Source organism: Streptococcus sp. DAT741, from assembly GCF_009866825.1.
In the GTDB taxonomy this organism is placed as follows: domain Bacteria; phylum Bacillota; class Bacilli; order Lactobacillales; family Streptococcaceae; genus Streptococcus; species Streptococcus ruminantium.
The window spans coordinates 1-57,671 of the sequence record NZ_CP019557.1; the positions used below are offsets into that span (position 1 = coordinate 1).

Sequence of the window (57,671 nt, forward strand, 5' to 3'; positions counted from 1 at the left end):
ATGAACCAAGAGCAGTTATTTTGGCAACGCTTTATTGAACTAGCTAAAATAAGTTTTAAACCATCTATTTATGATTTCTATGTTGCAGGTGCAGAATTACTAAGTATTCACCAACAAATAGCAAAAATTTTCTTAAATCGCCCCTTTAAAAAAGATTTCTGGGAAAAAAACTTTGAAGAACTAATGATCGCTGCTAGTTTTGAAATTTACGGTGAGCCTCTCACCATCCAATACCAGTTTACAGCGGATGAAAAAGAGACAAATAGCATTTCCAATGGAAGAAAGCAGGTAACTCAACAGACTGCTGAAATTTCTGATTCACAAGAAAAACTAAAACCCGTTCATTCTGATATAAAACCTCAATATACCTTTACAAATTTCGTACAAGGTGACAATAACCATTGGGCTAAAGCAGCAGCTTTAGCTGTATCGGATAATCTAGGTGAACTCTATAATCCATTGTTTATTTTTGGGGGACCAGGTCTTGGAAAGACGCATATTCTCAATGCGATTGGTAATAAGGTTTTAGCTGATAATCCTCAGGCTCGAATAAAATATGTTTCCTCAGAAACATTCATCAATGAATTTTTGGAACACCTCCGTCTTAATGACATGGAAAACTTCAAGAAAACCTATCGCAATCTTGATTTGCTTTTAATCGATGATATTCAATCTCTCCGTAGTAAAACTTCTACTCAGGAAGAATTTTTCCATACGTTTAATGCCTTGCATGGGAAAAATAAGCAGATTGTCCTCACCAGTGACCGCAATCCTGACTATTTAGATAATTTAGAAGAACGATTGGTTACACGCTTCAAATGGGGATTGACTAGTGAAATCACTCCTCCAGATTTTGAAACTAGGGTAGCTATTTTACGTAACAAATGTGAGACATTCCCTTATGATTTCACCAACGAGACTTTATCCTATCTAGCAGGACAATTTGATTCAAACGTTCGGGATCTTGAGGGAGCTTTAAAAGATATCAATTTGATTGCCACCATGCGCAACCTGTCCGAGATAACAGTAGAAGTTGCTGCCGAAGCCATCCGTTCCCGAAAACAAACAAATCCACAAAATATGGTTATTCCCATTGAGAAAATTCAAACAGAAGTTGGAAATTTCTATGGAGTTAGCCTAAAAGAATTAAAGGGAGCTAAGCGTGTCCAACATATTGTTCATGCACGACAAATTGCTATGTTTTTAGCACGTGAGATGACAGATAACTCACTGCCAAAAATTGGAAAAGAATTTGGTAATCGTGACCATACAACGGTTATGCATGCTTACAATAAAATAAAATCTTTACTGTTGGATGATGATAATTTAGAGATTGAGATTACCAGTATAAAAAACAAGCTCCGTTAACCTGTGTATAACTTTAAAAAAAGTTTACACTTTTTCCACAAATTGTGAACAAGTCAAGTTACGCTATTCTAAAAGGATTGCATTACTTTTCCACAGAATACACAGATACTACTATTACTATTAACCTTATAGATTAAAATAAAGGAGAATCCATGATTCAATTTTCAATCAACAAAACTGCATTCTTACAGGCGCTTAATATCACAAAACGGGCAATCAGTACTAAAAATGCAATTCCTATTCTTTCAACAGTAAGGATTTCCGTAACGAGTGAGGGAATTACTCTGACTGGTTCAAATGGCCAAATTTCCATTGAACATTTTATCTCAACTCAAGATGAAAATGCTGGTCTATTGATTAGTTCTTCTGGTTCGATTCTTTTAGAAGCTGGTTTCTTTATCAATGTGGTTTCTAGTATGCCTGATTTAGTAATTGATTTTAATGAAATTGAACAAAAACAGGTTGTTTTAACCAGTGGTAAGTCAGAAATTACCTTAAAAGGAAAAGAGGCTGATCAATATCCTCGTTTACAAGAAGTACCAGCTTCAAAGCCTTTGATACTAGAAACCAAAGTACTAAAACAAACTATTAACGAAACCGCTTTTGCTGCTTCCCAACAGGAAAGTCGTCCGATTTTAACCGGTGTTCACTTTGTTTTGACTGATAATAAAAATTTAAAGACAGTTGCGACGGATTCACACCGCATGAGTCAACGTAAATTAGTTTTAGATAAACCTGGTGATGACTTTAATGTCGTTATTCCTAGCCGTTCTTTAAAAGAATTTGCAGCTGTTTTTACAGATGATATTGAAACGGTGGAAGTATTCTTCTCAAACAATCAAATTCTTTTTAGAAGCGAGCATATCAGTTTCTATACACGTTTGTTAGAAGGAACTTACCCAGATACAGATCGCCTGATTCCAACCGATTTTAAAACAACTGCTATCTTTGATACAGCAAAACTTCGTCATTCTATGGAACGTGCTCGTCTACTTTCAAATGCGACACAAAATGGCACTGTTAAATTGGAAATTGCCAATCATGTTGTATCAGCTCATGTAAACTCTCCAGAGGTTGGACGTGTAAATGAGGAAATAGATACTTTGGAAGTTGCGGGCGAAGACTTAATCATTAGTTTTAACCCAACTTATTTGATTGAAGCTTTAAAAGCCATTAGTAGCGAGCAAGTTAAAATCAGCTTTATCTCTTCTGTTCGTCCATTTACTTTGGTTCCAAGCGGTGAAGATGAAGATTTTATACAGTTAGTTACACCAGTGCGTACTAACTAATGAATGTAAGTAAAAACGGCAAGTCTGCCGTTTTTTATGTTATACTTAACAGGAAAGGGAAAGATTTATTTTTGTAAAATGAATTAGTCTAGTAATAAACAAAATTTAGAAGATTTTTTGCTCTTAATCAGAGAAAAAAGAGATAGCAAAGCGCTCAATTAAGAGAATTTATAAGGAGTTAGTATGTATCAATTAGGATCTTTTGTGGAAATGAAAAAGCCTCATGCCTGCATCATTAAATCGACTGGCAAGAAGGCTAATAAATGGAAAATTGTTCGTTTGGGAGCGGATATAAAAATTTGCTGTAGTAATTGCGAACACGTAGTTATGATGAGCCGACATGATTTTGAACGGAAGATGAAAAAAGTTTTATAAAAATATTCAACCTGAAAAAATGGTTTTATTCGTTCTTATTTTATGTCTGACTTGCAGGTTAATCTTGTTTATAGTAAGTATTAAAAAACTTCACATCTCAATGTTTTTCTCTTTGAGGTGTTTTTTTTTTCTTTTCAGGAGACTAAGTATTAAGATTTTATATTTTTTACGAATAAATAGGTGAGGTCATAAGAAGAGAGGAATACAATGAAGCCAATAATTTTGTTTTTTACTCACCGAAGGCATTCTTGCCTGAGTCATTTTAATTAAACATATTTGTTAGATGGAGATAAAAAAAGAGAACTGATATGACAATATTTGAAAAACGGTGCCAAGGCTAAAAGGAAAGGATACTGAGGTGAAAAAGATGACAAATTTTATACAAACAATGGAAAATAAATATCAACAATTGGACTCTTTATATGTTTCTTCACCTCTACTAATAAAATTATTGATAGCAATTGGTGTAGCCGCTATTTTGTTAGCAATTGGTTCGATGATCCTTCCAATTGTATACAAATCAGGGCAAGATTTTGGTGAATTTTTATATAACAATTAAACCACTTAACTAAACATTAGATAGAAACTGAAATAAAAAAGGAGAACTGACATGACAACATTTGAAAAAATGGATAATAATTTTGTAATCCTAACTAATCAAGAATTGACGACAATCAAAGGTGGATCAAATTTGTTTAGCGATATTGGAGGATTTATTAACAAGACTTGGCAGACTTTATATAATTCTGGTCGTGATTTTGGTCGCAGTATTATCAATGGAATTATACGATAAAAAATTTTAATTTTAATAAGGAAGAAAATATGAAACATTTGAATAAATATGAAACACTTGAACAAAATGAACTTGAATATACTCAAGGTGGGGGAGCTGGACTCATTATTGTTGGAATAATCGCAACTCCATTTATCCTTGGTGCTATTGCTGGAGGAGCTGATGAGTATGCTCGTAAGAAAGGACATAAATAATGTTACAAAATGCTATTCAATTTTATAATGAACATAGGACTGTCATTATTACAACCATTGCCATCATAGCCTTGTGTACAATCTATCCTCCAGTATTTCGTACCATCTATGAGACTGGTAGGGATTTTGGTAGTAGTGTAGTAAGAGCTTTATTAGCCAAATAATAAAATAAATCTATCATAAAACTGTTATATTGACGACAAAAAAATAACATAAAAATGACTTAGCAATATGACTTAAGTGTTGTATTGCTTTTATATGCCTGTTTTCAAGTAGTTAAAAGCATTCAAGAAGATATGAGCCAGAACAGAGAAAATACAACTAAAATAAAAAAGGAGAACTGACATGACAACATCTGAAAAAGATAATATGACTGATTTTATAGAAGAACTGTACAAAAATCGGTTATATATAGTTTGGGGTACGAGTGCAATTGTAGGATTTATTGCAGGCATCGTAGTTGGTTTAAATGGTATTAAATAAATGTGAGGAAAGCCCTTTTCAGATTGTTTTGTTTCTTTATATTGATGGCTGGAAATCAGATTATTTTGAAAAATTTTATGTAATTTGTGAAACATAGTTTTTTTAAATATGTTTTAACCATACTTACTTTTTGTATTAACAAAGGTAACTTTTTTTGTTGCGTCTTCTATTCTACTATGTTACAATACAAAATATAAACGTTTTATAACTTTAAAAGATATATCCTAATATAAACAATTTCTTAGTTATTTTTTCATGAAAGGAGTTGGTCTTACGAGAATATCTATAAAAAAAGCTATCATAGTGATAGCATTGTTGTTAGGGGTAGTTTCTCCGACTGTTTTATCAAGAGATATACTAGATTATTCCTTGGTTTCTCCACGCATAGGTTCTGTGGCAACAGGTCGCATGATCAAGCAGAATGCTTTAAGGGGTGTTAATCGGAACTACTCTACGGGTGGTGGAAAGACACTGAATACTTCTATCCGAAATGCCTATAGTAGAAATGATATAATACCGGCATATTCCCTGCCATCAGGTAGTAGGATTGTCATGTCTTGTAATGTCAGTGGTAGTAATTACGTAGACGAATCTACTACAGTAGCTATACCAACTCAATTTGGAAATCTAGTTAGAGTGGCAATCAATGGTAATTGGAGTCCAGATGAATATTAAATAATAGTTTTTACTAGGAAATTATTTATTGGGTCTATGGAGCTAGTAGGATTCGTTCTTCTAGCTCCTTATTGTTGTTAGGAGGTAAAAGTGAGATTTTTATTAAAAAATGTAAAAAGAACAGTTTTTTCTAAAAAAATGCTCTTGTCTTTGATGTTAGCTTTTTTTTGTATTCTAATCGGTAATACGATTGCTTTTAATGGCATCTACCAACTAGAAGGACTTTCATTATTTTTTGCAGGTTCCAGTATTAGAGGCTTTTCACCGATTAGTCTTGTGGCAGCAGTCATTAGCACCATTCCAATAGTAGGTCAAGTGATAGAAGATAGTAAGCACCATTTTCTGCGGTTACAATTACAGAGAATACCGTGTCGGAAGTATATGTACGTATTACTCGCAACTGCTGCTATTTCTGGATTTGTAGCGCTTTTTTTACCCTATATGTTATTGTTAGTATCTAATTTGTGTATAACTCCTTACAAAGAAATATATATTGGAGAATACCAAGGAGTTTTTAAGTCTATTTTTGACACCAATCAGCTGCTCTACTGTATGTTGTTAACTACTTGGTATGGAATTTTTGGGAGTGTCTTTTCGATATTTGGTGTGGCCAGTTCTCTTATTTTTCGTCAGAAAATTGTTGGCATATTTTTTCCATGTCTTTATATGATTTTAGGTGGTCTAGTTTTTACCTTATTAAACCTATCCTATTTGGAACCTGTCGGTATAATCTCTTGGGGCTATCAAGGACAATTGAATTTTAACCTTGTTTTTCTCCATCTTTTCTGTATTTTTATCATTAGTCTTGGAGCTATTGTATATCATTTTCATTTTCGGATGGAGGATGATGTATGAAATACTTCAGAATTTTGTTCTTTCAAAGAAAATCAACTATTATCAAATTATGTTCTTTGTTGTTGCTGATTAGTATTATTTTTTCAAATTCTGTATACCAGTCCTTTTCACACCGCTATCAGGTGACACCGAATAGTTTCACCTGGCTAATCATTCTTTTTCAAGATATAACAACTGGTATTTATCTCTTACCGATTATCTATAGTTCCATGTTATTGTTTTGTCTAGAAGCTTTTACAAGAGATACTGTTGTTAGCCTGCGTTTTTTCTCTCTTAAACATAAGCATTACTTTTTATTAAAATATAGCCTGTTACTTCCTTTCTTATTTCTATCGTTCCTCTTACTTTTATCGCTTGTCATGGGACTACTAAATGGTTTTTCCTTCTCTATCTCTTCAGTAATTCAACCAATTTTATCAGAAATTTATGAAGTGAATCATATATCAAGTTATCGAAGTCTATTCTTGATTCTTTTTTGTTTCCTCTCCTATCTTCTTTTTTTATCCGAAATGACTGTATTCTGAAAAGAACCCCTTATAATGGACAGTATAAAAAGTACTATACTGTTCTTATAAGGAGGTTCTTTTCTCATGGCTAAAAAAGGAAGTAAATTTACAAAGTATCCACCTGAATTCAAAATACAAGTAGTCGAGGACTATCTTAGTGGGAAAAGTGGTGGTATGGACTCAATTGTAAAAAAGTATGGCTTGAAATCAAACAATCAAGTCCTCACATGGACTAGAAAATATCACGAAAATCCACAATTGCTCCACCAAGATTTAAGAGGTGCTAAATCAACTGGTCGCCCAAAATCAACCAATCTTGATGAAATGACAATAGAGGAACAGAATGCCTTTCTTCGTATGGAGAATGACATTTTAAAAACCTTAAGGACTCTCCTCAGAAAGTGAGAAGAGTCCACCTTTATCAAGTCGTTGAACAATTGAAAGAACGTTATTCCATCTCCCGTTTATGTGCCTATTTGGGTTTCCCTAGGTCATCATACTACCTCTGGTTAAGCAATGGAAAACCTGAACACAAGCGGTTTAACCCTGACCTAGCACAAGTCATTACAGCTATTTTTAATGAGACTCAGAAAGGTTATCGTTTCATTTGTTATCAACTGAGAAGAAAATACGATATTTTCTGTCATCCTAAAACTGTCCTACGCTATATGCGTATTCTGGGTTTGAAGTCGCCAATTCGAAAGAAACGCTATCATTCTTGCACGCAGCGTGAGATAAATGAAAAGGCAAGACACGTCCACTACAACGTGCTTGCCCGAAACTTTAAAGCAGAACGTCCTCTCCAGAAACTAACAACGGATGTCAGTTATGTTTACCACAAACAGGGAAGGATGTTCCTTAGCGTCATAAAAGATTGTTATGACAACTCTATTCTAGCATATACTCTTTCAGATTATAGCGATAATCAGCTCGTTTTTGAAAATTTAGACCTCGTCTTCAATGAAAATTGGGATGCCACACACATTTGTGTCTTGCATTCTGATCGAGGTTTTCAGTACACCAACCAACTTTATCTCAGAAAACTAGACCAGTATGGTGTTACGATTTCCCATTCTGGAAAAGGGAATTGTTATGACAATGCTTCTTGTGAAAATTTCTTTTCCCATCTCAAGAGTGAGTCCTTACGGCTCTTTCCTCCTAATAACAGAGATGAACTCAGCCAACAAATTAAAGAATACATGGACTGGTATAACTATGATAGACCACAAGAAATATTAAAAGGTATGACCCCTATGGAATTCAGGGAGTCATACCTTACTAACTAATATTCTTTTTTACACTGTCTATTTTAGACGGGGCTTGACATTCTTTTTTCTTTTCTTTAAAAAAAGAAATATTGTCATCGCCACTCTATTTTCTTTTTTAGTAATACAATCTGTTTTCTGGCTTTATCCCATCAATTTATCAGTTAATCAATTTTTTCCTATTCATCATTATATTTTAAAAGCAGAAAAATATGGTGTTGAGATCATTTACTGGCTTAGTCTATTATCCATTTGTTTCTTACTGAACGTATATAAAATCCGAAGTACAAAATGGGAGGAATAGGAAATGAGATGGTCTGTTGATATTAAAAATTCCTTGTTATGGGAATGGCGATGTTTGATCTCTACGAATCAGTTTTATGTTTATCTATGGTTATCAGTTTTTTACTTTGTATTGTTGGCAATATTTAAGTTTCTCGATGCTGAGATGGTTGACTATATTTTAAAAGGTCCAGGTATTAGAGATTTAGAAACCATCAACCTGCTCTTTTATTTATTATTTCAGGCACAAAATGTTTTTCTACTTCATCAAATGTTTTTTGGCTTATCAACAGCTAATTTTAATTTATCTGTCTTGAGAATGGGAAGTATGAAGAATTGGTGTATGATACACATTTTATTTTTGCTTTTCGTATCATTTTCGTTAGGATTTTTACAGACAATTGCTGTATTTATTCTAGGAAATATGGAATGGATATTTTTAGTTCATTTTTTCATAGTCAATAGTGTTAATTTTATTTTATTCAGTTCTTTATTGTTTTTATTGTTTTGCTTAAATGTTTCTGAATTAGCTTCTTTTGGTATTACTTATTCTTTTCTTGTTTTTACTGTTTTTGCAGGTGAAATATTAGGTGAGCATACCAATTATATATTTACTATCTTAGCAAGGGTATACGAATACAATAAAACAGCAACAATGTCCATTTGGATTGGTGTCATCTTCGAGATGATAGTGAGTATATCAATACTCTTATTTGTAAGGCGTAAATGTTCTTGAAAGGGGAAAATATACATGACTGATAGTATCATTAAAATTGAAAATCTTAGTAAAAAATTTAATAACAACGATTTATTTGATCAGTTACATTTTGAATGTTCAAAAGGGAAAATAATAGGTATAACGGGTGTAAATGGTTCTGGAAAAAGTGTTCTGTTTAAACTGATTGCAGGTCTTATGAAACCTGATTCAGGAAGCATTAAAGTATATGGGGAGGATATAGTTGGTAACATTCCTTCTCATCTAGGTGCCTTGATTGAAGAACCGGGGTTTATTCCGAATTACACTGGTTTTGAAAATTTGGAATTTTTAGCAGCAATTCAACATAAAATAGGAAAAGAGGAAATTATTCAAGCTTTAAATCAGGTTGGTTTAGTTGAAGATAAGGACAAAAAAGTTAAAAACTACTCTCTCGGCATGAAGAAGAAACTAGGCATTGCTCAAGCTATTATGGAAAAGCCAAAGATTCTCTTATTAGATGAGCCGACGAATGCATTGGATAGACAAAGTGTTTCCAAAATACACACATTATTAAAGGAATTATCAAAAGAAAAAGGTGTTACCATTTTATTAGCAAGTCATAATGAGATGGATATTCAGTGCTTATGTGATGAGGTATATATCATTGAAGATAAAAAATGTATTTTACTTGAATAAGCTGTTGTACGTTTCCAGAATACTCTTTGTGTTGATTGAAACATAAATAAGGTCTGTTGTAATAAGAAATTTTCTGCTATAATAGTCGTGATCGAATTTTTAGATGGAGAAATAAAATATGGCTTTAACAGCAGGTATCGTTGGTTTGCCAAATGTTGGTAAATCAACCTTATTCAATGCAATTACAAAAGCAGGAGCAGAAGCTGCCAACTATCCTTTTGCGACCATTGATCCAAATGTTGGGATGGTAGAAGTACCAGATGAACGTTTACAGAAGTTGACAGAGTTGATTACACCCAAAAAGACAGTACCGACAACTTTTGAGTTTACAGATATTGCTGGTATTGTAAAAGGAGCCTCTAAAGGGGAAGGTCTTGGAAACAAGTTTCTTGCGAATATCCGTGAGGTAGATGCGATTGTTCATGTCGTCCGTGCTTTTGATGATGAAAATGTCATGCGTGAGCAGGGACGTGAAGATGCTTTTGTAGATCCGATTGCCGATATTGATACGATTAACCTAGAGTTGATTTTGGCAGATTTAGAAAGCATCAACAAGCGCTATGCGCGTGTGGAGAAAATGGCTCGTACTCAGAAGGACAAGGATTCGGTTGCAGAGTTTGCAGTCCTTGAAAAAATCAAACCTGTTCTTGAAGATGGAAAATCAGCTCGAACAGTTGACTTTACAGATGAAGAGCAAAAAATTGTCAAGCAGCTTTTCCTATTGACAACAAAGCCAGTTCTTTATGTTGCTAATGTTGACGAAGATAAGGTTGCTGATCCAGATAGCATTGAGTATGTTAAACAGATTCGCGAATTTGCAGCTACAGAAAATGCAGAAGTAGTTGTTATTTCGGCGCGTGCGGAAGAAGAAATTTCTGAGCTTGACGATGAAGACAAGGGTGAGTTTTTAGAGGCGCTTGGTTTGACTGAGTCTGGTGTAGATAAATTGACTCGTGCAGCCTATCATTTGCTCGGTCTTGGAACTTATTTTACAGCAGGTGAAAAAGAAGTTCGTGCTTGGACATTCAAACGAGGAATCAAAGCACCGCAGGCAGCAGGCATTATTCATTCGGACTTTGAAAAAGGTTTTATTCGTGCTGTGACCATGTCCTATGATGATTTGATGAAATATGGAAGCGAAAAAGCAGTTAAGGAAGCTGGTCGCCTTCGTGAAGAAGGAAAAGAGTACATTGTTCAGGATGGAGACATCATGGAATTTCGTTTCAACGTTTGATGAGTCAAGCATTTTGGTTTTCTATGTATACCTTATGTCGCAGGTAATGTCTGTGGTTTTGAGGCTTAGATTAAGAATGTTTTATTCTATCAAATAACAGTTAGTATTCGGTTGGAAAATATTTTCCAGCCTTTTGGTATTTAAGGAGAAAGAATGACACGATTGATTATTGGACTGGGAAATCCTGGTGACCGCTATTTTGAGACCAAACACAATGTTGGCTTTATGTTGCTAGATAAGGTTGCCAAACGTGAAAATGTAGCGTTTACTCACGATAAGATTTTTCAAGCAGACATTGCGATTACTTTTATAAATGGTGAAAAGATCTTCCTCGTCAAACCAACTACTTTTATGAATGAATCAGGCAAGGCTGTCCATGCACTAATGACCTACTATGGTTTAGATGAAAAAGACATTTTGGTTGTCTACGATGATTTAGATATGGCTGTTGGAAAAATTCGTTTTCGACAAAAGGGATCAGCGGGAGGACACAACGGTATCAAGTCTATTGTTAAGTATATAAAAACTCAAGAATTTGATCGGATTAAAATTGGTATCGGACGTCCTAAGGGTGGAACGAGTGTTGTTCATCATGTTCTATCAGGTTTTGATGTGGAAGACCGTATTGAAATTGATCTGGCACTGGATAAACTTGACAAAGCTGTCAACTTTTATTTACAGGAAGACGATTTTGATACTATCATGAGAAAGTTTAACGGATAATGAATTTATTAGATTTCCTTCACAATAATAAACAAATCAATCAATGGCAGGCAGGATTGAATAAATCGACACGACAGTTATTGCTAGGATTATCTGGGACCAGTAAGTCCTTGGTGATGGCAGCTGCTTATGATAATATAGCTGAGAAAATAGTGATCGTAACTGCAACACAAAATGAGGCCGAAAAGTTAATTACGGATTTGGCAGTCATTGTAGGGAGTGATAAAGTTTACAATTTCTTTGCAGACGATAATCCAATTGCTGAATTTGTCTTTGCATCAAAAGAACGAATCCAATCTCGGATTGATAGTCTGAATTTTTTAACAGACAGATCATCCTCGGGAATTCTAGTTGTTAGTATAGCAGCCTGTCAAATACTATTACCAAGTCCAGCAGTTTATCAAAAAGCTAAACTTGATTTGGAAGTTGGTCAAGAATATGAAGTTGACACGCTTGTAAAGCATCTAATCAATGTAGGTTATAAAAAAGTTTCTCGAGTTGTAACCCAAGGAGAGTTCAGTCAGCGTGGAGATATTTTAGATATTTTTGACATGCAATCAGAGGCGCCTTATCGACTTGAATTTTTTGGTGATGAAATTGATGGTATTCGTATCTTCGATGTTGATCATCAAACATCTTTGGAAAATTGTGAGCAGATTAGCTTGGCTCCTGCATCGGATATTATTTTATCAGCTAGTGATTATGAACGAGCTAGCCAAAAAATTGAAACAGCAATTACCAATTCAAAACAAGAAGAGCAGCGATCCTATCTGAAGGAAGTTTTAGCGGATTTGAATGCTTTTTATCGACATCCGGATATTCGTAAATTTTTGTCATTTTTATATGAAGATACTTGGACTTTGCTGGATTATCTGCCGAAAGGATCCCCATTATTTTTGGATGATTTTCATAAAATTGCAGATAAACAGGCATATTTTGAAAAAGAGGCAGCCGAGTTATTGACAGATGATTTACAAAGAAATAAATCAGTGTCAAGTCTTTGTTATTTTGCTTCAACATATTCTAAACTAAGAAAATACAAACCTGCGACCTTCTTTTCAAGTTTCCAAAAAGGTTTAGGAAATCTAAAATTTGATGCCCTTTATCAGTTTACACAACATCCTATGCAGGAATTTTTCCATCAAATTCCCCTTTTGAAGGAAGAATTGAACCGCTATGCTAAATCAAGCAGCACAGTTATCATTCAGGCGAGTTCTGAGAAAAGTTTACAGAGTTTACAAAAAACTTTACAGGAATATGATATTAACCTTCCGTACTATACACAGGATAAATTAGTCGCAGGTCAACAACAAATCACTGTCGGTCAGTTAGCTATAGGTTTTCATCTGATGGATGAGAAATTAGTGTTGATTACGGAAAAAGAAATTTTCAATAAGAAAATTAAGCGAAAGGTACGTAGATCTAATCTATCCAATGCTGAACGCATAAAAGACTATAGTGAACTATCCGCGGGAGATTATGTTGTTCATCATGCCCATGGTATCGGACGGTATCTAGGGATTGAAACGATTGAAATTTCTGGTATTCACCGGGATTATCTGACTGTCCAATACCAGAATGCAGACAGAATTTCAATCCCCGTGGAGCAGATTGATCTTCTATCCAAGTATCTGGCTTCCGATGGAAAAACGCCCAAGATAAATAAATTGAATGATGGACGCTTCCAGCGAACAAAACAGAAGGTTCAAAAACAGGTTGAAGATATTGCAGATGACCTGATTAAACTCTATGCTGAGCGTAGTCAATTAAAGGGATTTGCATTTTCAACGGATGATGAAAATCAGATAGAATTTGATAACTATTTTGCACATGTAGAAACAGACGATCAACTTCGCTCAATTGACGAAATTAAAAAAGATATGGAAAAAGATTCTCCTATGGACCGTCTGCTGGTGGGAGATGTTGGATTTGGGAAGACAGAAGTTGCGATGCGAGCAGCTTTCAAGGCAGTCAATGATGGAAAGCAAGTAGCTATTCTCGTTCCAACAACTGTCTTAGCTCAACAACATTATGCTAATTTTCAAGAAAGATTTGCTGAATTTCCTGTAAACATAGATATTGTGAGTCGCTTTAAAACAAAAGCAGAACAGGAGAAGACACTGGAAAAATTGAAAAAAGGCCAAGTTGATATTTTGATTGGTACCCATCGTCTCTTATCAAAAGATGTTATTTTTGCAGATCTAGGTTTATTGGTTATTGACGAAGAGCAACGTTTTGGTGTTAAGCATAAAGAGCGTTTGAAGGAACTCAAGAAAAAAATAGATGTCCTAACATTGACTGCAACTCCCATTCCCCGTACTCTGCAAATGTCTATGTTGGGAATCCGTGATTTATCCATCATTGAAACACCACCGACAAATCGTTATCCTGTCCAAACTTATGTGATGGAAAAGAATCCTTCTATGATAAGAGAAGCTATTCTTCGTGAGATAGATAGAGATGGCCAGGTTTACTATCTTTACAACAAAGTTGACACAATTGAACAGAAAGTTTCCGAACTAAAAGAGTTGGTTCCAGAGGCTACTATCGGCTATATTCATGGACAAATGTCGGAAATTCAACTAGAAAATACTCTTTACTCGTTTGTAGAGGGAGAGTATGATATTCTGGTGACTACAACAATTATTGAAACAGGTGTGGATATTCCAAATGCCAATACTCTCTTTATCGAAAATGCAGACCACATGGGACTGTCAACTCTTTATCAACTTAGAGGGCGAGTAGGACGCTCCAATCGAATCGCTTATGCTTACCTAATGTATAGGCCAGATAAATCCTTGACAGAGGTTGCTGAAAAACGTTTGGAGGCGATAAAAGGCTTTACAGAATTAGGGTCAGGTTTCAAAATTGCGATGCAGGATTTGTCTATTCGCGGAGCAGGAAATATCTTGGGAGCTGCCCAGTCGGGATTCATTGATTCAGTGGGCTATGAAATGTATTCTCAATTACTAGAGCAAGCTATTTTGGAAAAACAAGGAAAGAATACTCAACGTCAGAAAAGCGATTCTGAGGTTAATTTACAGATAGATGCTTATTTGCCAAGTAACTATATTTCCGATCAGCGCCAAAAAATTGAGATTTACAAGCGTATCAAAAATATTGACAATCGTGTAAACTATCGAGAATTACAGGAAGAACTGATTGACCGTTTTGGAGAATATCCTGATGCAGTTGCTTATCTACTTGAAATAGGTCTTCTCAAGTCCTACCTAGATCAGGTTTTTTGTCATACAGCCATCAAACGGCAGCAACAGGTGACGATAACCTTTGAACCCATTGCTGGCCAAATATTTTTGGTACAAGATTATTTTGAAGCCTTGTCAGCAACGAATCTGAAAGCAAAAATTACTGAAAATAAGGGGAATTTGGAAGTCATCTTCACTTTGCATAGGGAAAAGGATTATGAATTACTAGAAGAGTTGATTCATTTTGCTGAAAAACTACAAGAAATTAAGGTAAGAAAAATAGAATAAATTTCTCAAATACGTTGAAAAATGGTAAAATACTTAGTTGAGGTGAGCTTATGAGACTAGATAAATATTTGAAAGTATCTCGCATTATCAAGCGTCGAACAGTTGCAAAGGAAGTTGCTGACAAAGGAAGAATTAAGGTAAATGGTATTTTAGCTAAATCTTCAACAGATCTAAAAGTGAATGACCATATTGAAATTCAGTTCGGCAATAAATTATTGACTGTAAAAGTACTTGAAATGAAGGATTCTACTAAAAAAGAAGATGCATTAAAAATGTATGAAATTATCAGTGAAAAAAAGGTAGAAACAGATGAAAAAATCTAATATCCTACAATTAAATAATGCCTTTATCCGGTCAGAACGTAAAAAAATCCAAAATAAGTTGGAAGAACGTCAACAGAAAAATCGCTTTATGGGAACTATTTTGATATTGGTCATTTTTCTTTTCATGTTACCAGCCTATAATCTTGTAGGAACATATACAAATTTGCAGCAACAAGAAAAGAAGCTTGTTGAGTTGGAAAAAAATTATGAAGCACTAACCAAAGAACATAAAAAAGAGGCTGAAATGGTCGCAAAATTGAAAGATGAAGAATATGCTGCCAAGTATGTTCGAGCCAAATATCAGTATTCTAAGGAGGGGGAATTTGTTTATAATATTCCCGGTTTGCTCAAATGACACAGACAATTTTTAACATTGTAGAGCAATTTTTACAACACTCTGATGAAAAACTAGAAGAGTTAGCTCAAAAAAATAGGGATTTGAAACTAGAAGAAAAAGATTCGTAGAAAGGAGGGAATATGCAGAAAAAACTGTTCGTATGGTTACTGCCAGTCTTATTTGGATGGCAGATGGTTGATAGTACAGAGATACCATTTGAACTCACAACGCAAGAAAAATATGAATTGACACGGGCTATATATGATCAGTATTTTCATGAAATTCCCAAAAATCCAAATATTTTTAAGACGGAGATTCTATATGATGATGTGGAGCTAACAAAAGTGGTGGGAGAACTGCAGCCAAATCAGCATTTCACTATCACAGGTGTACTAGTAAATAATAGGGAAGAGCTTGTCTTTCAGATTGACAACAATCGCTATATCCTTGCTCATATAAGTCTTATTTTTGATGATGTCATAGTTAATGAAACAGATGTAGATCAGATTTATTGGATCAGAGAAAACTTCACACTATTATCGTCACCAATTGCAAATCAATCCAAGAAGAAAGAGACTGATTTACAAGCCTATCAGCCTGTTTTAGTTTCTAAAATCGTTAGGACCCCTAAGGGAGAATTTGCTTATCTTGCTGAGAAGGGGTGGATTGCTATGGAGGATTTATCCGAAGTGGACAACAGAATGGAAGCTGTTCAAAAATTACTGACTACCAAATATTTAAAAAATACTATTGGAATTTATGTCAAGCAATTGTCTACTGGCCAAACAGCAGGTTTGAATCAAGATAAGATTTTTTACTCTGCCAGTATTGCCAAACTACCTATCCTATACTATGTTCAGGAGAAAATGAATGCTGGACAAGAAAACTTGACTACCAAGGTAAGATATACAGCAGAATCTATTTCTTTCCCTGGAGCTTACGTGGTTAATGGAAGTGGTTCGTTACCAAAGATACCTGATAATAAAGAGTATTCATTGGAAGAGTTGATCAATAAAACAGCAAAAGAATCTGATAATGTGGCTAGCAACCTACTCTCCTATTACATTGCAAATAAATTTGATGATGATTTTTACAGGGTAATTTTAGATGTGACAGCAAGTAAGTGGGATATGGTTACACGTGAAACATCTGCTCAAGTAGCAGGGGTTATGATGGAAGCTTTGTATGAACAGAATGGATATGTTTTAGAAAGTCTTTCTTCTACACAGTTTGATAATCAACGAATTTCAAAAGATATTTCGGTTCCAGTTGCACATAAAATTGGCGATGCAGACGATGTAAAACACGATGTAGCTATTGTCTATGCAGAATCTCCATTTGTTTTATCCATTTTTACGGATAAATCAAGCTATGAGGAAATTACACAAATAGCAAACGATATTTATAGGATTTTGAGGTAAATGAAAGATAGATTTTTAAAAGTGACGCAGGATAGTCACTTTTTTGATAAACATAAAAATGTTTTAGTAGCCTTGTCGGGTGGTTTGGATTCTATGAATCTTTTTTATCTGCTCTATGAGTGTCGTCAACAATTAGAAATTGAGATTGGAATTGCCCACGTAAACCACAAGCAACGAAAAGAATCTATTGATGAGGAAAACTATCTAAAACAATTAGCTAAGAAATACCAAGTTCCTTTTTATATATCCCATTTTAGAGGAAAATTTTCAGAAAATGCTGCACGTCAATGGCGATATAATTTTTTTGAAAATGTGATGAAACAAGAAGGGTATACAGCATTAGTTACGGCCCATCACGCTGATGATCAGGCAGAAACAGTTTTTATGCGATTGATTCGTGGGAGTCGCTTTCGTCATCTATCAGGCATTCAGCCTATCCAGCCTTTTGGAACTGGTGAGCTTATTCGACCGCTCCTATCTTTTAAAAAATCTGATTTTGATGAGTTGTATCATTTTGAAGACAAGAGCAACGCTGGTTTAGATTATTTTCGTAATCGAGTAAGAAATCAATATTTACCACAATTAAAAAAGGAAAATCCCAAAATTGAAGCAGCCTTAGTCTATCTTGCGGCTGAAAGTGGGAATCTGGTTCAAGCTCTACGAGATTTAACAAAGGATTTACCAATCACTGATTTAATGACTTTTCAGCAACAGACAAAGGCAGTTCAAATTTACTTGTTAGAGGAGTATCTAGAAAGGTTTCCTGACCTGCAATTGTCACGTCCTCAGTTTGATGAGCTTTTACATATTTTGCGCTCAAAGGCCAATTATCATCATTTGTTAAAGAATGGCTACATGCTTGAGAAAGATTATCACTGTTTTAGCATCTATAAAATACAACCAGAGACGGATGGGCAGCAAGCAAAAATTGTGATAGAATCAGAGGGTATTTTTTTATATGGTTCCTATATCTTTGCACTTAATCAACCATTGGAGAATGCAGATCAGATTTTGTATTTTTCATCGGATGAACCAATTACACTAAGAGGACGACAGGAAGGGGACACCATTTTGAGCAATGGTGTTCATAAAAAGCTTCGTCGATGGTTTATTGATCAGAAAGTACCCCAAAAAAGTCGTCAGAAAGCGATTATAATTGAGCAAGCTGGAGAAATTTATGGAATTGCTAATCTTGCTAGCAGTGATTTGAGTAAATCATTAAAAAATGGTATAATTAAAGCTACCTTATATATTAAAATGAAAGAGTAGAACAACTATGTTGGACAAAGATATTAAGAAAATTCTTGTTTCAGAGGATGAAATTGTTGCTAAAAGCAAGGAATTAGGCAAGCAATTGTCTGAGGATTATGCTGGTAAAAATCCACTTCTTGTGGGAATTTTAAAAGGTTCCATCCCATTCATGGCTGAATTGATGAAACACATTGATACGCATGTTGAAACGGATTATATGGTTGTTTCAAGCTATCATGGTGGTACAGAGAGTAGTGGAACAGTTAAGATTATTAAGGATTTGGATAATAGTGTAGCTGGGCGTCATATCATTTTTATAGAAGACATTATTGATACTGGCCGTACTTTGAAAGAACTAAAAGAACTTTTTGCTTTACGTCAGGCTGCTTCTATCAAGATTGCTACTTTACTTGATAAACCAGAAGGTCGTATTGTTGAAATCAAACCAGATTACACCTGTTTCACTATACCAAATGAGTTTGTAATTGGTTTTGGATTGGATTACAACGAAAATTATCGTAATCTTCCTTATGTAGGTGTACTCAAAGAGGAAGTTTATACAAAATAGAAAAAAGGTTTCCTAATTATATATGAACAATCAACCAAATAAAGGATTTATAAAAAATCCTTTTCTCGTTATTCTCGTTATCGCAACTCTTGTTACAGCTTTCCAGTTTTTCAATGCCGGTCAGCAAATAGCTACTCAAGAAGTTAGTTATTCACAAGTTGTCACAGAACTGAAAAATGGTAATGTTTCAGAGATTACCTACCAGCCTAGTTCGCATGTAATTGAAATTACAGGAAAGTACAAAAAGGAACAAGAAGCGAACAATGAACTAGCTTCGTCTATCAAGTTGTTCCAAATTTCTAACAAGGTTAAGTATAAAAATTTCAAATCGCTTGCTCTGTCATCAGAAGCAAGTTTGTCAGAACTGCAAACCCTTGCAAATGAAAAAGGGGTTAAGGTAACTGTCAAACCAGAAAGTTCAAACGGACTCTGGTTGAATATTATTTTTAACCTACTTCCTCTCATCATTGTTGGTGTATTCTTCATGATGATGATGAACCAAGGGAGCGGTGCTCGTGGTGCCATGAACTTTGGACGAAATAAGGCTAAGGCTTTAGAGCAAAATAATATTAAGGTACGCTTTTCAGATGTTGCTGGTGCCGAAGAAGAAAAGCAAGAACTAGTAGAAGTTGTTGAATTTTTGAAGGATCCAAAACGTTTTACAAAACTTGGAGCTCGTATTCCTGCAGGAGTACTTTTAGAAGGGCCTCCGGGAACAGGTAAAACTCTGCTTGCTAAAGCTGTTGCAGGCGAAGCAGGAGTACCTTTCTTCTCTATTTCGGGTTCTGATTTTGTCGAAATGTTTGTGGGTGTCGGTGCGAGTCGTGTTCGCTCTCTTTTTGAGGATGCTAAAAAAGCGGCGCCAGCCATCATTTTTATTGACGAAATTGATGCTGTTGGTCGCCAACGTGGTATTGGTATGGGAGGCGGAAATGATGAGCGTGAGCAAACTCTCAACCAATTATTGATCGAAATGGATGGTTTTGAAGGCAATGAAGGGATTATTGTTATTGCTGCAACGAACCGTAGTGATGTACTTGATCCAGCTCTCCTTCGTCCAGGACGTTTTGACCGTAAAGTGTTGGTGGGTCGACCAGACGTTAAAGGTCGTGAAGCTATTCTCAAGGTTCATGCTAAAAATAAACCACTTGCAGCTGATGTAGATTTGAAGTTAGTTGCTCAGCAAACACCTGGTTTTGTTGGAGCAGACTTAGAAAATGTTCTCAATGAAGCAGCTTTGGTTGCTGCTAGACGCAATAAGACTGTTATTGATTCATCTGATATTGATGAGGCAGAAGATCGTGTCATTGCTGGTCCCTCTAAGAAAGATCGGCAAGTGTCAGTTCGAGAACGTGAAATTGTTGCTTATCATGAAGCAGGACATACAATTGTTGGACTTGTTCTGTCAAACGCTCGCGAAGTTCATAAAGTGACGATTGTTCCACGTGGTAGAGCAGGTGGTTACATGATTGCTCTACCGAAAGAAGATCAAATGATTCTTTCCAAAGAAGACATGAAAGAGCAGTTGGCAGGACTCATGGGAGGACGTGTTGCAGAAGAAATTATCTTCAACATACAAACTACTGGTGCTTCTAATGACTTTGAACAGGCAACACAAATGGCGCGTGCAATGGTTGCAGAATATGGTATGAGTGAAAAAATGGGACCAATGCAATATGAAGGTAGCCACTCGATGTTTGGAGGTCGTACGCTTGAGAAGCACATTTCAGACCAGACGGCATATGAACTGGATAATGAAGTGCGCAATCTTCTCAATGAGGCACGTGACAAAGCAGCTGAGATTATCCAGGACCATCGAGATACTCACAAGCTTATAGCCGAAGCTCTTTTAAAATACGAAACATTGGACAGTGTTCAAATCAAGTCACTTTATGAGACAGGTAAAATGCCAGCAAACTCAGAAACTGAAGAAGAAGACGTGCATCCTCTTTCATTTGATGAAATAAAAGAAAAGATGAATACAACTCCTTAGTCACATTATTTATAAAACTATAGACACTTAGAGAGAACGAAAATAGACAATTCGTTCTCTTTTCTTGCTTATTATTCTCTTCTAAGTCTCTGAGGCAGTTTGTATAGTTTGTCACATAAGCAATTATTCCGATCTGACTGTGTAGTGCTTAAACAATAAACTGACAAAGATGTCCTGTTCATCGTATGTCTACTCCTGTTATAGTATCTACTAGTAGGAGGAACCAAAGAATAATGAAGAAAACGTCCCCAAAACAAGTCATTGAAGGCTATCATATTATGAAGAGCAGAAGAATTGTAGCTCTTCCCTCGTCACGAAAAGCTACAGATTCCAAGATACTCACAGATTCGAGCTTTATAAAATTACGTCAAAAACTACGTCAATTTAGCGCCAATTTAAGTCCTGAAGAAGCAAAAGAATACAGCAAAATTATTAGCGGACAATCTTCACCAGCTCAAGCATCCATACTCCATTCACTTTATGAGTATCTTGAACAAGAAGATTAACACGCATACTGGACGAAATATAAAAAAACCAGGCGTAAGGTATTGACAGTAGCTTAATAAGGTGATAGAATGAATGAGTTGTCACGAGGAGTAATTCATAGTGTCAGATATCAAAAATGAAAAAAAGCAAAAAAAAGTAAAAAAAGATATTGACAAAGTTAAGTAGACGTGATAAACTAAGATAGTTGTCTCGTGAGAAGCGAGGACAAGTAATAAGACCTTTGAAAATTGAAGAAGACGAACCAAACGTGCAGGGTGGACTTTTAAAGATAGAAGTCCGTCAATGAACAAAAACAATAAGTCAGTAGAGACTGACCAGAAAAAAACTTTATATGAGAGTTTGATCCTGGCTCAGGACGAACGCTGGCGGCGTGCCTAATACATGCAAGTGGAACGCAACTTTTCATCCGTTTCTTCGGAAACATCTGAGAAGTTGAGTCGCGAACGGGTGAGTAACGCGTAGGTAACCTGCCTGATAGCGGGGGATAACTATTGGAAACGATAGCTAATACCGCATAAGAGCTTTAGTGGCATCATTGGAGCTTAAAAGGAGCAACTGCTTCACTATCAGATGGACCTGCGTTGTATTAGCTAGTTGGTGGGGTAAAGGCCTACCAAGGCAACGATACATAGCCGACCTGAGAGGGTGATCGGCCACACTGGGACTGAGACACGGCCCAGACTCCTACGGGAGGCAGCAGTAGGGAATCTTCGGCAATGGGGGGAACCCTGACCGAGCAACGCCGCGTGAGTGAAGAAGGTTTTCGGATCGTAAAGCTCTGTTGTAAGAGAAGAACGTGTGAGAGAGTGGAAAGTTCTCACAGTGACGGTATCTTACCAGAAAGGGACGGCTAACTACGTGCCAGCAGCCGCGGTAATACGTAGGTCCCGAGCGTTGTCCGGATTTATTGGGCGTAAAGCGAGCGCAGGCGGTTTCGTAAGTCTGAAGTAAAAGGCTGTGGCTTAACCATAGTACGCTTTGGAAACTGCGGAACTTGAGTGCAGAAGGGGAGAGTGGAATTCCATGTGTAGCGGTGAAATGCGTAGATATATGGAGGAACACCGGTGGCGAAAGCGGCTCTCTGGTCTGTAACTGACGCTGAGGCTCGAAAGCGTGGGTAGCGAACAGGATTAGATACCCTGGTAGTCCACGCCGTAAACGATGAGTGCTAGGTGTTGGGTCCTTTCCGGGACTCAGTGCCGCAGCTAACGCATTAAGCACTCCGCCTGGGGAGTACGGCCGCAAGGCTGAAACTCAAAGGAATTGACGGGGGCCCGCACAAGCGGTGGAGCATGTGGTTTAATTCGAAGCAACGCGAAGAACCTTACCAGGTCTTGACATCCCAGTGACCGCCCTAGAGATAGGGTTTCTCTTCGGAGCACTGGAGACAGGTGGTGCATGGTTGTCGTCAGCTCGTGTCGTGAGATGTTGGGTTAAGTCCCGCAACGAGCGCAACCCCTATTGTTAGTTGCCATCATTCAGTTGGGCACTCTAGCGAGACTGCCGGTAATAAACCGGAGGAAGGTGGGGATGACGTCAAATCATCATGCCCCTTATGACCTGGGCTACACACGTGCTACAATGGCTGGTACAACGAGTCGCAAGTCGGTGACGGCAAGCTAATCTCTTAAAGCCAGTCTCAGTTCGGATTGTAGGCTGCAACTCGCCTACATGAAGTCGGAATCGCTAGTAATCGCGGATCAGCACGCCGCGGTGAATACGTTCCCGGGCCTTGTACACACCGCCCGTCACACCACGAGAGTTTGTAACACCCGAAGTCGGTGAGGTAACCGTTAAGGAGCCAGCCGCCTAAGGTGGGATAGATGATTGGGGTGAAGTCGTAACAAGGTAGCCGTATCGGAAGGTGCGGCTGGATCACCTCCTTTCTAAGGATAAGCAAGTAATGAGAACGTTACGAAATCCGTATGAAGATAGGAAATTCGTATAGAAGTCAGTAGACTTCAAGGGAATTTATCATTTTCACTAGGAATTTAGTTCGAATACACTTGCTCGGAATCCTGTACGTAGTCTTCTTCAATTTTGAGAGGTCTGTGGGGCCTTAGCTCAGCTGGGAGAGCGCCTGCTTTGCACGCAGGAGGTCAGCGGTTCGATCCCGCTAGGCTCCATCGGTAACGAAAGTTACCAAACAGAATACAAAAGTTCAAGTAGTTGAACACGACCTCATTTTCTAGGAAAAGAGATAAACTTCCTAGTGTGCAAGGCACACTTCGTCAGTTTCCTATTTTTCTACAAAAATGTCCCATTGTGGGAACGGTCTTTGTATCCTATCTTTGTCCATTGAAAATTGAATATCTATATCAAATTCCATTTATTTTAAGAAATAAATGAATAGTAACAAGAAAATAAACCGAAACGCTGTGAATTAATGAGAATTCTAGTTAAAAGAACTAGGTTAATAAGGTTAAGTTAATAAGGGCGCACGGTGGATGCCTTGGCACTAGAAGCCGAAGAAGGACGTGACAAACGACGAAATGCCTTGGGGAGCTGTAAGTAAGCATTGATCCATGGATGTCCGAATGGGGGAACCCACTAGCTAGATGGCTAGTATCCACATCTGTTAAGGGTGTAGGAGGGAAGACGCAGTGAACTGAAACATCTAAGTAGCTGCAGGAAGAGAAAGCAAAAGCGATTGCCTTAGTAGCGGCGAGCGAACCGGCAGGAGGGCAAACCAGAGAGTTTACTCTCTGGGGTTGTAGGACTGCAATGTGGACTTATGATTGATAGACGAATGACTTGGGAAGGTCAGCCAGAGGAGGTAATAGCCCTGTAGTCGAAATCGATGATATACCTAGCAGTATCCTGAGTACGGCGAGACACGCGAAATCTCGTCGGAATCCGGGAGGACCATCTCCCAACCCTAAATACTCTCTAGTGACCGATAGTGAACCAGTACCGTGAGGGAAAGGTGAAAAGTACCCCGGAAGGGGAGTGAAATAGAACCTGAAACCGTGTGCCTACAAGAAGTTCGAGCCCGTTAATGGGTGAGAGCGTGCCTTTTGTAGAATGAACCGGCGAGTTACGTTATGATGCGAGGTTAAGTTGAAGAGACGGAGCCGAAGGGAAACCGAGTCTGAAAAGGGCGCATTAGTATTATGACGTAGACCCGAAACCATGTGACCTACCCATGAGCAGGTTGAAGGTGCGGTAAGACGCACTGGAGGACCGAACCAGGGCACGTTGAAAAGTGCTTGGATGACTTGTGGGTAGCGGAGAAATTCCAAACGAACTTGGAGATAGCTGGTTCTCTCCGAAATAGCTTTAGGGCTAGCGTTGACATAAAGATTCTTGGAGGTAGAGCACTGTTTGGATGAGGGGGCCATCTCGGTTTACTGATTTCAGATAAACTCCGAATGCCAAGTAATTATGGTCGGCAGTCAGACTGCGAGTGCTAAGATCCGTAGTCGAAAGGGAAACAGCCCAGACCACCAGCTAAGGTCCCAAAATAACTATTAAGTGGAAAAGGATGTGGGGTTGCACAGACAACTAGGATGTTAGCTTAGAAGCAGCTATTCATTCAAAGAGTGCGTAATAGCTCACTAGTCGAGTGACCCTGCGCCGAAAATGTACCGGGGCTAAAATAGTTTACCGAAGCTGTGGATGACCTTTGAGGTCATGGTAGGAGAGCGTTCTATATGCGGTGAAGGCATACCGTGAGGAGTGCTGGAGCGTATAGAAGTGAGAATGCCGGTATGAGTAGCGAAAGATGGGTGAGAATCCCATCCACCGTAAGACTAAGGTTTCCAGGGGAAGGCTCGTCCGCCCTGGGTTAGTCGGGACCTAAGGAGAGACCGAAGGGTGTATCCGATGGCCAACAGGTTGATATTCCTGTACTAGAGTATGAAGTGATGGAGGGACGCAGTAGGCTAACTAAAGCGGGCGAATGGAAGAGCCCGTCTAAGCAGTGAGGCTTGGTATGAGTTAAATGCTTGTATCTTTAAGGTTGAGCTGTGATGGGGAGCGAAGTTTAGTAGCGAAGTTAGTGACGTCACACTGCCAAGAAAAGCTTCTAGCGATGTATCATACTCTACCCGTACCGCAAACCGACACAGGTAGTCGAGGCGAGTAGCCTCAGGTGATCGAGAGAACTCTCGTTAAGGAACTCGGCAAAATGACCCCGTAACTTCGGGAGAAGGGGTGCTGTCTTATGGACAGCCGCAGTGAATAGGCCCAAGCAACTGTTTATCAAAAACACAGCTCTCTGCTAAATCGTAAGATGATGTATAGGGGGTGACGCCTGCCCGGTGCTGGAAGGTTAAGAGGAGTGCTTAGCGTAAGCGAAGGTATGAATTGAAGCCCCAGTAAACGGCGGCCGTAACTATAACGGTCCTAAGGTAGCGAAATTCCTTGTCGGGTAAGTTCCGACCCGCACGAAAGGCGTAATGATTTGGGCACTGTCTCAACGAGAGACTCGGTGAAATTTTAGTACCTGTGAAGATGCAGGTTACCCGCGACAGGACGGAAAGACCCCATGGAGCTTTACTGCAGTTTGATATTGAGTATCTGTACCACATGTACAGGATAGGTAGGAGCCTAAGAGAACGGGACGCCAGTTTCGTTTGAGGCGCTGTTGGGATACTACCCTTGTGTTATGGCTACTCTAACCCAGATAGGTAATCCCTATCGGAGACAGTGTCTGACGGGCAGTTTGACTGGGGCGGTCGCCTCCTAAAAGGTAACGGAGGCGCCCAAAGGTTCCCTCAGATTGGTTGGAAATCAATCGCAGAGTGTAAAGGTATAAGGGAGCTTGACTGCGAGAGCTACAACTCGAGCAGGGACGAAAGTCGGGCTTAGTGATCCGGTGGTTCCGTATGGAAGGGCCATCGCTCAACGGATAAAAGCTACCCTGGGGATAACAGGCTTATCTCCCCCAAGAGTTCACATCGACGGGGAGGTTTGGCACCTCGATGTCGGCTCGTCGCATCCTGGGGCTGTAGTCGGTCCCAAGGGTTGGGCTGTTCGCCCATTAAAGCGGCACGCGAGCTGGGTTCAGAACGTCGTGAGACAGTTCGGTCCCTATCCGTCGCGGGCGTAGGAAATTTGAGAGGATCTGCTCCTAGTACGAGAGGACCAGAGTGGACTTACCGCTGGTGTACCAGTTGTCTTGCCAAAGGCATCGCTGGGTAGCTATGTAGGGACGGGATAAACGCTGAAAGCATCTAAGTGTGAAACCCACCTCAAGATGAGATTTCCCATGATTTTGAATCAGTAAGGACCCTTAGAGAAGATGAGGTAGATAGGTTGGGAGTGGAAGTGCTGTGAGGCATGTAGCGGACCAATACTAATCGTCCGAGGACTTATCCAAACTAAGTAACGAGGGCGTCAAATCCGCTTGAAAAATAGGAACCTAACGCAGTATGCTTGCATACAAGGCAGGTTATCTTTTTTCCAAGGATTTAGCCCGAGTACAATTACTCACGAGTCAATATTGACAGCAAGAGGTTTTCTTGTTAGAATATAGATATTCAATTTTGAATGGACAATATGAGTAATGAGGAATTTTTTCTCATACGAATTCATTCACAGTTAAGTGACGATAGCCTAGGAGATACACCTGTACCCATGCCGAACACAGAAGTTAAGCCCTAGAACGCCTGAAGTAGTTGGGGGTTGCCCCCTGTGAGATACGGTAGTTGCTTAGCACTATTGGAGAGAGATCTCCAGAAGGGAGTTTAGCTCAGCTAAGGAGGATTTTATCCGACTTTGTCGAAGCGTTAGCGCACGACAGGGGAACCCACTGAGTTAAGCTGCCAGATATGGGAGTTTAGCTCAGCTGGGAGAGCATCTGCCTTACAAGCAGAGGGTCAGCGGTTCGATCCCGTTAACTCCCATTTTTGTAGAAATACAATAGGTCCCGTAGTGTAGCGGTTATCACGTCGCCCTGTCACGGCGAAGATCGCGGGTTCGATTCCCGTCGGGACCGTTTGTTCAAGGATGCAAGAGTTGTGTTTTTGGATTGAAGAATTAACAGACTCGTTAGCTCAGTTGGTAGAGCAATTGACTTTTAATCAATGGGTCGCTGGTTCGAGCCCAGCACGAGTCATATGCGGGTTTGGCGGAATTGGCAGACGCACCAGATTTAGGATCTGGCGCTTTCGGGCGTGGGGGTTCAAGTCCCTTAACCCGCATAGGAATATATTAGGCCGGCTTAGCTCAGTTGGTAGAGCATCTGATTTGTAATCAGAGGGTCGCGTGTTCAAGTCATGTAGCCGGCATAGTGAAAGGATGCGAACGTAGTTCAGTGGTAGAACACCACCTTGCCAAGGTGGGGGTCGCGGGTTCGAATCCCGTCGTTCGCTTAGGAGAGGCCGGGGTGGCGGAACAGGCAGACGCACAGGACTTAAAATCCTGCGATGGCAACATCGTACCGGTTCGATTCCGGTCCTCGGCATGTAGGATATGATAGAGCACCCTTAGCTCAACTGGATAGAGTACCTGACTACGAATCAGGCGGTTAGAGGTTCGAATCCTCTAGGGTGCATCACTCGCTTAATGGAGACGTTAGGGGAGCTTTATTTTTAATGATAACGGGAAGTAGCTCAGCTTGGTAGAGTACTTGGTTTGGGACCAAGGTGTCGCAGGTTCGAATCCTGTCTTCCCGATTATGATTTATTTTTATTTGGCGGTGTAGCTCAGCTGGCTAGAGCGTCCGGTTCATACCCGGGAGGTCGGGGGTTCGATCCCCTTCGCCGCTATATTCTTGTTTGCTGGACCTTTAGCTCAGCTGGTTAGAGCTCTCGGCTCATAACCGAGCGGTCGTAGGTTCAAGTCCTACAAGGTCCATATTGGAGGATTACCCAAGTCCGGCTGAAGGGAACGGTCTTGAAAACCGTCAGGCGTGTAAAAGCGTGCGTGGGTTCGAATCCCACATCCTCCTTGAGTTATGAAGACTTTAGGAAGTCCATCTTGTTAGGCTTTTTGTCTGAGTACGATTATATTGTTGTCGCGGGATGGAGCAGCTAGGTAGCTCGTCGGGCTCATAACCCGAAGGTCGTAGGTTCAAATCCTGCTCCCGCAATTGTTTAAGAATTCGGCTCGGTAGCTCAGTTGGTAGAGCAATGGATTGAAGCTCCATGTGTCGGCGGTTCGATTCCGTCTCGCGCCATGTTTTGACTTTGTCCTTTGTCCAAGTTTTATTATCTTGGGCGCGTAGCTCAGATGGTTAGAGCGCACGCCTGATAAGCGTGAGGTCGGTGGTTCGATTCCACTCGTGCCCATATATAATAGTGGAGAATTACTCAAGAGGCTGAAGAGGACGGTTTGCTAAATCGTTAGGTCGGGTAACTGGCGCAAGGGTTCGAATCCCTTATTCTCCGTAATGAACGAGATTATCACTTGATATTCTCGTTTTATTGTATCTTAGTGAAGAGGCTATTATGAATAAATTTTCAAAATTAGTTGTTGTTATTTCAGTTTTTATACTACTTTCTTTTTCCCTTTTGTTTGTGACTTTTTCAAAGGGAGTACAAATTCCTTTGTTGAATAATGTTATAAATGCAGTTGTTGCCCCTATACAGTCTGCTATTTCTATTCCGACTAGATTTTTTTCTGAACAAAAGGAAGTTCTGAATGATTTGTTGGACACTTATAAAGAAAATAAACAATTAAAAATAGCGGTCATGAATTTAGAAAGAATGGCGGCTGAAAATGCTAATTTAAAAGCAGAGAATGAATCATTGAGGAACAACTTAGGAATTACATCATCTTTTCCTGAGAAAAAATTTATTTCGGGTTCTGTCTTGGTGCGAACACCCTCATCTTGGTCTGAGCATGTTACGATCAATGTTGGTAAGGTTGACAGTGTAATGGAGAATGCTCTTGTAATTGCCAATGGAGGATTGATTGGTGTGATTAGTTCAGTAAATACTAATTCTTCTGTCGTAAAATTATTTACGAACTCCGATGAGTTTTCAAAGTTACCCGTTAAAATTTCAGCTGGTTCTAAAGAGCTATATGGTATTTTAGCAAGATATGATATGGATTCTAATAGTTTTGTTATCAATCAATTAAACTCTGCAGATGAAATTGCGGTGGGAAGTAACGTTGTTACAAGTGATTTAGCTGGTGATACTCCTGCTAATATTCAGATTGGTAAGGTTTTATCAGTTAAATCAAGTAGTAATAATTTTAATAGGGAAGTTTATGTAAAACCAACAGCTAGTTTTTCATCTATCTATTCAGTTTTAGTGGTAGGGCAGTAAAATGCGCAATAAATTAGTAGAAGTATTTATGTTCCCTGTTTTATTTGTGTTGCTACTAGTTGATGGGCAACTATCGACATTGGTAACAAATTGGTCGGTGGACTTATTTTCTGTTTCAAGTCATTTGGTGTTTATGTTGGCTATCTTCTACGCTAACTATGTTTCAGTCAGATTTTCATTGTTGGTATTTACTCTATTGGGGTTGATATATGATATTAGCTATCTTGGGTTAATTGGTATTGCCATAACAACTTTTCCTCTAGTTGGTTACTGCATCTACTTTTTCTTTCAAGGGGCTGATAGGAAGCGTGGACTTAACGCTCTGATTTTATTGGTGGTAGTTTTTCAATTTGAATTTATTAGCTACTTGTTTGCTCGTATTTTTCATATGACGAACTTATCAGTATTTATTTTTGTTTTCAACAAGCTGCTCCCAAGTTTAGTATTTAATTTGTTGTTATTTTTAGTTTTACAACCTTTACTAGAACGCTTATTTGGGATAACAAACAAGACATAAAAATGTAATAATTGCGTAATATACTTACCTAATTATTTTGATAAAATGAGAGAGTCAGAAAGTATAGAGGGGTTGCGTTTGTTTATGAAGAAAAAAATCTTAGCTACATTGATGTTAAGTTCAGTCGTTCTGTCAAATGTGAATGGTGTGGTTGTGATTGGTGCAAACGATGTAGACAGTCAAATTGCAGCGAAAAATCAACAGATTAACGAACTTACGGCTCAGCAAGCTGCAGCCCAGCAACAAGTTGATGATATTCAAGGGAAAGTTGATGCAATTGTTGCTGAACAGGCAAAATTGACAGAAGAAAATACCCGTTTAGAGGCAGAGTCAAGAACCTTGGCTGCCGATATTGAGCGACTATCTGCTGATATTGTGTCGCGTGATGATGCTTTGAAAAAGCAGGCTCGGAGCGCTCAGATTGATGGTTCTGCTTCAAGTTATATCAACACTATTTTAGATTCAAAGTCAATCGTTGATGCTGTTTCTCGTGTCAATGCGATGCGTGAAATTGTTTCTGCTAATAACCGTATGTTAGAACAGCAGAAGGCTGATAAAGAAGCGATTATTGTAAAACAAAAAGCCAATCAAGAAGCGATTACTACATTAGCTGCTAATCGTCAAAAATTAGCAGATGATGCTCAAACACTTCAAGTTCGTCAGGCAGAGTTAGAAGCAGCAAAGTTAAATTTGGCAGCTGAAAAAGCGACTGCTGAAGGTGAAAAGAATGCATTGCTTGAGAAAAAGGCAATTGCAGAGGAGGCTGCTCGTCAGGCTGCTGCTCGTCAAGCAGAGTATCAGGCGCAACAAGCTGCCTTAGCTCAGCAACAAGCTGTTTCAGTAGTAGCACCGGTTGCATCAGCTCCTGCAGCTGCTATGTTAGCTCAAACTATTGCTACATCTGCTCAGACGGTATCAGCACCGACTGCTTCTGCATCAACTGGTGTTAGTCGTTCAGCAGCTGTAAGTAATGCGCGTTATGATGCTTCTTCTTATCCAGTTGGTGAGTGTACATGGGGAGTTAAGTCACAACTTTCATGGGTTGGTCCATTTTGGGGTGATGCCCAGAACTGGGCAGCTAGTGCACGTGCGGAAGGTTTCCGTGTAGACACAACTCCGGCCGTTGGTGCAATAGCTGTTTGGTCAGGTGCTAATGGTTATGGTGGTGGTTACGGGCACGTAGCAGTTGTAACTGCTGTAGAGAGCTCAACCAATATTCAAGTTACAGAGTCAAATTATATGGGTAATCGCTATGTCGGGAACTTCCGTGGGTGGTTCAATCCAGTAGCCGATGGTGTGACTTGGTATATTCACGCAAGATAATGAAGACCCTAGGAAAAATCTTAGAATAAAAATAGGAAGTAAACAATTATAGTTTTCTGGGAACCAGATTTCTATGTTTGTTTGCTTTTTTATTTTTATGTGCTAAGATATGAAGCTACTGATGAAGAATTTATAAAAATAAAACTATTCCTGTTTCAAGATTTTTGATGTGTCAGTATTTTCTTATCTGATTTCGTTTGAAAAATGGAGTAAAAAGCGTTAAAATAATAGAGGTAGAAATATAGAGGAGGCTGTCATGGCGTTTACTGACTTAAAATTGTTCGCTCTTTCGTCCAATCAGAAATTAGCTGAACAAGTGTCGAAAAAAATAGGAATTCCTTTGGGAAAATCAAGTGTTCGTCAATTTTCAGATGGTGAGATTCAGGTAAATATTGAAGAATCTATTCGTGGAACTCAGGTATATATTCTTCAGTCGACTAGTTCACCAGTTAATGACAATTTAATGGAAATTTTGATTATGGTTGATGCTCTTAAACGTGCATCAGCAGAATCAGTAAACGTAGTAATGCCTTATTATGGTTATGCACGTCAGGATCGTAAAGCTCGTGCTCGTGAGCCTATTACTTCAAAACTAGTGGCTAATATGCTGGAAACTGCAGGAGTTGATCGTCTGTTGACGATTGATTTACACGCTGCTCAAATTCAAGGCTTTTTTGATATTCCTGTAGATCATTTGATGGGAGCTCCGCTGATTGCTGATTACTTTGAACGTCGTGGCATGATGGGTGATGGTTACGTGGTTGTGTCACCGGACCATGGTGGTGTTACTCGTGCTCGTAAATTAGCTCAATTTTTAAAGACTTCCATCGCAATTATTGATAAACGCCGGAGTGTTGATAAGATGAACACCTCAGAAGTTATGAACATTATCGGAGACATTAAGGGCAAAACGTGTATCCTAATTGATGATATGATTGATACTGCGGGTACGATTTGTCATGCTGCCGATGCTTTAGCGGAAGCAGGTGCAACAGCTGTCTATGCTTCATGTACTCACCCAGTATTATCAGGACCTGCTATGGATAATATTAGCAAATCAGCTATTAAGAAATTGGTGGTATTGGATACGATTGAAATCGCTGAGGAGCGCTTGATTGATAAAATTGAGCATATTTCGACTGCAGAATTATTGGCAGAAGCAATCATTCGTATTCATGAAAAGCGTCCATTATCGCCTTTATTTGAAACAAGTTGTGTCAAATAAGTATAGGGAAGGGTCGGGTGGCTCTTCTTTTTTACATTTATTTTTAAAATATATTATAATAGTTTTATATATTTTTGAGGTGTAGGATGAATTTATTGAATCGTTTTAATAAAAATTTAAATCGGATTGAGGTTTCAATGATTCGTCAATTTGATCAGTCAATTTCAGATATACCTGGTATTTTAAAATTGACCCTGGGAGAACCTGATTTTACAACGCCAGATCATGTAAAGGCTGCTGCTAGAGCTGCTATTGAGGCCAATCAAAGTTATTATACGGGAATGGCTGGACTTTGGGAACTGCGTCAGGCTGCTGCCGAATTTGTAGCAGAAAAATATGGGTTGTTCTATAAGCCTGAGAGTGAGATTTTGTCCACAATTGGAGCAACGGAGGCTCTATCAGCTAGCTTACTTGCTATTTTAGAGCCTGGAGATACTGTCCTTTTGCCTGCTCCTGCTTATCCAGGCTATGAGCCAATTGTTAATATGGTAGGAGCCGATGTTGTTGAAATGGATACAACGTCAAATAATTTCGTCTTGACACCTGAGACGTTGGAAGAGGCAATTATTGAACAAGGAGATAAACTCAAAGCAGTTATTCTTAACTATCCTGCCAATCCAACTGGTATAACCTATTCGCGTGAACAGATTAAAGCTTTGGCAGATGTATTGAGTAGGTATCCTGTGTTTGTTTTATCTGATGAAGTTTATGCTGAGTTGACTTATACAGGTCAGGCACATACATCAATAGCTGAGTTTTTACCAGAGCAGACTATTTTAATTCAGGGTCTATCCAAATCTCATGCTATGACAGGCTGGCGGATTGGTTTGATTATGAGTCAGGCTCCAATAATTGCTCAGATTATTAAAAGTCATCAGTATCTTGTAACAGCAGCGGCAACAGCTATGCAATATGGTGCGGTTGAAGCTTTAAAAAATGGTAAGGATGATGCTCTACCGATGCGGGCGGAATATATTAAGCGCAGGGATTATATCATTGAGAAAATGACAGAGATGGGCTTTGGAATTATTAAGCCTGATGGGGCGTTTTATATCTTTGCTAAAATTCCTACGGGTTACAACCAAGATTCTTTTAGTTTTTTACAAGATTTTGCGAGAAAGAAAGCGGTAGCCTTTATTCCAGGTGCAGCCTTTGGCCAGTATGGTGAAGGTTATATACGGATTTCTTATGCGGCAAGTATGGAGAATATTCAAGTAGCCATGATCCGTTTGAAAGAATATTTGGAAGAAAATGGAACGAATTGAAACGAGAGGTTTGGTCCTTTACAATCGGAATTTCCGAGAAGATGATAAGCTAGTTAAGATTTTTACGGAGAAGTCTGGCAAGCGAATGTTTTTCGTAAAACATGCTTCTAGGTCTAAGTTGATGGCTTCTATACAACCCCTGACTTGTGCGGATTTTATTGTCAAAATCAATGATGATGGGCTATCTTATATCGAAGATTTTCATCAAGTGCAGCCTTTTAAATCTATCAATGGAGATATTTTCAAGCTTAGCTATGCAACCTATATTTTGGCTCTAGCGGATGCTGCTTTGCAGGATAAGGTTTATGATCCAGCTCTCTTTGTTTTTTTAGTCAAGACCTTGGACTTGATGGAGTTGGGATTGGACCATGAGGTGCTGACCAATATTTTTGAGATTCAGATTCTAGGGAGATTTGGGATTCATTTAAATTTTCATGAATGTGTCTTTTGTCATCGGATTGGTTTACCCTTTGACTATTCTTACAAGTATAGTGGTGTCCTATGTCCACAGCATTATCAAGAGGACGAGCGACGGGCCTATCTGGATCCAAATGTTCTTTACCTGCTTAATCAATTTCAGGCTATTTCCTTTGACGATTTGGAAACAATCTCGATTAAGCCTGACATGAAGCGGAAGTTACGACTTTTTATTGACCAATTGTATGAGGAGTATGTGGGACTCCATTTGAAATCCAAGAAATTTATTGATAATTTGCCTGCTTGGGGACAAATTATGAAAACAAGAAGAGAGAATGAGGAAGTAGAATGAAACGTATTGCAGTAGATGCCATGGGTGGGGATCATGCCCCTCAGTCTGTTGTCGAAGGTGTCAATCAGGCTTTAGTTGCTTTTCCAGATATTGAAGTTCAACTCTATGGAGATGAGACAAAAATTAAACAGTATTTGACAGCGACAGAACGGGTAAGTATCATCCATACAGATGAGAAAATTAGCTCGGATGATGAGCCGGTAAGGGCCATTCGTCGAAAGAAAAATGCTTCTATGGTGCTAGCAACTAAGGCTGTAAAAGAGGGTACGGCAGATGCGGTTTTATCAGCTGGTAATACCGGTGCCCTTTTGGCAGCAGGTGTCTTTGTGGTTGGACGTGTTAAAAATATTGATCGTCCTGGTCTTATGTCTACTTTACCGACCATGGATGGTCAGTGTTTTGATATGATGGATTTGGGGGCAAATGCTGAAAACACAGCTCATCACCTTTATCAATATGGTATTCTTGGGTCATTTTATGCAGAACATGTTCGGGGTGTTAAAAATCCTCGTGTTGGTCTTTTAAACAACGGAACAGAGAATACCAAGGGAACACCTATTCATCAACAAGCTTATACCCTCTTGTCTGAAGATCCCTCTATTCATTTTATCGGTAATGTAGAGGCGCGTGAGCTGTTAAACAGTGTGGCAGATGTCGTTGTAACGGATGGTTTCACGGGAAACGCTGTGCTGAAAACTATTGAGGGAACTGCGAAGTCGATTGTTGGTCAGCTAACAGGCTCCATAAAAAATGGTGGCTTTCTGGCAAAATTGGGGGGGCTCTTGGTTAAGCCAACTTTGAAAAAAGCACTAAGTGCTATGGACTATAAGAAGGCTGGCGGTGCAGTCTTGCTTGGGCTGAAGGCACCGGTCATTAAAGCTCACGGTTCCAGCGATGCCCAGTCCATTTTCTATACAATCCAGCAGACTCGTTCTATTTTGGAGGCTGATATTGTAGAAAAATCTGTTAAGAAGTTTTCGGTAGTGGAGGAAAAACATGACTAAAGAGCAAGTTTATCAGCGAATTGTTGATTTAATTCAAGATGAAAAGGGGGATGATTTTATTGTTGAGCCCAGTTCTTCTTTAAATGATACTATTGCGCAGGATTCGGTTGAAGTCATGGAATTTGTTCTCGATTTGGAAGATGAGTTTAGCGTAGCTGTTCCAGATGAGGCTATTGAGCACTTTGAAATCTTATCTGATATTGTTGATTTTATTTATGATAAAATAGAAAAACGTTCGTAAATTACGGACGTTTTTCGTTATTTTCACAATAGTTACAACAAGTTTGTTGTAAACGCGAATTATATATGTTAAAATAAACGAAAAAATTAGATTTTTTAACGAAAGACGAACATTCTTATGAAAACAAACTGCATCTATTCAGGAAAAGCTAAAGATATTTATGCCACGATTGATGAACGGAAAATTGTGGCAGTTTACAAAGATCAAGCAACAGCCTTTAATGGAGAGAAAAAGGAACGGATCATTGGAAAGGGGAGACTCAATAATCTGATTTCTTCTTTGATTTTTGAAAAGATGAATGCTGCTGGTATTAAAACTCATTTTATTAAGCGCCTTTCTGATACTGAACAGCTCAATCAGAAAGTGGATATTATTCCTCTGGAAGTTGTTTTGAGGAATGTGGCGGCAGGGTCATTTTCTAAGCGATTTGGGATAGCGGAAGGAACGGAGCTGGCTAGTCCTATTGTGGAGTTTTATTATAAAAAAGATGAGCTAAACGATCCTTTTATCAACGATGAACATGTAGCTTTTCTAAAGTTGGCCAGTCAGGAAGAAGTTGCTTATATTAAAGAAGAGACGCGACGTATCAATCGCTTTTTGCAAGATTTATTTGCGCAGATTGGTCTGAAATTGGTGGATTTTAAGTTAGAATTTGGGATTAATCAGACTGGGCAAATCTTATTGGCAGATGAGTTTTCTCCTGACAACTGTCGCTTGTGGGATGCAGATGGTAATCATCTAGATAAAGATGTTTTTCGTAGGGGGCTCGGACAATTGACTGATGTTTATGAGGTTGTATTGGAAAAGTTAGAAGAATTGAAATAGGGAGTGATATCTTGTATGGCTAAGCGGATTTTTGTTGAGAAGAAGGCAGATTTTCAGATTAAGTCGAAGGTTTTGCTGAAGGAACTGATAGATAGTTTGCAACTGACTAGTCTATCTAGTCTGCGCTTGGTGCAGGTTTATGATGTTTTTAATCTTGAGGATGACTTGCTTGAAGAGGCTGTTAAGCATATTTTTACTGAACAAGTAACAGACAAGGTCCTAACTGAGACGGAATTGGACCTAGATAATGCAATTTATTTTGCAATTGAAGCTCTTCCGGGGCAATTTGACCAGCGCGCGGCAAGCAGTCAAGAAGCTCTACGCTTATTGGGCAGTCGTCAGAATGTGCGTGTTCATACAGGTCAGCTCTACATCTTGAATGAAAGTGTGCAAGAAGAAGAGCTAGTTGCCATTAAGAAATATCTTCTCAATCCTGTAGACTCTCGTTTCAAGGATATGGATTCTTCCTTAGTAGCCCAGGAATTTTCAGCATCAGATACCATCATTCCAGATTTAGACTTTTTTACAAGCTATACAGCAGAAGATTTTGTAGTCTACAAGCGTGAGGTTGGCTTAGCTATGGAAGTGGAAGACCTGCTCTTTATTCAGGATTATTTTAAGTCCATTGGTCGGGTACCGACAGAAACGGAGCTTAAGGTTCTAGATACGTATTGGTCAGATCATTGCCGCCACACTACTTTTGAAACAGAGCTAAAATCCATTGATTTTTCTGCTTCAAAATTCCAGAAGCAGTTGCAGGCAACTTATGACAAGTATTTAGCGATGCGGGAAGAATTAGACCGTATAGATAAGCCACAAACTCTCATGGATATGGCAACGATTTTTGCCCGTTATGAGCGAGCAAATGGTCGTTTGGATGATATGGAAGTTTCAGATGAAATCAATGCTTGTTCCATTGAAATTGAAGTAGATGTGGATGGTGTTAGGGAACCTTGGCTTCTTATGTTCAAGAATGAGACTCATAACCATCCAACAGAAATTGAACCTTTTGGTGGTGCAGCGACCTGTATCGGTGGTGCTATCCGTGATCCGCTTTCTGGTCGTTCTTATGTCTATCAGGCTATGCGAATTTCTGGAGCGGGTGATATTACCCAGCCTCTATCGGCTACCCGTGAAGGGAAATTGCCGCAGCAAATCATTTCAAAGACAGCGGCTCAAGGATACTCGTCTTATGGGAACCAGATTGGACTTGCAACAACTTATGTACGTGAATACTTCCATCCAGGCTTTGTTGCTAAGCGAATGGAATTAGGAGCTGTAGTAGGCGCCGCTCCAAAAGAAAATGTAGTCCGTGAAAAACCGGCAGCTGGTGATATGGTTATCTTACTTGGCGGGAAGACAGGACGAGATGGCATTGGTGGAGCAACGGGTTCATCAAAAGTTCAGACGATTGAGTCAGTAGAAACAGCTGGAGCAGAAGTTCAAAAAGGAAATGCCATTGAAGAACGTAAGATTCAACGCCTTTTTCGTAAAGGGGAGGTGACTCGTCTCATTAAAAAATCGAATGACTTCGGCGCAGGTGGTGTTTGTGTTGCAATTGGTGAACTGGCAGATGGTTTGGAAATTGATTTGAACAAGATTCCACTTAAATATTCAGGATTGAATGGAACAGAGATTGCTATTTCTGAATCTCAGGAACGAATGAGCGTAGTGGTTGCTCCAGAAAATGTAGAAACATTTATTGCAGCTTGTCAAGAAGAAAATATCTATGCAGTAGTAGTGGCAAAGGTTACCGAAAAACCGAATTTGGTCATGATTTGGAATGAACAAGTTATTGTTGATATCGAACGTTCTTTTCTAAATAGTAATGGCGTCCGTGTAGGGGTTGAAGTCAAGGTGATTGACAAGAGTGTCAACCTTCCAGAAGTACGTAGAACTTCGGTCAAAACCTTACAAGTTGATGTAGAGGATCTTCTTTCTGATCTCAATCATACTAGTCAGAAGGGGTTGCAAACGATTTTTGATAGTTCTGTTGGTCGATCAACTATCAATCATCCAATCGGTGGTCGCTATCAGTTGACACCGACGGAAAGTTCTGTTCAGAAGTTACCAGTAGAACACGGTGTGACAACAACCGCTTCAGTTATTGCTCAGGGCTATCATCCTTATTTAGCCGAGTGGTCTCCATACCATGGTGCAGCTTATGCGGTCGTTGAAGCGACAGCTCGCTTGGTAGCAACAGGAGCTGAATGGTCTAAGGCACGTTTTTCTTATCAGGAATATTTTGAACGTATGGACAAGCAAGCAGAGCGTTTTGGTCAACCGGTGGCAGCTCTTCTTGGTTCTATTGAGGCTCAGATTCAGCTTGGCTTGCCGTCTATTGGTGGTAAGGATTCAATGTCTGGTACTTTTGAGGAGTTGACCGTTCCACCAACCTTGGTTGCATTTGGTGTGACAACAGCAGATAGTAGCAAGGTCCTTTCACCGGAATTTAAAGCAACGCAAGAATATATCTATTACCTTCCAGGCCAAGTTTTATCAGAAAATATTGATTTTAACCTTATCAAATCAAATTTTGAGACTTTTGAAAAATGGCAGAGCGCTTATCGAATTACGGCTGCGAGTGCAGTTAAATATGGTGGAGTTCTAGAAAGTTTAGCCCTCATGTCTTTTGGAAACCGAATTGGTGCAGAAGTTGAATTGAATTCTTTAGAAAATTGTTTAACAGGTCAATTGGGAGGTTTCGTTTTTACATCGTCGGAAGACATTCCAGAGGCAGTGAAAATTGGACAGACAACAGTAGACTTTACATTGCTTGTCAATGGTGTCAAGTTAGAAGGAAGTCGCTTACAGGCAGCTTTTGAAGGTAGGTTAGAAAATATTTATCCAACAGAGTTTCAACAGGCTGAAAAGCTACAGGCAGTTCCTACAGTAGCAGTAAGTACAGTGAGTAAAGCCAAGGAAAAAGTTGAGCAACCTCTGGTTTATATTCCAGTCTTCCCGGGAACAAACTCGGAATATGATTCAGCCAAGGCCTTTGAACAGGCCGGTGCTAGGGTCAAATTAGTGCCATTTTTAACTTTAAATATGGAAAGTATTGAACAATCAGTTGACAGGATGGTTGACAATATTGACAAGGCAAATATTCTCTTCTTTGCAGGTGGATTCTCGGCTGCGGATGAACCAGATGGATCTGCTAAGTTTATCGTGACCATCTTACGAAACAGTAAAGTCCGCTCTGCTATTGACCGCTTCATCGAAAAAGGTGGACTTATCATCGGAATCTGTAATGGTTTTCAAGCTCTTGTCAAATCAGGCCTACTGCCGTATGGCAACTTTGAGGAGATAGGGGAAACGAGTCCTACTCTCTTCTACAATGATGCCAATCAGCATGTAGCTAAAATGGTGGAGACAAGAATTTCAAACATCAATTCACCATGGTTGGCAGGTGTGCAGGTGGGAGATATTCATACCATTCCCGTTTCTCATGGGGAAGGGAAATTTGTCATAAGCGATGAAGAATTTGAGATATTACGAGACAATGGACAAATCTTTAGTCAATATGTTGACTTTACAGGGCGACCTAGCATGGACTCTAAGTACAATCCAAACGGTTCTAGTCATGCGATTGAAGGAATCACTAGCCGAAACGGTCAAATAATAGGGAAAATGGGACACTCAGAACGTTATGAAGAAGGACTATTTCAAAATATTCCAGGGAACAAAGACCAAGGATTATTTGTTTCAGCAGTACGCTACTTTACAGGGAAATTAAGATGACATACGAAGTAAAATCACTCAATGAAGAATGTGGAATTTTCGGTATTTGGGGACATCCTCAGGCCGCACAAGTTGCTTATTTTGGTTTGCATAGTTTGCAACATCGTGGACAAGAAGGGGCAGGAATTCTGTCTAATGATGCAGGATATTTGAGACACCATCGTGATATGGGCTTGATTGCAGAAGTTTTTAAGAACTCTGAGGACTTGGAACGTTTGACAGGAAGAGCAGCTATTGGTCATACTCGCTATGCAACGTCAGGGTCGGCTTCTATCCGTAATATTCAGCCCTTTCTCTTTGATTTTTCAGATATGCAAGTCGGGTTGGCTCATAATGGAAACTTAACCAATGCTGTGAGCTTGAAGGCTGAGCTAGAAAAGACTGGTTCGATTTTCTCCAGTTCATCAGATACGGAAATTCTTATGCATTTGATTCGTCGTAGTCGTAATACAGATGTGATGGGGAAAATTAAGGAAGCATTGAATACAGTCAAGGGGGGCTTTGCTTACTTGATTATGCTAGAAGATCGGCTGGTTGCAGCCTTGGATCCAAATGGTTTTCGTCCTCTTTCTATTGGTAAAATGAAAAACGGGGCTTGGGTAGTTGCCAGTGAAACCTGTGCCTTTGAAGTCATTGGAGCTGAGTGGGTTCGAGATGTGGAACCGGGTGAAATTGTTATTATTGATGATAGTGGTGTCCATTATGATACCTATACAACAGATACTCAGCTTGCAGTCTGTTCTATGGAGTATGTTTACTTTGCCCGCCCAGATTCTGTTATTCATGGTGTCAATGTTCATACGGCAAGAAAAAAGATGGGACGTCGTTTGGCGCAGGAATTTCAACATGAGGCAGATATTGTTATCGGTGTTCCAAATTCTTCTTTATCTGTTGCTATGGGTTTTGCGGAAGAATCCGGTTTGCCAAATGAAATGGGACTAATTAAAAATCAGTATATTCAACGAACCTTTATTCAACCAACTCAAGAACTACGAGAACAGGGGGTCCGGATGAAATTATCGGCTGTTTCCAGTGTGATCAAAGACAAACGAGTGGTGATGATTGATGATTCTATCGTTCGTGGAACGACCAGTCGTCGGATTGTTCAACTCTTGCGTGATGCAGGGGCAAAGGAAATCCATGTAGCAATTGGAAGTCCAGAACTCAAGTATCCATGCTTTTATGGAATTGATATTCAGACACGCAGAGAGTTGATTTCTGCTAATCACAGTGTAGATGAGGTCTGTGAGATTATTGGGGCGGATAGTTTGACTTACCTTTCCTTAGAAGGTCTGATTGACTCTATCGGCATTGATACGAAGGATCCGAAAGGGGGACTATGTGTAGCTTACTTTGATGGAGAGTTTCCTACCCCACTCTACGATTATGAAGAAGAATATCTTCGTAGCTTAGAAGAAAAAACAAGTTTTTATATTGAAAATGTTAAATAAGATATGGGGTTGTCAATCCAACTTGACAGAGTTGTCAACTTTGTCAAGTATCTGTAAAGTGGCGCAGGGAGGAAATGAAATGACAGAAAAAAATGCTTACGCAAAATCAGGTGTTGATGTAGAAGCTGGTTATGAGGTTGTCAAACGTATTAGGAAACATGTTGCACGGACAGAGCGTCTGGGAGTCATGGGAGCTCTTGGTGGTTTTGGAGGGATGTTTGATCTCACCAATTTAGCTATTACGGAACCTGTCTTGGTATCTGGGACAGATGGTGTTGGCACCAAGCTCATGTTGGCGATCAAGTATGATAAGCACGATACAATCGGTCAAGATTGTGTTGCCATGTGTGTCAACGACATCATTGCAGCTGGCGCAGAGCCCCTTTATTTCCTTGATTACATTGCGACAGGAAAAAATGAGCCTGCCAAGCTTGAACAAGTGGTTGCTGGTGTGGCAGAAGGATGTGTTCAGGCAGGTTGTAGTTTAATTGGTGGGGAGACAGCTGAAATGCCTGGCATGTATGGCGAGGACGACTATGATCTAGCTGGTTTTGCTGTCGGTATCGTTGAAAAATCCCAAATCATTGATGGTTCCAAAGTGACTGAAGGAGACATTCTTCTTGGTCTTGCTTCAAGTGGCGTTCACTCAAATGGTTACTCCCTGGTTCGCCGTATTTTCTCCGATTATACAGGTGAGGAGAGCTTACCAGAGTTGGAAGGAAAAAAACTCAAGGAAGTTCTCCTTGAGCCTACTCGTATCTATGTCAAAGCAGTGCTTCCTTTGGTTAAGGAGGGTTTGATTAACGGTATCGCCCATATCACAGGTGGGGGCTTCATTGAGAATGTCCCCCGTATGTTTACAGATGACCTAGCTGCTGAAATTGATGAGAGCAGGCTTCCAGTTCTGCCAATCTTCAAAGTCATCGAAAAATATGGACAAATCAAGCATGAGGAAATGTTTGAAATCTTCAACATGGGAATCGGTTTAATTTTAGCAGTCAGTCCGGAAAATGTTTCTAAGGTTGCCGAGCTAGCAGATGAAGAAGTTTTTGAAATCGGTCGTATTATTTTTAAAGAAGACAAAAGTGTGATTATCAAATGAAGAAGATAGCAGTGTTTGCTTCAGGAAGAGGCTCTAATTTTCAGGTGATTGCAGAACAATTTGAAGTGGAATTTGTCTTCTCAGACCGTCGAGCAGCTTATGTTTTGGAAAGAGCCAAAAATTTGGGAGTTCCAGATTATGCCTTTGAACTCAAAGAGTTTGAGGACAAAGTGGCCTATGAACAAGCTATCGTCAACTTGCTGGACCAGCACCAGATTGACCTAGTCTGTCTGGCAGGCTATATGAAGATTGTTGGAACGACTTTATTAGCTAAGTATGAAGGTCGAATTATCAATATTCATCCAGCCTATTTGCCAGAATTTCCAGGGGCTCATGGGATTGAAGATGCTTGGAATGCTGGCGTGGCAGAAAGCGGTGTAACCGTTCACTGGGTTGATAGTGGTGTGGATACGGGGCAGATTATCAAGCAGGTGCGAGTTCCTCGTTTACCAAATGATATTCTTGAAACGTTTGAGGAGCGGATTCACGAGGCAGAATATAGACTTTATCCAACGGTATTAGACGATTTAGGAGTGAAGAGGAAAGAATGATGGTTCAAAAAATCATTTTGTTTGTATTGGTATTCATTTTAGTGGCTCTGCTCTTTAATAGCTTTATTTTTGCAAACTTAGAAAATCCTGCACGTTTGATTTTGGCATACGGATTATCTTTGATTTTATCAGGATTTCTTATGACTCAAATCAAGTAATTTGTGAAAAAAGGGGAAAATATGATAAAACGCGCATTGATTAGTGTATCAGATAAGACTGGTATTGTAGAATTTGCTAAAGAACTAAGAAGTTTAGGATGGGAGATTATTTCAACCGGTGGCACAAAGATTGCCCTTGATGGTGCTGGAGTTGATACCATTGCTATTGATGATGTGACTGGATTCCCAGAAATGATGGACGGTCGTGTCAAGACTTTGCATCCAAATATCCACGGCGGACTCTTGGCTCGTCGTGACTTGGACAGTCACCTGCAGGCTGCTAAGGACAATAAGATTGAGCTTATCAACCTAGTGGTGGTTAACCTTTACCCATTCAAAGAAACCATCCTGTGTCCAGATGTGACCTATGATTTGGCGGTAGAAAATATTGATATTGGTGGTCCTTCTATGCTTCGCTCAGCGGCGAAAAACCATGCCAGTGTGACTGTTGTGGTAGATCCGGCTGACTATTCTATGATTTTAAAAGAAATGGCAGAGCAGGGTGAGACTAGCTATCCAACGCGCCAAAAATTGGCCGCCAAGGTTTTCCGTCATACAGCAGCATATGATGCCTTGATTGCTGATTATTTCACCAAGCAAGTTGGTGAAGAAAAACCTGAAAAACTAACCCTTACTTACGACCTTCATCAGCCTATGCGCTATGGAGAAAACCCACAACAAGATGCTGATTTCTATAAAAATGCCCTTCCAACAGCATATTCCATTGCTTCTGCCAAGCAGTTAAACGGTAAGGAATTGTCTTTCAATAATATTCGCGATGCCGATGCAGCTATTCGTATTATTCGTGATTTCAAGGATCGTCCAACAGTTGTTGCCCTTAAGCACATGAATCCATGCGGTATCGGACAGGCTGACGCTATCGAAACAGCTTGGGATTACGCCTATGAGGCAGATCCGGTGTCTATTTTCGGTGGGATTGTCGTGTTGAATAGAGAGGTGGATGCAGCGACGGCTGAAAAGATGCATCCGATTTTCTTAGAAATTATTATCGCACCATCTTACACGGAAGAAGCGCTAGCTATTTTGACAAACAAAAAGAAAAATCTTCGGATTTTAGAGTTGGCTTTTGATGAGCAAGACATTAGCGAAGTGGAAAAAGAGTTCACAGGTGTAGTTGGTGGTCTTTTGGTGCAGGATCAAGACGTGGTGGTGGAAAGTCCAGTGGACTGGCAGGTCGTGACGGAACGTCAGCCTTCAGAACAAGAGTGGGCAGCTATGGAGTTTGCATGGAAGTCTTCCAAGTACGTCAAGTCAAATGGTATCATCATCACAAATGACAAGATGACCCTAGGTGTAGGGCCAGGACAAACCAATCGTGTGGCTTCTGTCCGCATTGCAATCGAACAGGCCAAGGAGCGTTTGGATGGAGCAGTCTTAGCTTCAGATGCTTTCTTTCCATTTGCAGATAATGTGGAGGAGATTGCTGCGTCTGGTATTAAAGCTATTATCCAACCGGGAGGGTCAGTTCGAGATCAAGATTCCATCGACATGGCTAATAGATATGGACTAACGATGGTCTTTACAGGCATGCGACATTTTAGACATTGAGATATAGTGAGGCGCCTGACAGATGCCGGGTGTATACCTATTCATATTATTGTATTTTTTAACATAATATAGTATACTATAAAAGTAAATATATGATTGGAATAGGTGATGATATGTTTAGATATTTTAAGAAAAACTGGTATGTAATTTTGCTATTAGTTACCCTTATTTTTATATCTGGTCCAATATTTTCACTTTTATTAACTTATGTTCAACAATTTTTAAATAAAAATTTAGGAGATTGGTTGAGTTTTTATGGAGCGATTATTGGTATTGCTATTTCATTTATCGTTTTCCATTTTCAATTATTTATTGATACAGAGAAATTTAGAATAAATCAACGTCCTGAGTTGTTTTTGGATTATAGTTACCAAGTTTTGAAAAGTTCTAGCTATGTCTATTATCTTGATAAATATTGGTACGGTTTAATACAAAGCAATAAGAACACCAAGAATGCTCGGAAATTGGAAGTCGATTCATTCCAGCTTTCATATGCTGCTAGTAACAAACGAGATAAAGCTCTTTCAATTGAAATTGTAAACAACCAACCTTTGTTTAATCTTCAAGTCCAATTTGGAGATTCTCTTGACTATGCTATCATCCCTAAATTATCAGAGGCACAGAAAATTTATATCATTTCGAAAAAACATCAGGATGCAATTTTTAATCATCTTTTGTTAAACAATACAGATTTTAAGCATATTCCTCCAAAATTGACTCTTTTTTATACGACACTTTCAGGTGAAAAGCTTAAAAGAATATATCAAACTGATAATAAGGGACAGTGTTCCATGATAAAAGAAGAGCAAATTGACAGTTATCCTCCGCTTCCTAAAGAAAACTATGTATGCGATTATTTTCTCAAGCAATAGCTCACCTAGTGTGGGCTTTTTCCATTCCCGAACGTTTCTTTGTTTTTTCTATCAAAATCCGTCCATTTCTGCTATACTGTTTGTATAAAATTCGTTTTTGAGGTGTTGAACGTGAAACTATTGGTTGTTGGGTCTGGTGGTCGTGAGCATGCCATTGCAAAGAAATTATTAGAGTCCGAACAGATAAATGAGGTCTTTGTTGCTCCTGGAAATGATGGAATGACTTTAGACGGAATCAAGTTAGTAAATATCGGAATATCCGAACATTCTGCCCTCATAGATTTTGCTAAAGAGAATGATATTGCTTGGACTTTTGTTGGTCCAGACGATGCTCTTGCAGCGGGGATTGTTGATGATTTTGAACAGGCTGGACTCAAGGCTTTTGGTCCCAGTCGTCTCGCTGCGGAGCTGGAGTGGTCAAAAGACTTTGCCAAGCAAATCATGGTCAAATATGGTATTCCAACAGCTGCCTTCGGTACATTTTCTAATTTTGAGGAAGCTAAGATCTATATAGAAAAGCAGGGGGCACCTATTGTGGTCAAGGCGGATGGCTTGGCGTTAGGAAAGGGCGTGGTCGTAGCAGAAACTGTTGAGCAGGCAGTTGATGCAGCGCGTGAGATGCTCTTGGATAACAAGTTTGGTGATTCTGGTGCTCGTGTTGTTATTGAAGAGTTTTTATCTGGTGAGGAATTTTCACTCTTTGCTTTGGTTAATGGAAATCAGTTCTACATTTTGCCAACAGCTCAGGATCACAAACGTGCTTTTGATGGGGATCAAGGTCCTAATACGGGTGGTATGGGAGCCTATGCACCAGTGCCACATCTGTCTCAGAGTGTGGTAGACACAGCAGTTGAGACTATTGTTAAGCCTATTCTTGAAGGTATGATCACAGAAGGGCGGTCCTATCTCGGCGTTCTCTATGTTGGCTTAATTTTGACCGACCAAGGTCCTAAAGTAATCGAGTTCAACGCCCGTTTTGGTGACCCAGAGACACAGATTATCCTGCCTCGTCTGACTTCTAATTTTGCTCAAAATATTGACGATATTCTCCACAAACGTCCGACAGAGCTGCACTGGTTAGAAAGTGGCGTGACACTCGGTGTAGTTGTAGCCTCAAATGGCTACCCTCTGGACTACGAAAAAGGCGTGGAGTTGCCAGTAAAGACCGAGGGAGATATCACGACCTATTATGCAGGTGCTCGTTTTTCGGAAAATGGCAGAGCACTGCTCTCAAATGGTGGTCGAGTATATATGCTTGTCACCACAGCGGACACTGTCTCAGATGCGCAGGAAAAAATTTATGCCGAACTTGCCAACCAAAATACCGAAGGCTTGTTCTACCGTACTGACATCGGAAGCAAAGCAGTAAAATAAAAACATATTTAGAAGCACAATGAGAGCGAGCTAAAACCATCAGTTGTCACCGTGCTGAAAACCACCAAGCCGGTTTAGACTTGGTGGTAGGGGGGAGAGACTTTGAGCTTGAAAATAAGCAATGGAACGCCAACGGCGGTCGCTTGCGTCCCTCAGCACTTAAGACAACTGACAAAAAGAAAAAAGGGAAAGGAACTGAACACGGGACTAAATTTCTAGGAAAAAGATAAAACTGCCTAGACGCAAGCGTCGTCGTTAGTTTTCCTATTTTTCTACGGAATTTTTCGCAAGCGAAACGTCCCTTTGTATCTTAATTATGAAACCAATTATTTCCATCATCATGGGCTCAAAATCCGACTGGGCAACCATGAAAAAAGCAGCAGATATGCTGGATAAATTCGGCGTAGCCTACGAAAAGAAAGTGGTATCTGCTCACCGTACGCCAGACCTCATGTTCAAGCATGCTGAAGAAGCACGTGGACGTGGCATCAAGGTCATCATTGCTGGAGCTGGTGGAGCAGCCCATCTCCCTGGGATGGTCGCAGCCAAGACTACTCTTCCTGTTATTGGTGTGCCTGTCAAATCCCGAGCTCTTAGTGGACTTGATTCTCTCTATTCCATTGTGCAGATGCCGGGCGGTGTACCTGTGGCAACCATGGCAATTGGCGAAGCGGGCGCAACCAATGCGGCCTTGACTGCCCTTCGTATCCTCTCCATTGAAGACAGCGGTATCGCAGATCAACTGGCCAGCTTTGCTATTGAACAAGGAAAAATTGCGGAGGCTATGAGCGATGAACTCAACTAAAACAATCGGAATTATTGGTGGCGGTCAACTGGGTCAGATGATGGCCATTTCTGCTATTTACATGGGGCACAAGGTCATCACGCTGGATCCAGCGGCGGATTGCCCAGCTTCTCGCGTGAGTGAAGTCATTGTTGCGCCTTATAACGATGTAGAAGCTTTGCGTCAACTAGCAGACCGCTGTGATGTCTTGACCTATGAATTTGAAAATGTAGACGCAGACGGTCTGGACGCCGTGATAAAAGAAGGTCAACTTCCGCAGGGGACTGACCTTCTTCGTATTTCTCAAAACCGCATTTTTGAAAAAGATTTTTTGGTAGAAAAAGCTGGTGTGACTGTGGCACCTTACAAGGTGGTGACCTCTACCCTTGATTTGGAACATCTTGACCTGTCAAAAAACTATGTCCTCAAAACAGCAACAGGCGGCTATGATGGACATGGTCAGGTCGTCATTCGCTCGGAAGCAGACCTTGAAGCGGCTAATAAATTAGCCAACTCTGCCGAGTGCGTCTTGGAAGAATTTGTGACCTTTGACTTGGAGATTTCTGTCATCGTGTCAGGCAATGGGCGTGATGTCACCGTTTTTCCTGTGCAGGAAAATATCCACCGCAACAATATCCTGTCTAAAACCATCGTCCCAGCCCGTATTTCAGAGGATTTAAGCGCTAAAGCGCAAGCTATGGCGGTAAAAATAGCAGAGCAGCTAAACTTATCTGGCACCCTCTGTGTGGAAATGTTTGTGGCAGGCGATGAGATTCTAGTCAATGAAATCGCTCCACGCCCCCACAACTCAGGACATTACTCTATCGAAGCCTGTGATTTTTCACAATTTGATACCCATATCTTGGGTGTGTTAGGACAGCCATTACCAGCCATCAAACTCCATGCCCCAGCCGTCATGCTCAACATCCTCGGCCAACACATGGAACAAGCCCCCGCCTACATCACAGAAAACCCTAGCGCCCACCTCCACCTTTATGGTAAACTAGAAGCAAAGCACAACCGCAAAATGGGGCATGTGACGGTGTTGGGGGAAGATGCGGATAGTGTGGAGGAGTTATAAGAAAAGAGGGTAATTATGGAGATTGGTAAAAAGGTTGATGATACAATTTATGCCGATTTTTCAATTGAAGAATTATTAAAGTTAGTGTTTCAAAAGGGAGATAAGCGGGTTGAAATAAAAAATATTGGAGTTTCTTTAAAACCAATCCGTACAGAAGGAACAATATCATCTCAATACAACTATAGGTATTCTTATAGTACATTTTTTGAAATAAAATTCGACGGTAAATTTGGTGAAAATCCAGAAGTGTTACTTGTTTATTCAAAGGATGATACTCCGATAAATTTTGATGAGAGAGAGTCTATAGAGGTAGTTAGTCTTAAAAAGAATACCTTTTTAGGTAATACATATACTTACTTTATGCCTAAAGAATATATTTACTATTCAAATAATAGTCAAGTATTGAAGGAGTATGTGTTTATAATATTTTCAAAACAGGATCCTTCTAGAATTGGTTTTGTAGTCGCGTTGGTTGCAGATAAGAGAGTAGCCCAAGTAGATTCTTATGGGGAAGGACTTGGTGGAGCAATTTCTACGTCTTTTAATCCCTTGGATTTACTAACATCAATTCCCAATGTAAAATATAAAGGTTCTTGGCCTAAAAAGTTATCCTTATCATCAACTTACTTACAGAATGGACAACAAATCAAATTAAAAGAATCAAATATAGAAGCTATAATTGATTTAGAAAATAGAATTACTGGTAATAATTTTCTTTAAATTTAAAAGATTATAAAATAGTTGTTTTTGTGAATTTAGTAAAATAACAAAGGAGTAAAAAATGCTAACACGTTATTCCCGCCCTGAGATGGCGAACATTTGGAGTGAAGAGAACAAGTACCGTGCTTGGTTGGAGGTGGAAATCCTCGCTGATGAGGCATGGGCTGAGTTGGGTGAGATTCCCAAGGAAGATGTGGCGAAGATTCGTGCTAATGCGAGCTTTGACATTGACCGTATTTTAGAGATTGAAGAGGAGACGCGTCACGATGTGGTGGCTTTCACCCGTGCGGTGTCTGAAACTCTCGGTGAGGAGCGCAAGTGGGTGCATTATGGCTTGACTTCAACGGACGTAGTGGACACGGCTTACGGCTACCTCTACAAGCAGGCCAACGACATTATCCGTCGTGATCTTGAAAACTTTACTAATATCGTTGCCGACAAAGCGCGTGAACACAAATACACCATCATGATGGGGCGTACCCACGGGGTGCACGCTGAGCCAACGACTTTTGGTCTCAAATTGGCGACTTGGTACAGCGAAATGAAGCGTAATATGGAGCGTTTTGATGTGGCGGCTAAAGGTGTTGAGGCTGGTAAGATCTCAGGTGCGGTTGGAAACTTTGCCAATATTCCTCCATTTGTGGAAGAATATGTTTGTGGCAAATTAGGTATCCGTCCGCAGGAAATTTCGACTCAGGTACTTCCTCGTGACCTCCACGCAGAATATTTCTCAGCTTTAGCCTTGATTGCAACGTCTATCGAGCGTATGGCAACCGAAATCCGTGGACTGCAAAAATCGGAGCAACGTGAAGTCGAAGAGTTCTTTGCCAAGGGTCAAAAAGGCAGCTCTGCTATGCCCCACAAACGTAACCCAATCGGTTCTGAAAACATGACAGGGCTTGCGCGTGTCATTCGTGGGCACATGGTAACGGCTTATGAGAACGTGGCACTTTGGCACGAGCGTGATATTTCGCATTCATCTGCGGAGCGTATCATCACACCAGATACGACGATTCTTATCAACTACATGCTCAACCGTTTTGGTAATATCGTCAAGAACTTGACGGTCTTCCCTGAAAACATGAAGCGTAATATGGAGTCAACTTTTGGTTTGATTTACAGCCAACGCGTCATGCTTAAACTCATCGAAAAAGGCATGACGCGTGAGGAGGCTTATGACTTGGTACAGCCAAAAACAGCCTACTCATGGGACAACCAAGTGGACTTCAAACCGCTTCTTGAAGCAGATGAGCGCGTGACAGCCAAACTTAACCAGGAAGAACTCGATGAACTCTTCAATCCAGACTACTATGCCAAGAGGGTCGATAATATATTTGCACGACTTGGTTTATAAAGAAATAAAATTCTTTGGGAATTCCAGAGAATTTTTTCTTTTGCTTGAGGGGGTTACCGGTGAAGGATTGTCATCTTTTGGGTACTCGTTCTTTTTTAAAATCGACCAGTTTTACTACAAATTTACGAATAGATAAGTGTAGGGGAAGAAAACTCGCCAACTTATTTAAGAAAGGTAAACATTTAAAAATTGAAAATAGTTTACGAATAAGTCAGTGAGAGGGAAAATTCCCCTCAAGGAGATACAAGTTTGTCAAATCGTCCATTTTCAAGAAATGTACAGTTGAACAAGTATCAGAAAAAGAAAGGAGAGAAAAGATGAAAGATTTAGGTTATCTATCACTGACTCAGGAAGAGTTGGCTGAACATCATGGTGGTGCGATTTTTCTACCTGTTTGGTTATTAGGAAAATCAAAACCAGTAGCACCAGGTAAACATCGTATTCCAATTATCTTACTATAATGGGAAATCCGGTTGGTATTAACAATAATCAAAAACTAAAGGAGAAAAACTATGACAATATTTAAGGCATTGGAAAACAATTATGTAACCCTGACAGAAGCGGAACTGATGGATACTGAGGGTGGGATTGCACCGGTAATAGTAGCGTTTGGAGTGGCTGCTTTTAAAGGTTTTTCTGTAACTGGAGGAGCAATTATACTGGGGACTAGCTTGTACAAAGCAGGACAAGGTTTAAAATAACATTTAAGGTTAGGTTCATGAAAAAATTTTTTAAAGGATTATTTGCTGGCAGCCTTTATACATCTTATATCTTGTTGTTAGCCTGGTCACTCTTTCACTTAGAAAAATTACCAGTGGAAAATGGTATTTTACTAATAGTGTTGACCTACTATATTAACAAACAAAACTTATTTAAGAGATTAAAAAATTAAAATACGAAGGAGTAATAAATGAAAACATTGACAATTGAAAATGGATTTGTCGCTTTGAACGAGGAAGAATTGACAGCAGTTGAGGGAGGAATCGGTCCAGCTGTTGTAGCGATTCCGGCTGGAGTTAAAATTGCAGGATATGTTGTTGGAGGTCTCACTGCTGCAGGTATTGCTGCGTGGGGTTACTTTAGTTCACGCTAGAGAAAAATCGTATTCCAATTATTCTACTATAGTGGGAAATCCGGTTGGTACCAACAATACTCAAAAACTAAAGGAGAAAAACTATGACAGCATTTGAAACATTGGAAAACAATTATGTAACCCTGACAGAAGCGGAACTGGTGGATACTGAGGGTGGGATTGATCCCATTACTGGAGGTCTACTTATTATAGGTGGATTGGTTTCTATTGGAATGTTTAATGGCTGTTCAGATGAGCACCATCGTAGAGGTAAATGATGAGTAAAGAGTATCGTAACAAATTGCTGTACCTTATTTTAGGAATGTTATTCTTATATTTCGCCCCTGGGGTAGTATGGGCATTGTATACTATCGGGTATAATACTGGAGTGAATATTGCGCGTTTATTTTGTTGAAATGTATAGGGAGATTTATTGGTAAAGATGAATAAAAAGGTTATTAAATTTGAAGAATTAACGGGAGTGGATTTGGTAGTAGTTAGTGGAGGGGATTTCAACTTTCCTGGCGCAGATGTAGTATATGCTTTTTATAATATTGGATACGAATTTGGAAAAAGGATTGGGAGAATGTTCTAGTATTCAGTTATTCTTCGCAATTGGAAATAGTCAATTGTAGACTCCTTGCTCATATAGTTGGAGCAGCAATTACAGGGGCAGGAAATTTATAATGGCTATCAAGGTCAATAGAGATGAGGGATATAAATCTTAATTTGGTGCCCATATTAGCTACGGTTTTACCGCTCAGTGTTGTTTTTATCAGTACAGTATTAAATTTTAGAGGACGAACATTTAGTCACGATGAATGTATTTGGAGTCTACCGGGTATAGTAGTGGTTATCTATTTTGGTGTATTTTATAGAGAAATAAACCTATAGAATAGGCAATTTGTCAACTTTCAGCCCGTGTCCATATTTTATATATTGAGTTGAAGGTTGTATATCTCGGTTTTCGTAACTTTCCCTCTAAATAAAATTGCAAATTTGAAATGGTAGGTATGAATATGCTCAATGTAATTTCTATCATGCTGCTAAGTAGCGTCATCTTAGGTTTAGTTTATTATCCTGATTTGTATGCCAAATCTTCAAACACAGTGAAGTTTTTTTAGGAGCTGTTTTAGGGGTTAGTTTCTTCTCATCAATCATCATTTTACTTCATCAGATGGTTTCTTAGAGAGATAGCTTGATAATTTTTAAAACTAAACAAACAGGGAGAATAGGTTCATCGTTCACAAAAGCGGAACTGATGGATACGGAGGGTGGGATTGACTCGGTAATAGCAGCGTTTGGAGTGATTGCTTTTAAAGGTTTTTCTGTAACTGGAGGAGCAATTATACTGGGGACTAGCTTGTACAAAGCAGGACAAGGTTTAAAATAACATTTAAGGTTAGGTTCATGAAAAAATTTTTTAAAGGATTATTTGCTGGCAGCCTTTATACATCTTATATCTTGTTGTTAGCCTGGTCACTCTTTCACTTAGAAAAATTACCAGTGGAAAATGGTATTTTACTAATAGTGTTGACCTACTATATTAACAAACAAAACTTATTTAAGAGATTAAAAAATTAAAATACGAAGGAGTAATAAATGAAAACATTGACAATTGAAAATGGATTTGTCGCTTTGAACGAGGAAGAATTGACAGCAGTTGAGGGAGGACTTGCTCCGGTTATCATTGGTGGTGTTGCAATTGGTTGGAAAGTTATTGGAGGAGTGGTAGGAGTTGTTGGAACAGGACTAACGATTGGTGCAGCAGCAGGATATTATGCTAATCGGCCTTAGAGGGGATTGAGAAACTATGAAAGTTTTAAAATTTTGGCCAGAATTCTTTATTTTATTGACATCATTGCTATATTTGACTGTATATATTTTGAACGACTTAAGTGTGTACAAAGTACCAGAGGAAATTATTTCCATTGATATACCTTTTATGTCGCTGATGTTACTATTTGTTGTTTTAATTTATAGGGAAAAGAGGGGATAAAACATGAATAAATATAATAGTTTAACGGAACAAGAGCTTTTTGCTACGGAGGGAGGACTTGAGCCAATAACTGTTGCAATAGGAATCGGAACCTTGTTGGTTTCCTCCATTAAGATTGGTTACGATTTTGGCAAAGATTTAGCACGTCGAAAACGATAATGATTGGGGCTATGTAGACAGCTGTAGAGAAAAAAATAAAAATGGGAGAAAAACATGATTTCCAACATTATTACCCATATAGATATAAAACTTTTTAGTCTAATTTTGCTAGCTGGCTATTGCTTTCTTTTGGTCAATTATCCAGAAAAAGTTGATTCATTTTTTGCAAAATTTTCCGTATCCTTTCTAGTGACATTTACGATTGTTAATGAACTAGTCACTCTTGTTTATGGGATGAGCGGATAAACCTATAGTTTTGGTACATATTTTTAGATTGGGCAGAAATGTCCAATTTCTTTTATTTTTTTACGAATAAACAAGTGGGAGGGAAAGCTTCCCTCAAGGAAAGGAGAAAAACTATGACAGCATTTGAAACATTGGAAAACAATTATATAGCCCTAACAAAAGCAGAACCAATAGATACTGAGGGGGATTGATATTACTGCACCAATTAAAGCTATCTTTAATGTAGGAAAAGAATTTGGACGTGCTTTAGCAGCAGGAAAAAGGTATGAAATATATTAAAAATTTATATTCACGAGATGTAATTTTAATCGGTATCTTTTTACTAATGTCATGGTTTGCGGTATCAAGTATCATCGCTTCAATTTTTAGTATTGGAAAAGAATTTGGTGAAGCACTTGCAAAATGGTTTTGAAAAGTTAAGATATAAAAGTAAGTAGAAGATAAAATGGTGCAATTTGAGATAATCATAGTATGGAAACTCATTTTGTGGCATTAACCGTACAATAATTATTTAGCAGAAACTTTGGAGTTGTTCCTCTTTTCTATGCAGGAGCGTTTGTAGGATGTACGGAGACCAAACATCTATAAAACACATTGTTTTATTGTACTAAATGGTTTCTTAAATAGTTAACGCATCATTTTTTTTGAAAAATGATGTGTTTTTTGATTTATCTTCATTTTTTAAAATCTTTTTGCGAATAAATGATAATGAGAGGGTTTCCTCTAAAAAATAAAGTTGATTGAAAAGAGAAAGATTATGAAGTTTAGGAAACGGCATTATAGGGCTCAGGTGGATACACGAGATTGTGGTGTAGCCGCTCTTGCAATGATTTTGGAGTACCATCATTCTCATCATTCTTTGGCAAGTCTTCGAGAACTGGCTAAAACAACCATGGAAGGAACGACAGCTTTTGGACTAGTTAAAGTAGCCGAAGACTTGGGGCTTGAAACTCGCGCAATTCGAGCAGATATGTCCTTATTTGAAGTGGGAGATTTAACTTATCCCTTCATAGCTCATGTACTGAAAGATGGCAAGCTCATGCACTACTACGTTGTTACGGGTGCGGATGAGAAGACCATCCATATTGCAGATCCCGATCCTTCGGTCAAGTTAACCAAGTTAACTCGTGAACGATTTGAACAGGAATGGACAGGGGTATCCTTATTCATGGCTCCTAGACCGGAATATCAACCTCACAAAGAGAAGAAGCAAGGCTTGTTGTCTTTTGTTCCCTTGCTGGCAAAGCAAAAGAGATTGATTGGCAATATTATTTTGGCTACTCTTTTGGTGACGCTCATCAATATTGTTGGATCTTATTATCTACAATCCATCATTGATACCTATGTTCCAAATCAGATGAAGACAACTTTGGGAGTTATCTCAATTGGTTTAGTTGTGGTGTATGCCTTGCAACAGTTGTTGTCTTACGCACAAGAGTATCTGCTCATTATACTGGGGCAAAGACTATCTATAGATGTTATCCTATCTTATATCAGACATGTATTCCATTTGCCAATGTCTTTTTTTGCAACACGGCGCACAGGGGAAATCGTTTCTCGCTTTACAGATGCAAACTCTATTATTGATGCTTTGGCAAGTACAATTCTATCTATTTTCTTAGATGTATCCATTATTTTGATTATTTCGGTTGTCTTATTTAGTCAGAATATTTACTTGTTTTTTATAGCTTTGTTGTCATTGCCGATTTATTCTGTCATTATTTTTGCATTTATGAAGCCATTTGAACGCATGAATCAGGAAGTAATGGAAACAAATGCTGTTTTGTCTTCTTCTATTATCGAAGACATCAATGGCATTGAAACAATTAAATCATTGACCAGTGAAAAACAACGTTATCAGAAAATTGATAAAGAATTTGTAGACTATCTGAAAAAATCTTTTGCCTATAACAAGGCAGAAGGACAACAAAAAGTGTTAAAGCGCTTGGCTCAGCTAGTGCTGAACGTGGCTATTTTGTGGTTGGGAGCAACTCTCGTCATGGACAATAAGATGACGCTCGGTCAGCTCATCACGTTCAATACCTTATTGGTCTACTTCACTAATCCTCTGGAAAATATTATCAATCTACAAACAAAACTTCAAACAGCTCGTGTAGCAAATAATCGTCTCAATGAAGTTTATTTAGTTGAATCTGAGTTTGCGGATCAAAAGACAGTCACTGACTTGTCCCTGGTTTCAGGAGATATTGATTTTAGAGATGTTAGTTATAAATATGGGTATGGTGCAGATGTCTTGTCAGACATCAATTTGACAATCAAGCGTGGTGAGAAGATTTCTTTTGTCGGAGTTTCTGGATCAGGTAAAACAACGCTGGCCAAGATGATAGTAAATTTTTATGATCCTTATAAGGGGGAGATTAACTTGAACAACGTAAATCTCAACCAAATTGACAAGCATGCTTTGCGTCAGCACATCAATTACTTACCACAACAACCCTATATCTTTAATGGAACTATTTTAGAGAATCTCTTGCTAGGTGCCAAAGAGGGGACCACTCAGGAGGATGTCTTGCGAGCAGTAGAAATTGCCTGCATCAGAGAAGACATTGAAAAAATGCCTCTGAATTATCAGACGGAGCTGACATCGGATGGATCAGGTATATCGGGTGGTCAACGCCAGCGCATCGCTCTGGCTCGAGCGTTGTTGACAGATGCTCCGATTATGATTTTGGATGAGGCTACCAGTAGTTTAGACATCCT

General features: G+C 39.3%; 55 protein-coding genes, 17 tRNA genes and 3 rRNA genes (1 of these 75 running past the window's edge). All 75 read left to right on the top strand.

Annotated features, from left to right (window positions below; all coding sequences use genetic code 11):
• Positions 1–1,368, top strand: coding sequence for a chromosomal replication initiator protein DnaA (gene dnaA, locus BZG42_RS00005; RefSeq protein ID WP_024531471.1), 1,368 nt, complete (start codon positions 1–3; stop codon positions 1,366–1,368).
• Positions 1,369–1,520: 152 nt separating this feature from the next.
• Positions 1,521–2,657, top strand: a complete 1,137-nt coding sequence (dnaN, locus tag BZG42_RS00010) for a DNA polymerase III subunit beta (RefSeq protein ID WP_120171116.1) — start codon at positions 1,521–1,523, stop codon at positions 2,655–2,657.
• A 183-nt stretch (positions 2,658–2,840) separates the two neighbouring features.
• A complete protein-coding gene (locus BZG42_RS00015; protein WP_155963230.1) occupies positions 2,841–3,032 on the top strand; it encodes a DUF951 domain-containing protein in 192 nt (63 codons plus the stop codon).
• A gap of 367 nt (positions 3,033–3,399) precedes the next feature.
• On the top strand, positions 3,400–3,591 hold the full coding sequence (locus tag BZG42_RS00020) for a hypothetical protein (RefSeq protein ID WP_155971916.1): 192 nt from the start codon (positions 3,400–3,402) through the stop codon (positions 3,589–3,591).
• A gap of 51 nt (positions 3,592–3,642) precedes the next feature.
• A complete protein-coding gene (locus BZG42_RS00025) occupies positions 3,643–3,825 on the top strand; it encodes an alcohol dehydrogenase (protein ID WP_227985570.1) in 183 nt (60 codons plus the stop codon).
• A 29-nt stretch (positions 3,826–3,854) separates the two neighbouring features.
• Positions 3,855–4,019, top strand: coding sequence for a hypothetical protein (locus BZG42_RS00030; RefSeq protein ID WP_155972284.1), 165 nt, complete (start codon positions 3,855–3,857; stop codon positions 4,017–4,019).
• 345 nt (positions 4,020–4,364) lie between these two features.
• Positions 4,365–4,502 (top strand): hypothetical protein, encoded by a 138-nt coding sequence (locus BZG42_RS00035; protein ID WP_155995914.1) that lies wholly within the window; start codon positions 4,365–4,367, stop codon positions 4,500–4,502.
• 303 nt (positions 4,503–4,805) lie between these two features.
• The gene (locus BZG42_RS00040) at positions 4,806–5,177 is read left to right on the top strand and encodes a hypothetical protein (protein WP_227985567.1); all 372 of its coding nucleotides are present in this window, start codon (positions 4,806–4,808) and stop codon (positions 5,175–5,177) included.
• Positions 5,178–5,267: 90 nt separating this feature from the next.
• Positions 5,268–6,032, top strand: a complete 765-nt coding sequence (locus BZG42_RS00045; protein ID WP_120171122.1) for a hypothetical protein — start codon at positions 5,268–5,270, stop codon at positions 6,030–6,032.
• A 590-nt stretch (positions 6,033–6,622) separates the two neighbouring features.
• Positions 6,623–6,943, top strand: a complete 321-nt coding sequence (locus BZG42_RS00050; protein ID WP_120171198.1) for a transposase — start codon at positions 6,623–6,625, stop codon at positions 6,941–6,943.
• Positions 6,940–7,824, top strand: a complete 885-nt coding sequence (locus BZG42_RS00055; RefSeq protein ID WP_159780045.1) for an IS3 family transposase — start codon at positions 6,940–6,942, stop codon at positions 7,822–7,824. Before BZG42_RS00050 ends, BZG42_RS00055 begins: the two co-directional genes overlap by 4 nt.
• Positions 7,825–8,110: 286 nt before the next feature.
• Complete coding sequence (locus tag BZG42_RS00060) at positions 8,111–8,821, top strand: hypothetical protein (RefSeq protein WP_120171127.1); 711 nt, start codon at positions 8,111–8,113, stop codon at positions 8,819–8,821.
• Between the two features lie 15 nt (positions 8,822–8,836).
• On the top strand, positions 8,837–9,478 hold the full coding sequence (locus tag BZG42_RS00065; protein WP_024531528.1) for an ABC transporter ATP-binding protein: 642 nt from the start codon (positions 8,837–8,839) through the stop codon (positions 9,476–9,478).
• A gap of 118 nt (positions 9,479–9,596) precedes the next feature.
• The gene (gene ychF / locus BZG42_RS00070; RefSeq protein ID WP_024531464.1) at positions 9,597–10,712 is read left to right on the top strand and encodes a redox-regulated ATPase YchF; all 1,116 of its coding nucleotides are present in this window, start codon (positions 9,597–9,599) and stop codon (positions 10,710–10,712) included.
• Positions 10,713–10,865: 153 nt separating this feature from the next.
• Positions 10,866–11,435 carry an aminoacyl-tRNA hydrolase gene (gene pth, locus BZG42_RS00075; protein ID WP_155995918.1) on the top strand — a complete coding sequence of 190 codons (570 nt, stop codon included), beginning with the start codon at positions 10,866–10,868 and terminating at the stop codon, positions 11,433–11,435.
• The gene (mfd, locus tag BZG42_RS00080) at positions 11,435–14,929 is read left to right on the top strand and encodes a transcription-repair coupling factor (RefSeq protein ID WP_155995920.1); all 3,495 of its coding nucleotides are present in this window, start codon (positions 11,435–11,437) and stop codon (positions 14,927–14,929) included. Before pth ends, mfd begins: the two co-directional genes overlap by 1 nt.
• Positions 14,930–14,979: 50 nt before the next feature.
• On the top strand, positions 14,980–15,252 hold the full coding sequence (locus BZG42_RS00085; protein WP_024531461.1) for an RNA-binding S4 domain-containing protein: 273 nt from the start codon (positions 14,980–14,982) through the stop codon (positions 15,250–15,252).
• A complete protein-coding gene (locus BZG42_RS00090) occupies positions 15,239–15,607 on the top strand; it encodes an FtsB family cell division protein (RefSeq protein WP_024531460.1) in 369 nt (122 codons plus the stop codon). Before BZG42_RS00085 ends, BZG42_RS00090 begins: the two co-directional genes overlap by 14 nt.
• Complete coding sequence (locus BZG42_RS10180) at positions 15,604–15,717, top strand: SP_0009 family protein (protein WP_032537830.1); 114 nt, start codon at positions 15,604–15,606, stop codon at positions 15,715–15,717. The genes BZG42_RS00090 and BZG42_RS10180 overlap by 4 nt, the downstream gene beginning before the upstream one ends.
• Positions 15,718–15,729: 12 nt before the next feature.
• Complete coding sequence (locus BZG42_RS00100; RefSeq protein ID WP_024531459.1) at positions 15,730–17,010, top strand: serine hydrolase; 1,281 nt, start codon at positions 15,730–15,732, stop codon at positions 17,008–17,010.
• Complete coding sequence (tilS, locus tag BZG42_RS00105) at positions 17,011–18,279, top strand: tRNA lysidine(34) synthetase TilS (RefSeq protein ID WP_155995922.1); 1,269 nt, start codon at positions 17,011–17,013, stop codon at positions 18,277–18,279.
• Between the two features lie 7 nt (positions 18,280–18,286).
• Positions 18,287–18,829: a hypoxanthine phosphoribosyltransferase gene (gene hpt, locus BZG42_RS00110; RefSeq protein ID WP_024531457.1), complete on the top strand. Its 543-nt coding sequence runs from the start codon at positions 18,287–18,289 to the stop codon at positions 18,827–18,829.
• 22 nt (positions 18,830–18,851) lie between these two features.
• A complete protein-coding gene (ftsH, locus tag BZG42_RS00115; protein WP_159780047.1) occupies positions 18,852–20,822 on the top strand; it encodes an ATP-dependent zinc metalloprotease FtsH in 1,971 nt (656 codons plus the stop codon).
• A gap of 233 nt (positions 20,823–21,055) precedes the next feature.
• Positions 21,056–21,328 carry a hypothetical protein gene (locus tag BZG42_RS00120; RefSeq protein ID WP_120171140.1) on the top strand — a complete coding sequence of 91 codons (273 nt, stop codon included), beginning with the start codon at positions 21,056–21,058 and terminating at the stop codon, positions 21,326–21,328.
• Between the two features lie 328 nt (positions 21,329–21,656).
• Positions 21,657–23,215 (top strand): 16S ribosomal RNA (locus BZG42_RS00125).
• Positions 23,216–23,382: 167 nt separating this feature from the next.
• Positions 23,383–23,455: transfer RNA gene (locus BZG42_RS00130), tRNA-Ala, on the top strand.
• 294 nt (positions 23,456–23,749) lie between these two features.
• Positions 23,750–26,652 (top strand): 23S ribosomal RNA (locus BZG42_RS00135).
• Between the two features lie 221 nt (positions 26,653–26,873).
• A 5S ribosomal RNA gene (gene rrf, locus BZG42_RS00140) occupies positions 26,874–26,989 on the top strand.
• The 16S, 23S and 5S rRNA genes sit together here with 17 tRNA genes alongside, the layout of an rRNA operon.
• Positions 26,990–27,105: 116 nt before the next feature.
• A tRNA-Val gene (locus BZG42_RS00145) sits at positions 27,106–27,178 on the top strand.
• 19 nt (positions 27,179–27,197) lie between these two features.
• Positions 27,198–27,270, top strand: a tRNA-Asp gene (locus BZG42_RS00150).
• 47 nt (positions 27,271–27,317) lie between these two features.
• Positions 27,318–27,390 (top strand) — tRNA-Lys (locus BZG42_RS00155).
• A gap of 3 nt (positions 27,391–27,393) precedes the next feature.
• A tRNA-Leu gene (locus BZG42_RS00160) sits at positions 27,394–27,475 on the top strand.
• A gap of 14 nt (positions 27,476–27,489) precedes the next feature.
• Positions 27,490–27,562 (top strand) — tRNA-Thr (locus BZG42_RS00165).
• Between the two features lie 12 nt (positions 27,563–27,574).
• Positions 27,575–27,646 (top strand) — tRNA-Gly (locus BZG42_RS00170).
• 8 nt (positions 27,647–27,654) lie between these two features.
• Positions 27,655–27,738, top strand: a tRNA-Leu gene (locus BZG42_RS00175).
• 16 nt (positions 27,739–27,754) lie between these two features.
• Positions 27,755–27,828, top strand: a tRNA-Arg gene (locus tag BZG42_RS00180).
• A gap of 47 nt (positions 27,829–27,875) precedes the next feature.
• Positions 27,876–27,949, top strand: a tRNA-Pro gene (locus BZG42_RS00185).
• Positions 27,950–27,968: 19 nt separating this feature from the next.
• Positions 27,969–28,042: transfer RNA gene (locus BZG42_RS00190), tRNA-Met, on the top strand.
• A gap of 14 nt (positions 28,043–28,056) precedes the next feature.
• Positions 28,057–28,130 (top strand) — tRNA-Ile (locus tag BZG42_RS00195).
• 4 nt (positions 28,131–28,134) lie between these two features.
• Positions 28,135–28,224: transfer RNA gene (locus BZG42_RS00200), tRNA-Ser, on the top strand.
• Between the two features lie 67 nt (positions 28,225–28,291).
• Positions 28,292–28,365: transfer RNA gene (locus BZG42_RS00205), tRNA-Met, on the top strand.
• Positions 28,366–28,379: 14 nt separating this feature from the next.
• A tRNA-Phe gene (locus tag BZG42_RS00210) sits at positions 28,380–28,452 on the top strand.
• A gap of 38 nt (positions 28,453–28,490) precedes the next feature.
• Positions 28,491–28,564: transfer RNA gene (locus BZG42_RS00215), tRNA-Ile, on the top strand.
• Positions 28,565–28,575: 11 nt separating this feature from the next.
• A tRNA-Ser gene (locus BZG42_RS00220) sits at positions 28,576–28,663 on the top strand.
• A 60-nt stretch (positions 28,664–28,723) separates the two neighbouring features.
• Positions 28,724–29,548, top strand: a complete 825-nt coding sequence (gene mreC / locus BZG42_RS00225; protein ID WP_029751473.1) for a rod shape-determining protein MreC — start codon at positions 28,724–28,726, stop codon at positions 29,546–29,548.
• A 1-nt stretch (position 29,549) separates the two neighbouring features.
• Positions 29,550–30,065 (top strand): rod shape-determining protein MreD, encoded by a 516-nt coding sequence (gene mreD, locus BZG42_RS00230; protein WP_155966036.1) that lies wholly within the window; start codon positions 29,550–29,552, stop codon positions 30,063–30,065.
• A gap of 84 nt (positions 30,066–30,149) precedes the next feature.
• Positions 30,150–31,388, top strand: a complete 1,239-nt coding sequence (gene pcsB, locus BZG42_RS00235; RefSeq protein WP_155966039.1) for a peptidoglycan hydrolase PcsB — start codon at positions 30,150–30,152, stop codon at positions 31,386–31,388.
• A gap of 256 nt (positions 31,389–31,644) precedes the next feature.
• Positions 31,645–32,613: a ribose-phosphate diphosphokinase gene (locus BZG42_RS00240; RefSeq protein ID WP_024533088.1), complete on the top strand. Its 969-nt coding sequence runs from the start codon at positions 31,645–31,647 to the stop codon at positions 32,611–32,613.
• 86 nt (positions 32,614–32,699) lie between these two features.
• Positions 32,700–33,878 carry a pyridoxal phosphate-dependent aminotransferase gene (locus BZG42_RS00245; RefSeq protein WP_024533087.1) on the top strand — a complete coding sequence of 393 codons (1,179 nt, stop codon included), beginning with the start codon at positions 32,700–32,702 and terminating at the stop codon, positions 33,876–33,878.
• The gene (gene recO / locus BZG42_RS00250) at positions 33,865–34,647 is read left to right on the top strand and encodes a DNA repair protein RecO (protein ID WP_024533086.1); all 783 of its coding nucleotides are present in this window, start codon (positions 33,865–33,867) and stop codon (positions 34,645–34,647) included. The genes BZG42_RS00245 and recO overlap by 14 nt, the downstream gene beginning before the upstream one ends.
• Positions 34,644–35,651: a phosphate acyltransferase PlsX gene (gene plsX, locus BZG42_RS00255; protein WP_120171147.1), complete on the top strand. Its 1,008-nt coding sequence runs from the start codon at positions 34,644–34,646 to the stop codon at positions 35,649–35,651. Before recO ends, plsX begins: the two co-directional genes overlap by 4 nt.
• On the top strand, positions 35,644–35,892 hold the full coding sequence (locus tag BZG42_RS00260) for a phosphopantetheine-binding protein (protein WP_024533084.1): 249 nt from the start codon (positions 35,644–35,646) through the stop codon (positions 35,890–35,892). The genes plsX and BZG42_RS00260 overlap by 8 nt, the downstream gene beginning before the upstream one ends.
• A 117-nt stretch (positions 35,893–36,009) precedes the next feature.
• Positions 36,010–36,717 carry a phosphoribosylaminoimidazolesuccinocarboxamide synthase gene (purC, locus tag BZG42_RS00265; RefSeq protein WP_155969784.1) on the top strand — a complete coding sequence of 236 codons (708 nt, stop codon included), beginning with the start codon at positions 36,010–36,012 and terminating at the stop codon, positions 36,715–36,717.
• A 15-nt stretch (positions 36,718–36,732) separates the two neighbouring features.
• Positions 36,733–40,458: a phosphoribosylformylglycinamidine synthase gene (locus BZG42_RS00270; protein ID WP_155996246.1), complete on the top strand. Its 3,726-nt coding sequence runs from the start codon at positions 36,733–36,735 to the stop codon at positions 40,456–40,458.
• Positions 40,455–41,909, top strand: a complete 1,455-nt coding sequence (gene purF / locus BZG42_RS00275; RefSeq protein WP_120171152.1) for an amidophosphoribosyltransferase — start codon at positions 40,455–40,457, stop codon at positions 41,907–41,909. The genes BZG42_RS00270 and purF overlap by 4 nt, the downstream gene beginning before the upstream one ends.
• 79 nt (positions 41,910–41,988) lie before the next feature.
• A complete protein-coding gene (gene purM / locus BZG42_RS00280) occupies positions 41,989–43,011 on the top strand; it encodes a phosphoribosylformylglycinamidine cyclo-ligase (protein ID WP_155964222.1) in 1,023 nt (340 codons plus the stop codon).
• Positions 43,008–43,562 carry a phosphoribosylglycinamide formyltransferase gene (gene purN, locus BZG42_RS00285; protein WP_155996245.1) on the top strand — a complete coding sequence of 185 codons (555 nt, stop codon included), beginning with the start codon at positions 43,008–43,010 and terminating at the stop codon, positions 43,560–43,562. Before purM ends, purN begins: the two co-directional genes overlap by 4 nt.
• Positions 43,559–43,720, top strand: coding sequence for a phosphoribosylaminoimidazolecarboxamide formyltransferase (locus tag BZG42_RS00290; protein WP_227984918.1), 162 nt, complete (start codon positions 43,559–43,561; stop codon positions 43,718–43,720). Before purN ends, BZG42_RS00290 begins: the two co-directional genes overlap by 4 nt.
• A 21-nt stretch (positions 43,721–43,741) precedes the next feature.
• Entirely contained in the window at positions 43,742–45,289 is a 1,548-nt protein-coding gene (gene purH, locus BZG42_RS00295; protein ID WP_155996244.1) for a bifunctional phosphoribosylaminoimidazolecarboxamide formyltransferase/IMP cyclohydrolase, read from the top strand.
• A gap of 92 nt (positions 45,290–45,381) precedes the next feature.
• Complete coding sequence (locus tag BZG42_RS00300) at positions 45,382–46,161, top strand: hypothetical protein (protein WP_050579631.1); 780 nt, start codon at positions 45,382–45,384, stop codon at positions 46,159–46,161.
• Positions 46,162–46,272: 111 nt separating this feature from the next.
• The gene (gene purD / locus BZG42_RS00305) at positions 46,273–47,535 is read left to right on the top strand and encodes a phosphoribosylamine--glycine ligase (RefSeq protein ID WP_155996243.1); all 1,263 of its coding nucleotides are present in this window, start codon (positions 46,273–46,275) and stop codon (positions 47,533–47,535) included.
• 316 nt (positions 47,536–47,851) lie between these two features.
• Positions 47,852–48,340, top strand: a complete 489-nt coding sequence (gene purE, locus BZG42_RS00310) for a 5-(carboxyamino)imidazole ribonucleotide mutase (RefSeq protein ID WP_155996242.1) — start codon at positions 47,852–47,854, stop codon at positions 48,338–48,340.
• On the top strand, positions 48,327–49,400 hold the full coding sequence (gene purK / locus BZG42_RS00315; protein ID WP_155996241.1) for a 5-(carboxyamino)imidazole ribonucleotide synthase: 1,074 nt from the start codon (positions 48,327–48,329) through the stop codon (positions 49,398–49,400). The genes purE and purK overlap by 14 nt, the downstream gene beginning before the upstream one ends.
• A 15-nt stretch (positions 49,401–49,415) precedes the next feature.
• The gene (locus BZG42_RS00320) at positions 49,416–50,120 is read left to right on the top strand and encodes a hypothetical protein (RefSeq protein ID WP_155996240.1); all 705 of its coding nucleotides are present in this window, start codon (positions 49,416–49,418) and stop codon (positions 50,118–50,120) included.
• Between the two features lie 61 nt (positions 50,121–50,181).
• Positions 50,182–51,474, top strand: coding sequence for an adenylosuccinate lyase (purB, locus tag BZG42_RS00325; RefSeq protein ID WP_155996239.1), 1,293 nt, complete (start codon positions 50,182–50,184; stop codon positions 51,472–51,474).
• A gap of 317 nt (positions 51,475–51,791) precedes the next feature.
• Positions 51,792–51,935 carry a hypothetical protein gene (locus tag BZG42_RS00330; protein ID WP_155962526.1) on the top strand — a complete coding sequence of 48 codons (144 nt, stop codon included), beginning with the start codon at positions 51,792–51,794 and terminating at the stop codon, positions 51,933–51,935.
• A 51-nt stretch (positions 51,936–51,986) separates the two neighbouring features.
• Positions 51,987–52,175, top strand: a complete 189-nt coding sequence (locus tag BZG42_RS00335; RefSeq protein ID WP_155996238.1) for a class IIb bacteriocin, lactobin A/cerein 7B family — start codon at positions 51,987–51,989, stop codon at positions 52,173–52,175.
• Between the two features lie 209 nt (positions 52,176–52,384).
• Complete coding sequence (locus BZG42_RS00340; protein WP_024533150.1) at positions 52,385–52,567, top strand: class IIb bacteriocin, lactobin A/cerein 7B family; 183 nt, start codon at positions 52,385–52,387, stop codon at positions 52,565–52,567.
• A gap of 83 nt (positions 52,568–52,650) precedes the next feature.
• Positions 52,651–52,824 (top strand): class IIb bacteriocin, lactobin A/cerein 7B family, encoded by a 174-nt coding sequence (locus tag BZG42_RS00345; protein WP_155996079.1) that lies wholly within the window; start codon positions 52,651–52,653, stop codon positions 52,822–52,824.
• Positions 52,825–52,988: 164 nt separating this feature from the next.
• Positions 52,989–53,141 carry a hypothetical protein gene (locus BZG42_RS00350; RefSeq protein ID WP_155962529.1) on the top strand — a complete coding sequence of 51 codons (153 nt, stop codon included), beginning with the start codon at positions 52,989–52,991 and terminating at the stop codon, positions 53,139–53,141.
• A 603-nt stretch (positions 53,142–53,744) separates the two neighbouring features.
• On the top strand, positions 53,745–53,939 hold the full coding sequence (locus BZG42_RS00355; RefSeq protein ID WP_155996076.1) for a class IIb bacteriocin, lactobin A/cerein 7B family: 195 nt from the start codon (positions 53,745–53,747) through the stop codon (positions 53,937–53,939).
• 209 nt (positions 53,940–54,148) lie between these two features.
• A complete protein-coding gene (locus BZG42_RS00360; protein ID WP_024533168.1) occupies positions 54,149–54,343 on the top strand; it encodes a class IIb bacteriocin, lactobin A/cerein 7B family in 195 nt (64 codons plus the stop codon).
• 205 nt (positions 54,344–54,548) lie between these two features.
• Positions 54,549–54,704 (top strand): class IIb bacteriocin, lactobin A/cerein 7B family, encoded by a 156-nt coding sequence (locus BZG42_RS00365; RefSeq protein WP_155969338.1) that lies wholly within the window; start codon positions 54,549–54,551, stop codon positions 54,702–54,704.
• A gap of 511 nt (positions 54,705–55,215) precedes the next feature.
• Positions 55,216–55,362 carry a hypothetical protein gene (locus BZG42_RS00370; protein ID WP_155996237.1) on the top strand — a complete coding sequence of 49 codons (147 nt, stop codon included), beginning with the start codon at positions 55,216–55,218 and terminating at the stop codon, positions 55,360–55,362.
• Between the two features lie 345 nt (positions 55,363–55,707).
• Positions 55,708–57,671, top strand: the 5' portion of a protein-coding gene (gene comA / locus BZG42_RS00375; protein WP_155996236.1) for a peptide cleavage/export ABC transporter ComA. Its footprint extends 190 nt past the window's final position; 1,964 of the gene's 2,154 nt are visible here — the first part of the coding sequence; the start codon lies at positions 55,708–55,710; its stop codon lies off the right edge, out of view.

Excerpts from the sequence above, each read along its gene's own strand:
- dnaA (WP_024531471.1), top strand. The coding sequence starts at position 1 with ATGAACCAAGAGCAGTTATTTTGGCAACGCTTTATTGAACTAGCTAAA.
- dnaN (WP_120171116.1), top strand. The coding sequence starts at position 1,521 with ATGATTCAATTTTCAATCAACAAAACTGCATTCTTACAGGCGCTTAAT.
- BZG42_RS00015 (WP_155963230.1), top strand. The coding sequence starts at position 2,841 with ATGTATCAATTAGGATCTTTTGTGGAAATGAAAAAGCCTCATGCCTGC.
- BZG42_RS00020 (WP_155971916.1), top strand. The coding sequence starts at position 3,400 with ATGACAAATTTTATACAAACAATGGAAAATAAATATCAACAATTGGAC.
- BZG42_RS00025 (WP_227985570.1), top strand. The coding sequence starts at position 3,643 with ATGACAACATTTGAAAAAATGGATAATAATTTTGTAATCCTAACTAAT.
- BZG42_RS00030 (WP_155972284.1), top strand. The coding sequence starts at position 3,855 with ATGAAACATTTGAATAAATATGAAACACTTGAACAAAATGAACTTGAA.
- BZG42_RS00035 (WP_155995914.1), top strand. The coding sequence starts at position 4,365 with ATGACAACATCTGAAAAAGATAATATGACTGATTTTATAGAAGAACTG.
- BZG42_RS00050 (WP_120171198.1), top strand. The coding sequence starts at position 6,623 with ATGGCTAAAAAAGGAAGTAAATTTACAAAGTATCCACCTGAATTCAAA.
- BZG42_RS00060 (WP_120171127.1), top strand. The coding sequence starts at position 8,111 with ATGAGATGGTCTGTTGATATTAAAAATTCCTTGTTATGGGAATGGCGA.
- BZG42_RS00065 (WP_024531528.1), top strand. The coding sequence starts at position 8,837 with ATGACTGATAGTATCATTAAAATTGAAAATCTTAGTAAAAAATTTAAT.
- ychF (WP_024531464.1), top strand. The coding sequence starts at position 9,597 with ATGGCTTTAACAGCAGGTATCGTTGGTTTGCCAAATGTTGGTAAATCA.
- pth (WP_155995918.1), top strand. The coding sequence starts at position 10,866 with ATGACACGATTGATTATTGGACTGGGAAATCCTGGTGACCGCTATTTT.
- mfd (WP_155995920.1), top strand. The coding sequence starts at position 11,435 with ATGAATTTATTAGATTTCCTTCACAATAATAAACAAATCAATCAATGG.
- BZG42_RS00085 (WP_024531461.1), top strand. The coding sequence starts at position 14,980 with ATGAGACTAGATAAATATTTGAAAGTATCTCGCATTATCAAGCGTCGA.
- BZG42_RS00090 (WP_024531460.1), top strand. The coding sequence starts at position 15,239 with ATGAAAAAATCTAATATCCTACAATTAAATAATGCCTTTATCCGGTCA.
- BZG42_RS10180 (WP_032537830.1), top strand. The coding sequence starts at position 15,604 with ATGACACAGACAATTTTTAACATTGTAGAGCAATTTTTACAACACTCT.
- BZG42_RS00100 (WP_024531459.1), top strand. The coding sequence starts at position 15,730 with ATGCAGAAAAAACTGTTCGTATGGTTACTGCCAGTCTTATTTGGATGG.
- tilS (WP_155995922.1), top strand. The coding sequence starts at position 17,011 with ATGAAAGATAGATTTTTAAAAGTGACGCAGGATAGTCACTTTTTTGAT.
- hpt (WP_024531457.1), top strand. The coding sequence starts at position 18,287 with ATGTTGGACAAAGATATTAAGAAAATTCTTGTTTCAGAGGATGAAATT.
- ftsH (WP_159780047.1), top strand. The coding sequence starts at position 18,852 with ATGAACAATCAACCAAATAAAGGATTTATAAAAAATCCTTTTCTCGTT.
- BZG42_RS00120 (WP_120171140.1), top strand. The coding sequence starts at position 21,056 with ATGAAGAAAACGTCCCCAAAACAAGTCATTGAAGGCTATCATATTATG.
- mreC (WP_029751473.1), top strand. The coding sequence starts at position 28,724 with ATGAATAAATTTTCAAAATTAGTTGTTGTTATTTCAGTTTTTATACTA.
- mreD (WP_155966036.1), top strand. The coding sequence starts at position 29,550 with ATGCGCAATAAATTAGTAGAAGTATTTATGTTCCCTGTTTTATTTGTG.
- pcsB (WP_155966039.1), top strand. The coding sequence starts at position 30,150 with ATGAAGAAAAAAATCTTAGCTACATTGATGTTAAGTTCAGTCGTTCTG.
- BZG42_RS00240 (WP_024533088.1), top strand. The coding sequence starts at position 31,645 with ATGGCGTTTACTGACTTAAAATTGTTCGCTCTTTCGTCCAATCAGAAA.
- BZG42_RS00245 (WP_024533087.1), top strand. The coding sequence starts at position 32,700 with ATGAATTTATTGAATCGTTTTAATAAAAATTTAAATCGGATTGAGGTT.
- recO (WP_024533086.1), top strand. The coding sequence starts at position 33,865 with ATGGAACGAATTGAAACGAGAGGTTTGGTCCTTTACAATCGGAATTTC.
- plsX (WP_120171147.1), top strand. The coding sequence starts at position 34,644 with ATGAAACGTATTGCAGTAGATGCCATGGGTGGGGATCATGCCCCTCAG.
- BZG42_RS00260 (WP_024533084.1), top strand. The coding sequence starts at position 35,644 with ATGACTAAAGAGCAAGTTTATCAGCGAATTGTTGATTTAATTCAAGAT.
- purC (WP_155969784.1), top strand. The coding sequence starts at position 36,010 with ATGAAAACAAACTGCATCTATTCAGGAAAAGCTAAAGATATTTATGCC.
- BZG42_RS00270 (WP_155996246.1), top strand. The coding sequence starts at position 36,733 with ATGGCTAAGCGGATTTTTGTTGAGAAGAAGGCAGATTTTCAGATTAAG.
- purF (WP_120171152.1), top strand. The coding sequence starts at position 40,455 with ATGACATACGAAGTAAAATCACTCAATGAAGAATGTGGAATTTTCGGT.
- purM (WP_155964222.1), top strand. The coding sequence starts at position 41,989 with ATGACAGAAAAAAATGCTTACGCAAAATCAGGTGTTGATGTAGAAGCT.
- purN (WP_155996245.1), top strand. The coding sequence starts at position 43,008 with ATGAAGAAGATAGCAGTGTTTGCTTCAGGAAGAGGCTCTAATTTTCAG.
- BZG42_RS00290 (WP_227984918.1), top strand. The coding sequence starts at position 43,559 with ATGATGGTTCAAAAAATCATTTTGTTTGTATTGGTATTCATTTTAGTG.
- purH (WP_155996244.1), top strand. The coding sequence starts at position 43,742 with ATGATAAAACGCGCATTGATTAGTGTATCAGATAAGACTGGTATTGTA.
- BZG42_RS00300 (WP_050579631.1), top strand. The coding sequence starts at position 45,382 with ATGATTGGAATAGGTGATGATATGTTTAGATATTTTAAGAAAAACTGG.
- purE (WP_155996242.1), top strand. The coding sequence starts at position 47,852 with ATGAAACCAATTATTTCCATCATCATGGGCTCAAAATCCGACTGGGCA.
- purK (WP_155996241.1), top strand. The coding sequence starts at position 48,327 with ATGAACTCAACTAAAACAATCGGAATTATTGGTGGCGGTCAACTGGGT.
- BZG42_RS00320 (WP_155996240.1), top strand. The coding sequence starts at position 49,416 with ATGGAGATTGGTAAAAAGGTTGATGATACAATTTATGCCGATTTTTCA.
- purB (WP_155996239.1), top strand. The coding sequence starts at position 50,182 with ATGCTAACACGTTATTCCCGCCCTGAGATGGCGAACATTTGGAGTGAA.
- BZG42_RS00330 (WP_155962526.1), top strand. The coding sequence starts at position 51,792 with ATGAAAGATTTAGGTTATCTATCACTGACTCAGGAAGAGTTGGCTGAA.
- BZG42_RS00335 (WP_155996238.1), top strand. The coding sequence starts at position 51,987 with ATGACAATATTTAAGGCATTGGAAAACAATTATGTAACCCTGACAGAA.
- BZG42_RS00340 (WP_024533150.1), top strand. The coding sequence starts at position 52,385 with ATGAAAACATTGACAATTGAAAATGGATTTGTCGCTTTGAACGAGGAA.
- BZG42_RS00345 (WP_155996079.1), top strand. The coding sequence starts at position 52,651 with ATGACAGCATTTGAAACATTGGAAAACAATTATGTAACCCTGACAGAA.
- BZG42_RS00350 (WP_155962529.1), top strand. The coding sequence starts at position 52,989 with ATGAATAAAAAGGTTATTAAATTTGAAGAATTAACGGGAGTGGATTTG.
- BZG42_RS00360 (WP_024533168.1), top strand. The coding sequence starts at position 54,149 with ATGAAAACATTGACAATTGAAAATGGATTTGTCGCTTTGAACGAGGAA.
- BZG42_RS00365 (WP_155969338.1), top strand. The coding sequence starts at position 54,549 with ATGAATAAATATAATAGTTTAACGGAACAAGAGCTTTTTGCTACGGAG.
- BZG42_RS00370 (WP_155996237.1), top strand. The coding sequence starts at position 55,216 with ATGAAATATATTAAAAATTTATATTCACGAGATGTAATTTTAATCGGT.